This is a genomic window from Burkholderia sp. NLJ2 (genome assembly GCF_049487195.1).
GTDB classification, from domain to species: Bacteria; Pseudomonadota; Gammaproteobacteria; order Burkholderiales; family Burkholderiaceae; genus Burkholderia; species Burkholderia pyrrocinia.
This window is the reverse complement of sequence record NZ_CP137808.1, coordinates 1249054-1306724: the sequence shown is the minus strand read 5'-3', so window position 1 is coordinate 1306724 and position 57671 is coordinate 1249054. Positions and strand designations below refer to the sequence as shown.

Below are 57671 nucleotides of genomic sequence, written 5' to 3'. Positions count from 1 at the left end.
ATACCTCCGTGTAATGGTTCCAGCCGTGCAGGAAGATCCCGCCGCCGCCTTGCGAGCTGTTGGTGACCGTGATCCCGTCGATGCGCGACGGGTTGCACAGGAAGTTGCTGTAGTTCGGGTTGTTCGGGTCCGTCGTGCAGTCGTGCTTCGTGAGCAGCGTGCAGACGCCGTTCGCGGTGCAGTTCGTGCTCGGCTGCACGCCCTTGGCCAGCACCGTGATGCCCGCGCCTTCATACGCGCCCATCAGCGACGGCTCGATCAGCAACTCGCCGAGATTGCCGTTTTGCGTACTGTCCCAACCGATCGTCGGCTCGAACGGGATCGGATCCACGTGCCCCTGCATCTGCGTCGAGCATTGATAGGTGCCCGACGGGTCGTACGGGTTGTTGGTCGGCGAGATCGGCTTCGTCGGGTCGTACGCGGCCGAAATCTGCCCGCCGTCCAGCGACGTACCGAACAGGCACGCGATCAGCCTGCGCCACGGATCGAGCTTGCCGGACGGATGCGTGTTCGCATTGACCGTCACCGATGCGGCACCGACGCCTTGCAGCCGCACCGGCTTCCACATCACCAGCATCTCGTTGTACGTGCCCGGGCCGACGACGATCATGTCGCCCGCGCTCGCATTGTTGATCGCGGTCTGGAGCGCATTGCTCGCGCCGTTCTCGCCGCTCACGTAGGTCGGCGCCTTGCCGCCGATCGTCACCGTGATCGCATCGATCGACCGCTTGCCGTTGCCGGCCGTGATCACGAGCTCGCCGCACTGTGTCGCGGGTGCGCCCATCTGCTGGATCGTGCAGGTCGACGGCACCGTCAGCGACGGGAGCGACGGAATGCTCAGGTTGGGCGCGAGAACGACGATCTTCGAGTCGCTCCACGACACGACCGTCGCGTTGACCCCCGCGATCGTGACCGTGCCGGAGCCCTGCGTGTTGCCGAAACCGTAGTGGCGCGTGATGAACTTCTGGTTGAACGGCGCCGTGCTCTGACTCGGTCCCGTATACGCGTGGTTCTGCACCTGCTGGTCGCCCAGCGCGTTGATCGTCAATGGCTTGCCGGGCGCGCTGACCCACGGGCCCGCACCGGCGCCGATCGCATCGCCGGTCACGCTCGAGATCGCCGGCGTCGCATCCGGATACGCGCAGTCGGGCTGGTTATAGCCGTCGGCGAAGGCCTGCACGGGCACCACCGGCGTATCCATGTACTGCGTCTGTCCGGGCATGAACGGAATCTCGTAACAGAACTGGCTGTATGCCGGGTTGTACAGCGGGTCAGTGATCATCTTGCCGGGGTGCTGCGGATCAGGGATCGGGCCCGGATCGTTCATGCACGTGACCATCATCGTCGGCGCATAACCGGTCGGGTTCGGGGGGTTCACTTCCCAGGTCGAGAACGTCAGTCCGTTGTAGATGCCCCATTGATCCGAGTAGGTGCGCGAGATTTCGTTGCCGGAGAAATCCTTGAACGAGACCGGCACGTTCGGCACCGCGAACTTTTCGCCGAACTGCGGCGAATACGGATCGAATTCCGACGAGAAGTCGTCGAGCATGAAACCCGTGTAGTGCGCGCTGACGTGCGTCGAGCTGAAGATCCAGAACTTCGCGAGCACCGATTCCTCGTCGGTGAGCATCACCTCCTTGCGATCGCACAGATGCCGGGAAGCGCCCGCGAACGGTGCGACTTCCTTCGAGCCCGGGAACAGGCTGATGTAGTCCGGCACGATGCGCAACTCGCCGACGCACGGCCAGAACCGCTCGACGCTGCCGGTATCGCCTTCGCCATGCGGCGTCGAACCGAGGTCCGTGGTCATGTTCTGCGGGTTGTTCTTGTTGTACGTCGAGTTCACCGCGGCCTGGTCGGGGAGGATGAAGATCGCGCCGATCCCGCCGAACTGCTGCGTCACCGGGGCGATGTAGTTGTCGCCGATCAGGATGTTCTTGTCTTCCTCCTTCACCAGTTCGTAGCCCGGCGGCACGATGATCTCGACCACGTACTTGCCGGCAGGCAGCATCGGCGTGCCGTCGACGGGGTTCTTCCCGACGCAGACCGTGCAGTTCGACGCGACCGGCTTGCCGTTCGCATCCGTCGCCGTCACGCTCGGGAACTTGTACATCCCGTCATACGGCGCCGGCTGGATCTGGTTGAACACGTGCATGCCGTCGTAGCACTTGTACTGCGCGTTCGCGGGCAGCTGGCGATGTTGCTGATCGAGCCAGTTGGTGCTGTTCTTCAGCGTGAAGTAGAACGGGTCGTTCGGATCCTGGCCCGGGCAGTTCATGTTCGGCGTCACGCCGTCCGCGCGGAAGCCCTGCGCCCAGTCGTCCCAGCTCGCCGTCTTGGTCGTATCGACCAGCGTCAGGTTGGTGGTGCCGTCCGTCGCCGTGCCCTCCTGGTACAGGTTCACCGTGACGTTCGGCACGTTGGGGGTCCACTTCGTGTGGATCAGCAGCATCGGATCGTCGAACGGCCGCGTCGACGCATAGATCACCTCGCCGCGTATCCCGCCGTTCTCGCCCTTCCCGAACGGCGTCTTGCCGTACTCGATGAACGAGTTCTGGCCGGAGAAACCCTGCCATGCCTCCGTGCCCGCCCAGGGCGGATCGACCCGCCCGGTCGAGCCGTTGCCGGTCGACGCGCAGTCCGCGTCCGCGCAATACCGGGCACCCGGCACGTGCAGGTTCGACGGCAGCGGCACGGTTTCGACCGTGTTCGCGAAGTTCGCGGCCACCGTCGAGTTCCCGCTGCCGGGCATGCCGGTGCCGTCCACCGGACCGCCCGCGTCATACACCACGTGCGTGCCGGTCGACTTGAAGCGCGTCAGGTCGTCGTCGACCACATACCAGTTGAACAGCGGGAAGATCTCGTTGAACGGCGCATAGCCGTTGGCGTCGGTCGAATTGAAGTTCGAGAAGCTGCCGTCGCGGAACCGCATGTTGACCGACGCCAGCGCGATGCCCGGGTCGTCCGGATGCGAGATGCCGTCGCCGTGCAGGTCGATGAAGGTCCGCGTATAGAGGTTCGTATGCCACTGCAGCACGGACAGGTCGCCGACGTCGACCGTCGTGCTCCCGTTGGCCGCGGGCAACTGGACCGCCTTGGCCAGCCCGTCGACGATCTGGTCGTTCCATTGATCGAACACGGTGATGCGTGTCGTGCCGCTCGGCAGGCCGCTGATCGTGAACCGGCCCTGGCTATCGCATTTCGTGAAGCCGTAATCCTCGCTGTCCGGATCGCCGACGCTCACATAGCATTGCGAGAACGCCAGCGAATCGCGCGACCCGCTGCTGTACAGGTTCTCGTTCGGCGGGCGGCTGTAGTGCAGGTTCGTCACGCGGCCCGTGAGCGTGTTCGGGCACGGACCGGTGTCGCATATCCCGGTCTTGGTCGCGTTGGTCCTGCGCGCGTTGATGATCTTCGGATTCGCGAAGCCGATCGACACGTGATAGCCGGCCGGCCCGAACTCCTGGAAGTACGCGGGGCCGCCGACCTTGATGAACGCGTCGTGCGCCTTCTGTCCGTCGAGCGTGTTGGTCTGCAGCCATTCCTCGCCGCGGCCGATCCGGTCGGCCGCCGGCGTCGCGATCACGCCGTAGCGGCCCGGCATCAGGTTGGCGATGATGGCCTGGCCGACGAGCGGCGACAGCGTCTTGCCGTCCGATTCGTATTTCGGGCAGGTCGGAATCATGCCGACCAGGCCGTCGGTCGCCGTCGAGATCGGGCACGCATTGAGCCCGGTGAGCGGGTCGACGGTGCCCTGCAGCGAATTCGACAGCGGCATGTTGAACATGTCGTAAGTCATCTGCCCGGTCGGGTCGCCGGTGCCGCCGGCATCGTCCCAGAGCTTGATCTCGAATCCGCCGAGCCCCGGCTCGCGCGAGGTGCCGAATCCGTCGGACCCGCCGCTGACATCCACTTCGCCGTTCAGCGGCGCATCGTCCTCGAACACGAACACCGACAGCTTCGCGGTCTGGTACGGCGTTTCCGTCAGCAGCACGTTGAGCTGCCCGGCCTGTCCGGCGGCGACCTGCCCCGCCTTCGCGGCCGCGATCTGCGCGGGCGAAATCGGCGCGCCGCCCATGCTGTGGCCGCACTTGCCGGTGCCCGGCGCGAAATCCGCGCCGCTCGGGCCCGACGGGCAGTCGAGCGCGATGCTGAATTGCCGCGTGGTGTTGGGCGGCACGCCGCCGCCGTTCGTGAACGTGTTGCCGGCATCGCCGGGCAGGATCGAGATGTAGTAATGCTTGGTCGGATCGAGCGCCACGTACTTCGGATCGACCGGCGCCTGTTGCGTGACACTCGGGCCGGTGCGGCACACGCCGTTGCCGACGTCGCACACGGTCGCCAGGTGCGTGTTGGAGACCGGGTCATACACCGTCTGCCCGGATTCGCATGCCACGGTGCCGACACAGCCCGCCGCCACCACCGGCATGTAGCTCGTGTGGAAGTTCGTGCCGAGACTCGGGACCGGCAGCGGCGGGCAGTTCGCCGGCCGCGCCGTCGCCGAATTCACCTGGCAGGCCGGATCGATCTGCATCGTGCGGTCTTCCTCGATGATCCAGCGATAGTCGGTGAGCTTGACCGCCTTGTTCGGCGCGGTCGCATCCGGCGCCATGCTCGGCCCATCCATCACGTTCACGACCAGCCCGCTGCCGGGATTGAAGGTCACGGTCACCGTCCCTGCATTCGCGCTCGTCTGTTTCTGCGTATTGGTGACCTTGTACTGGAACGTCATCGTCTGCGCGGCCGCGCCATTGCCGGCCAGCGGCGCCGTCGTCGGCACCGCGGTAAACGATCCGTCCGGATTCAGCGTCACGGTGCCGTTCGTCGCGCTCGACGCGACGATTTGCGCGGTGAGCGGCAAACCGGCCGGATCGCTCGCGCTGGCGAGCACGCCGGGCGCGCCGACCTGAATCTGCGACGCGATGTTGCTCGCGAAACTCGCATTGCCCGCCGTGGGGACGGACAGGCACTTGTTGCTCGTGGTGCAGGCGGTCAACGTCACCTTCGCCGTCACCGGCGGCGTGCCGTTGGTCGACTGATAGACGAAGCTGTCGTTCGTCGCGCTGCTCGATAAATAGGTGAACGTACCGTCCGTTTTCAGCGTGAGCGTGCCGCTCGCGGGTTGCGTCTGGACCTTCACGCCGTACACGCCGGAGTCGTTCGCGATCACACCCTTGGCCGGATCCGACACGGTGAGCGTCGTGCCCGGTACGAAGTAGTAGTTCGCGCCCGCGGCGGTCGGCGTTTCGCCGATGCCGGCGGTCGCCGACGGTTGGGCGTTGTTGACCGCGATGTAGCCTTGCATCCCGCCATCGCGCAGGTTGTTGGTCGACAGGCTCAACTCGCGGTCGTACACCGGCATCGCACCCGCGGCCGGCGCGTTCACCATCACGTCGTAGGTCTTGCCGGCCGCCATGAACACGGCGTTCTGGATGCGCGCGGCGCCGGGTATCACGTTGCCGTCCTCGGCGATCAGCGTGACGCCGGGAACGGACGGATTGCCCGTTTGCGCGCCGACCACGGCCGGAACGTGCATGCGCAGCCCGGCGTTCACCAGGCGCACGAGCACCTGCCCGGTCGACGCCGCCACGGTCGCGCTCGGCGCAAAGGCCGACGCGTTCGGGTTGGTGCGATCGAAGGCCACGCCGTTGATCAGGTAATAGCGCGGATCGTAGTTCACCACCGGCGGATAGCAGGTGCCGAACGTGATCGACTTCGAGTCGCCGCATCCGCCGGGCTGACCCGACCACGCGGCGGTTTCGCTGAAGCCCTTGGTCGCGACGGCCGCGGCGACCGCGGCATTCTGCACCGGGTCGATCTCGCCCATCACGAGCGGCACGTCGGCGTCATAGCAGGACACCGATCTCGGATAGGCCTGGTTCGTCGATGCACACGTCGAACTGGGGACGCTCGGGCTCTTCACCACCAGCACCCCGTAGAGGCCCATCGGCCCCTGGATCGACGGGTGCGTGCCCGACTCGAGCAGGTAGGTGCCGGGCTTGAGATTGGCCCAGGTGAGCGTCGTGTGCGATTTCGGATCGGTCGACGGCGCCACCTCGGTCCCGAACGACTGGACGCGCGGCCCTTGCGCGGGCGGCACGAACGATGCCATCGGCGCGGTCGAGGTCGCCGTGACGATCGGCCAGGTCGTGGCGGTCTGCGTCGGATGGGCCGGGCTCGGCATGGTCGTCGGCTTGTCGCCCAAGCCGCCGCCCAACTGGCCGACGATGACGAGCGAGGTCGGCACGGGCGCCGGCAGGTTGTTCGTCAGGTTGATCTGCAACTGCCCGGCCGGCACGGTGACCACCACCGGCGACCAGTTCGCGCCGGCGGCCGGATTCGCCGCCGCGCAGGTGGCATTCGCGGCCGGCACCGTCGCGACGGCGGCCGGCGTGCAGCTGTAGCCCCACATCGGCACGGACTGCCCGTCCGGCATCAACGCCGTGGACGCCTTCGCCGTCAGATTGACGACCGCTTGCGCGAAACATGCTTCGCCTGCCGTCAGCAACATGGATGCCGCGACCCCCACCTTGAACAGATCAAGGAGCGTCGCCGTGAGCTTGGTGGATCTCATCGCCTTTCTCCCCACCCCTAATTGGATTCGTCGATCGGAAATACCGGAGGATCGACGAGCATCATCATCATCATTCCGCCGGGGAAGATGTTGTTCGTCGTGATCTCGCGCTCGTTATGCGAGTGCCACATGAACGCGAAACCTGCTTCCGTTGCTGCCGGGTTCAGCTGTACGCCGCTCGGCGGCGTCGTTCCCGTCGGGGACGTCGCTCGCGTCGTGGCGTCCGGACCGAGATACGGACTGCCGCCATACCAGGCGCCGTTGGTCAGGATGTTCGAGTCCGGCAGCGTGACCGGCCCGCCGCTGGCGACCTTGCCGAACGGCGCCTTCTCGAGCGCCTTGCCGTGGTCCTGGCACCACTCGTAGTAGTTCGGCGCGTTGCGCGGGGCCGGCGGATTCGACGCCGTCGTGTAGTAGCCGTTCGCGTCCGGCACGCACACCGAACCGTCGCCCGCGTAGTGCGCGTAGACGTCCCAGTTCAGGCCCCTGCCGGTCCAGTAGAAAATCCCGTCCATCGTGGCGCCCGGCGTCGTGGTGGTCGTGAACAGCAGCGGGCCGGCCGGCAGCCGCGGGTTCGCCGGGTGGCTCGGGTCGACCGGGCTGAGCAACAGGTTGCCGTCGCGCGCCAGCACGCGCACGTGATTGCCGTGCTCGTGGAACGGATGCTGCCAGCGGCCGGTGCCGATGATCCGCAGCAGCACCAGTTCGCCCGGATGCATGTGCGGGTTGCCGTTATACGGCTGGTGCGGGTACTGCGGCGCGTAGTTCGGATCCATGTCGTCCGGCATCGAACGGCCGTTGACCATGAAATAGGCCGGGTGATAAGGCTCGGTCTCGACGGTCATGCAGCCGGTCGGCTTGGTGCACGACGTATTCGCCGCGACCTGCTGTTCCGCCTGCTGATGGATGCGCGGATCCATTTCGGAGAACTGAAAAAGATACTCACGGTCATAGCACGCTGCGCTGTTGTCGAATGCCGCCACTGCGTTGCGGAAATCGTGCTGGCCGAACGGTCTGCCCGAATCCGGCAGCGCCATGCAGCCCGCCGTGTTGACCGCCGTATTCGGCAGCACGATGATCGCGCCGTACAGCCCCATCTCGATCTGCAGATCGCCCTGCGTGCCGCTGTAGTACGTATGCGTGCCCGGCGTCGCCGCGACGAACGTGTAGGTGACCGTCGCGCCGTGCTGCGCTTCCTGCGCCAGCAGCCCGGCCACGCCGGAGGTGCCGGTGCAGGTCTTGCCGTCCGGGCTCAGGGTCCCGGTGCACACGACGAAGCCGGGAAACAGCATCGACGTGTTGCCGGCCGCGGCCGGCAGGTTGTTGGTGAGCGTCACGGTGATGATGTCGCCCTGCCTGACGATCAGCGTCGGACCGGGAATCTGCATCGTCGGACAGGTTGCGCCGGTAATCGTCGCCGGCGAGAAGACGAGCGGCGTCGCGCTGGTCGCCGCGCAGCCGTAGCCCCACGAATAGACGCTCGTGCCATCGGGCTGCGTGATGCGCGCCTCCTGGGCAGTGAGGTTGAATACCTTGCCGGTGATGCCCGGCGCCGCAGCTTGCGCGTGCATCGACAGCAACGCGGCGAGCGTCGCGACGCCGACGCGGGCGAGCCGTCCAAGGCGGGCGAGCGTCGCGGTCCACGCATGGTGAGTGATGTGTCCCACGGCTTTTCTCCTCAGTGCAGGACTTCCCGGCCGGACCTGCCCGACGACTCGGGCAGGCCCCGGTCATCAAAGAGTGCAATGCTTCGTAATCGGATCCACCGCACTGCAGACGTGAACCTCGGTCATCAGGCCGCCGAAATTCTCCTGGTCGTTCGACAGGTGATCGAGGTTCGGCGTGTACAGGTAGAAAATCTGGCCCGAGTGGTATTTCGACTTGTCGCTGGCGTCGAGAATCAGGTCGAGCGACTCGCCGCCTCCGAGCGTGATCGAATTCGTGTCGTAGGCCATGTTGTTGCCGGCCATGTCGCGCAGCATGCGGGCATTGATCGCGACCACGTGCATCGGAATGCCGAGCGACGCCAGCGTCTGGTATTCGGTCACGTCGAGATCCGAGATCCGCAACAGCGCCCGGCCGCCGGCCGGGATGTTGATCAGCGTCGCCAGCGGCTGCGACGGATGCATCGAGCTGTCCGACGCGGGCGTCGACATCGCCCCTTCGGTCACCGTGTCCGGATAGCTGCGGCCGTTCAGCAGGAAGAACTTGTCCTTCATGTCGGTGAACGGCTCCGGATTGAACGTCATGCCGACGAAGTGGAAATTCGGATCGAAGCCGTGGATCTGGATCGGATACTCGACGTCGTACGCGGTCGAGCCGTCGCCGTCGTTGTATGCGTAGAGCGACAGCGTCTCCGGCACGGTCGGCGGGATGCTCGCGTTCGCCGCGCGCACCAGGCCGTTGTTCTGATGCGGCAGCGGCGTCGAGCACAGGATGTCGTTGCCGCAGCGCGTGCGCAGGTCCGACTGCTGCGTCACCAGCGACTGGTACAGCGAAAGGCCTTTCGGCACGCGGTCCTGGCGCGGCCGCACGTAGATCTGGCCGACCATGCCCATCTGCAGGTGTTCCGGCGGCGTGATGTGGCAGTGCCAGAAATAGGTGCCCGCATCCGGCGCGAGATAGTAGTAGGTGAAGCTCGCGCCGATGTTGATCGCGACCGACGCATCCGGCACGCCGTCATAGAACGACGACGCGTTCGGATAGCCGTGGAAGTGCACCGTGTGCCTTTCGAACAGGTCCGGGCGCATGATCATCCCGACGTTCGTGAGCGTGAGGAAGAACTCGTCGTCCTCGTCGATCGCCATCATCGGCGCCGGCTCGTTGCCGTTCATCACGCCGATGTCCATGATCGGGCGCGGATCGACGTGGCCGGTCAGCGCGCCGCCGGCATCCGGATCGGGGGCCAGGCCGACCGCGCCGTTGTAGGTCGGGTCGGTTCTGGGGTCGCCGACGGTGTTGAACACCGACGCGAGCTCCGTGCCTGGCAGGCCGGCCTGGATGTCCGCGAGCCCGGACAGCGGGCCGAACGCGAACAGGTAGGTCTGCACGCCGTTGGCCATCGTGGCGTAACCGTCGCCGCCCGAGATCTGCTGGCACTTGATCGCGCCGTTCACGGCGCCGGTCGACGTGGAATTCTGGCCCGTGAAGGACGGCTGCGTGTAGGCGGGCTCGCCGACGCCTGGCGCCAGCGCGGTCGGATGGGACGGCGTGGTGGGCGGGCACTGAACACGAAACGACTGGGCAAACGAAGGAACGGCGCACAGGAGGAGCAACAGTGCCGCCACACTGCTGCAATACGCGCGGGTACTGAACATATGACCTCCATCCTAGGGGTCAACCAGCGATACGCGCTGGACGTCATGCTGTGCTGCGGACGCGGGCTGGCGACCTCATCGCACTGACCCGTATCTGGATTCTGAAGATGCACGCGTCAGCCCGGCATGGGGCACCCCCCTACTTTTGCGTAGGGGGGCCCCGGCGAGCGGGTGCGTCATGCTCGGTACGGCGGCGGATGCGAGGCCCGCTGGTCGCGCCCGGCCGGCGCCAGTCGGGCGTGCGGCGGACCGGCGTCGTGCGCCGGAGCAGCGGGCGGATCCGGACGGATCGGGGCTACCTGGCGGACCTGCGATCGGTGTGCGTGCCGCGCGACGGATCATCGGGCGACAAGCGCCCGGACCGGGTCACGGCAGCGTGCGACGGAACATGAAGGGAGTCACGGCAGCCGTCGTCCACGCCGCCCGCCGACGGACTGGCGCGCGCGGTGCGGGGGGAAGGAAGATCGACGGCGTATTGTGGAAAACGTCCCGATAGCCGAAATTAATTAAAATCATGGGCCGGGCAAGGTCGGGCGCGTCGAACGGCGCGGACTTCGCTGCCGTGGAACGGTGTTGTTTCGATCCCGGCCGACTGGACTTTCACCGGACAACGGGCAAAAAAAAGCGCCACGGAGACCGTGGCGCTAAAAAAGTTCTAGCCATTCCGAGGGCCGTGCTAGAACCTGAGAGACTGCGCGAAACATCGTTGCCGGTTAAACTCTTGAAACGATGTTTCGAAAACGTGAGACATTCTTTCCGTTTCCGCCCGACAAGTCAAGCGGTATTTGCACCGGGTCATGCACTTTCCGGCAATGCGCATTTGAGCGTTTTCCTAATAAACCAAGGGTGAACCCGCAAAATCTCATCAAATGACCGGTTCGCCCGCAGAACATGCATCTTTTGACAATCGTCCTACAATACCAACAAAATTGAAATCGAGTTTCGGAAATAGAGAGAGTCCCTCGTGTCGACAACTGTAATCCCTCCCGCGTCGCGGGACCGTGAATCGTCGCCCGACGAGATCACAGCGCTCGCCCGCGGCCTTGCCGTGCTGCGCCGCATCGCGGCTGCCGACGCGCCCGTCAGCAACCGCGAGCTGACCGAACTGACCGGCATCCCGAAGCCGACGGTATCGCGCATCACCGCGACGCTCGTCAGCGCCGGCTTCCTGTTCCAGTTGCCCGACAGCGAGCGCTTCGTGCTCACCGCGTCGGTGCTCGAGCTGAGCCACGGCTTCCTGCGCAACTTCGACATTCGCGCGCGTTCGCGGCCGTTCATGATCGAGCTGGCCGAACGCACGTCGCTGTCCGTGCACCTCGCGGTGCGCGACCGGCTCGACATGGTCGCGATCGACGTGATCCGGCCGCGCTCGGCCGTGCTCGTCACGCGCCTCGAGATCGGCTCGCGGATGGACATCGCGCGCACGGCCGTCGGTCGCGCGTATCTCGCGGCACTCGAGGACGACGAGCGGCGCCTGCTGCTCGACTCGCTGCGCACGACGGCGGGCGACGACTGGCCGCATGTGTCCGCGAGGCTCAATCCCGCGCTCGACGAAGCGATGCGCGACGGCCACGCGATCGCGATCGGCGAATGGCGCGAGGGCCTGAATGCGGTCGCGGCCGGTTTCGTCGGCCCGTCCGGCCAGCGCTATTCGGTGAATTGCGGCGGCGCGTCGCACCAGTGTCCACCGGAATGGCTACAGGAACATGTCGTGCCCGCACTGCACGAATGCATCGCGAGAATCACCCGCGAGATCGGCGGCGCGCCGGCCCGGCGCATCAGCGTGTAATCGTTCCGTCATCGTCCTGTCGCGCTTTGTCGAGTTCTGTAACGACCGTAACCCGTTGAAAGATAGAGCGCTGGACTGTAACGGGGACGGGACGTAGGATCATGCCCATCGTCGCGCCGCATTCGCGGTGCGCACCGCTCTTTTCCCGCGCGGGTCGGGAGGGCCCCGGACCGAGCCGGGCTGCCCCTCCCGGCACCGCTCGCCCACGCGCAGCCATGAGCAGTCCGAATCCCGGCACGCCGCGCCGTCTTCCTGACAGAACCCGATGGATAACGAACAAAAGCCCACGCCCCCTTCGAAAGACCCCGCCTCCCCCACCGCACGGCGCCCGCGCCGCACGCTGATGATCGGGACGCTCGCGGCAGTCGTCATCGGCGGCCTGTTGTGGTGGCAACCGTGGAACCGCACGCCGGCGGCAGGCAGCGCAGCGGCCGGCGCAAGCGCCGGCAGTGCTGCCAGCAGCGGCGCCGGCGGCCATCGCGGCCGCGGCGGCCCCGCCGCGATGGCGAACGTTCCGCAGCCCGTGTCGGTCGCGACCGCGACGCAGGGTGAAATGCCGATCGTGCTGTCCGCGCTCGGCACCGTGACGCCGCTCGCGAACGTGACGGTGAAGACACAGTTGTCGGGCTACCTGCAGTCGGTGTCGTTCCAGGAAGGCCAGATCGTCAAGAAAGGCGACGTGCTCGCGCAGATCGACCCGCGCCCGTACCAGGTGTCGCTCGAGAACGCCGAAGGCACGCATGCGCGCGACTCGGCGTTGCTCGCGACGGCGCGCCTCGACCTGAAGCGCTACCAGACGCTGCTGTCGCAGGACTCGATCGCGTCGCAAACCGTCGATACGCAGGCTTCTCTCGTCAAGCAATACGAAGGGGCGGTGAAGACCGACCAGGCCGCGATCGATTCCGCGAAGCTGAACCTCACGTATGCACGCATCACGGCGCCCGTGTCGGGCCGCGTCGGCCTGCGCCAGGTCGACCCCGGCAACTACGTGACGCCGGGCGACAGCACCGGCATCGTCGTGATCACGCAGCTGCAGCCGATGAGCGTGATCTTCACGACGTCGGAAGACAACCTGCCGCAGATCCTCAAGCAGGTGAACGCGGGCCAGAAGCTGTCGGTCACCGCGTACAACCGCAACAACACGGTGCCGCTCGAGACGGGCTCGCTCGCGACGCTCGACAACCAGATCGACACCAGCACCGGCACGGTCAAGCTGCGCGCGAACTTCGATAACAAGGAAGGCATGCTGTTCCCGAATCAGTTCGTGAACACGCGGCTGCTCGTCGACGTGATGCGCAACGCGACGATCGTGCCGACGTCCGCGGTGCTGACGGGCTCGATCGGCCAGTTCGTCTACGTCGTGAAACCCGACAACACGGTGACGGTGCGCAAGGTCAAGATCGGCCCGGTCGACGGCGAGCGCACCAGCATCGTCAGCGGCATCGCGCTCGGCGAACGCGTCGTCACCGACGGCTCCGACCGCCTGCGCGAAGGCGCGACGATCTCGATCCCGGCCGACAAGCCGAAAGGCGCGTCGGGCGCGCGCGGCGCCGGCGCGGCGTCGGGTGCATCGGGCGCCGACGGCCATCGCGGCGAACACAAGCACGGTGCGTCGCAAGCAGCGGCCCAATAACGCGCGGGCCGCTCGATGAATCCGTCCCGCCTCTTCATTCTCCGGCCAGTCGGCACCGCCCTCCTGATGGCGGCGATCATGCTGGCCGGCCTGGTCGCGCTGCGCTTCCTGCCGCTCGCGGCGCTGCCCGAAGTCGACTATCCGACGATCCAGGTCCAGACCTTCTACCCGGGCGCGAGCCCGGAGGTGATGACCTCGTCGGTCACCGCGCCGCTCGAACGGCAGTTCGGGCAGATGCCGTCGCTGAACCAGATGTCGTCGCAAAGCTCGGCCGGCGCGTCGGTGATCACGCTGCAGTTCTCGCTCGACCTGCCGCTCGACATCGCCGAACAGGAAGTGCAGGCCGCCATCAACGCGGCCGGCAACCTGCTGCCGTCCGACCTCCCCGCCCCGCCGATCTACGCGAAGGTCAACCCGGCCGACGCGCCGGTGATCACGCTCGCCGTCACGTCCAGGACACTGCCGCTCACGCAGGTGCAGGATCTGGCCGACACGCGCCTCGCGATGAAGATCTCGCAGATCGCGGGCGTCGGCCTCGTCAGCCTGTCGGGCGGCAACCGCCCGGCCGTGCGGATCCAGGCGAACCCGACCGCGCTCGCGCAGTACGGGATGAACCTCGACGACCTGCGCACGACGATCTCGAACCTGAACGTGAACACGCCGAAGGGCAACTTCGACGGCCCGACGCGCGCCTACACGATCAACGCGAACGACCAGCTCACGAGCGCCGACCAGTACAACAGCGCCGTCGTCGCCTACAAGAACGGCCGCCCGGTGATGCTCACCGACGTCGCGACGGTCGTCGCCGGCTCGGAGAACACCAAGCTCGGCGCGTGGGTGAATTCGGAGCCCGCGATCATCCTGAACGTGCAGCGCCAGCCCGGCGCGAACGTGATCCAGACGGTGGACGCGATCAAGGCGCAGTTGCCGAAGCTGCAGGAAACGCTACCGGCCGCGCTCGACGTGCAGATCGTCACCGACCGCACGACGATGATCCGCGCGGCCGTGCGCGACGTGCAGTTCGAACTGCTGCTCGCGGTCGGGCTGGTCGTGCTGGTGATGTACCTGTTCCTCGCGAACGTCTACGCGACGATCATCCCGAGCCTGTCGGTGCCGCTGTCGCTGATCGGCACGCTCGCGGTGATGTACCTGGCCGGCTTCTCGCTGAACAACCTGTCGCTGATGGCGCTCACGATCGCGACCGGCTTCGTCGTCGACGACGCGATCGTGATGATCGAGAACATCGCGCGCTACGTCGAGGAAGGCGAATCGGGGCTCGAGGCCGCGCTGAAGGGCTCGAAGCAGATCGGCTTCACGATCATCTCGCTGACGGTGTCGCTGATCGCGGTGCTGATCCCGCTGCTGTTCATGGGCGACGTGGTCGGGCGCCTGTTCCACGAGTTCGCGATCACGCTCGCGGTGACGATCGTGATCTCGGCGATCGTGTCGCTCACGCTCGTGCCGATGATGTGCGCGAAGCTGCTGCGCCATTCGCCGCCGCCGGAGAGCCACCGCTTCGAGGCGCGCGTGCACCAGGCGATCGACTGGGTGATCGCGCGCTACGCGGTCGCGCTCGAATGGGTGCTGAACCGCCAGCGCTCGACGCTCGTCGTCGCGCTGCTGACGCTCGTGCTGACCGGCCTGCTCTACGTGTACATACCGAAGGGCTTCTTCCCCGCGCAGGATACCGGCGTGATCCAGGCGATCACGCAGGCGCCGCAATCCATCTCGTACGGCGCGATGGCCGAACGCCAGCAGGCGCTCGCGGCCGAGATCCTGAAGGACCCGAACGTCGAGAGCCTCACGTCGTTCATCGGCGTCGACGGCAGCAACATCACGCTGAACAGCGGCCGGATGCTGATCAACCTGAAGGCGCGCGACGCGCGCACCGAGACGGCCGCGCAGATCATCCGCGACCTGCAGCACCGCGTCGCGAACATCACGGGCATCTCGCTGTTCATGCAGTCGGTGCAGGACCTGACGATCGACTCGACCGTCAGCCCGACGCAATACCAGTTCATGCTGACGAGCCCGAATTCGGACGAATTCGCGACCTGGGTGCCGAAGCTCGTCGCGCGGCTGCAGCAGGAGCCGTCGCTCGCCGACGTCGCGACCGACCTGCAGAGCAACGGCCAGTCCGTCTACATCGAGATCGACCGCGCAAGCGCCGCGCGCTTCGGCATCACGCCGGCGACCGTCGACAACGCGCTGTACGACGCATTCGGCCAGCGCATCGTGTCGACCATCTTCACGCAGTCGAACCAGTACCGTGTGATTCTCGAGTCCGAGCCGAAGGAGCAGCACTACGCGCTATCGCTGAACGACATCTACCTGCCGTCGGCCGGCGGCGGCCAGGTGCCGCTGTCGTCGATCGCGTCGTTCCACGAGCGGCCGTCGCCGCTGCTGGTCGCGCACCTGTCGCAGTTCCCGTCGACGACGATCTCGTTCAACCTCGCGGCCGGCGCGTCGCTCGGCGAAGCCGTCAAGGCGATCGAGGCCGCCGAGAAGGACATCGACCTGCCCGCGTCGTTCCAGACGCGCTTCCAGGGCGCGGCACTCGCGTTCCAGGCATCGCTGTCGAACCAGGTTTTCCTGATCCTCGCGGCGATCATCACGATGTACATCGTGCTCGGCGTGCTGTACGAGAGCTACATCCACCCGATCACGATCCTGTCGACGCTGCCGTCGGCCGGCGTCGGCGCGCTGCTCGCGCTGATGATCACCGGGCACGATCTCGACATCATCGGGATCATCGGCATCGTGCTGCTGATCGGCATCGTGAAGAAGAACGCGATCATGATGATCGACTTCGCGCTCGAGGCCGAACGCGTCGAAGGCAAGCCGCCGCGCGAGGCGATCTTCCAGGCGTGCCTGCTGCGCTTCCGGCCGATCCTGATGACGACGCTCGCCGCGCTGCTCGGCGCGGTGCCGCTGATCGTCGGCTCCGGCGCGGGCTCCGAGCTGCGCCAGCCGCTCGGGATCGCGATCGCCGGCGGCCTGATCGTGTCGCAGGTGCTGACGCTGTTCACGACGCCCGTGATCTACCTCGGCTTCGACTCGCTCGCGCGCCGCGTGCGCGGCTGGTTCGAACGCCACGGCCCCGGTGCCGGCACGCGCACGGATGCGTAAATGAAACGACCCCCACGCTCACTTCGTTCGCGTGGGGGGGCGCAGCCCCCCCATCTCCCGAAAACGCATCCGTCGGAACACGCGGCGGCCCAGCGAGTGCCGACATGAACCTGTCGCGCCCCTTCATCACCCGCCCCGTCGCGACGACGCTGCTCGCGCTCGGCGTCGCGCTCGCGGGCCTGTTCGCGTTCATCAAGCTGCCGGTGTCGCCGCTGCCGCAGGTCGACTTCCCGACGATCTCGGTGCAGGCGTCGCTGCCGGGCGCGAGCCCCGAGACCGTCGCGACCAGCGTGACGAGCCCGCTCGAGCGGCACCTCGGCTCGATCGCCGACGTATCCGAAATGACGTCGACGAGCACGGTCGGCAACGCGCGGATCATCCTGCAGTTCGGCCTGAACCGCGACATCGACGGCGCCGCGCGCGACGTGCAGGCCGCGATCAACGCGGCGCGCGCCGACCTGCCCGCCGCGCTGAAGAGCAACCCGACCTACCGCAAGGTCAACCCGGCCGACTCGCCGATCATGATCGTGTCGCTGACGTCGGAGACCTCGTCTCCCGCGAAACTGTACGACGCCGCATCGACGGTGCTGCAGCAGTCGCTGTCGCAGATCGACGGGATCGGCCAGGTCTCGGTGAGCGGCTCCGCCAACCCGGCCGTGCGCGTCGAGCTCGAACCGCAGGCGCTGTTCCACTACGGGATCGGCCTCGAGGACGTGCGCGCGGCGCTCGCGTCCGCCAACGCCAACGCGCCGAAGGGCGCGATCGAATTCGGCCCGCAGCGCTACCAGCTCTATACGAACGACCAGGCCTCCGACGCGTCGCAGTACCGCGACCTCGTCGTCGCCTACCGCAACCGCGCGGCCGTGCGGCTGTCCGACCTGTCCGACGTCGTCGATTCGGTCGAGGACCTGCGCAACCTGGGCCTCGCGAACGGCAAGCGCGCGGTGCTCGTGATCCTCTACCGCTCGCCCGGCGCGAACATCATCGACACGATCGACCGCGTGCGCGCGGCGCTGCCGCAGCTCACCGCGTCGCTGCCGGCCGACATCACGGTCACGCCCGTGCTCGACCGGTCGACGACGATCCGCGCGTCGCTGAAGGACACCCAGCACACGCTGCTGATCGCGGTCAGCCTCGTCGTGATGGTCGTGTTCCTGTTCCTGCGCAACTGGCGCGCGACGCTGATCCCGAGCGTCGCGGTGCCGATCTCGATCATCGGCACGTTCGGCGCGATGTACCTGCTCGGCTTCTCGATCGACAACCTGTCGCTGATGGCGCTGATCGTCGCGACCGGCTTCGTCGTCGACGATGCGATCGTCGTGCTCGAGAACATCTCGCGGCACATCGAGAACGGCAAGTCGCGGAGGCAGGCCGCGTTCGACGGCGCGCGCGAGGTCGGTTTCACGGTGCTGTCGATGAGCATCTCGCTCGTCGCGGTGTTCCTGCCGATCCTGCTGATGGGCGGCATCGTCGGGCGCCTGTTCCGCGAGTTCGCGCTGACGCTGTCGCTCGCGATCGCCGTGTCGCTCGCGGTATCGCTCACCGTCACGCCGATGATGTGCGCGCGCCTGCTGTCCGAGTCGCACGACCCGCAAGACGAAGGCCGCTTCGGGCGCTTCCTCGAGCGCTGCTTCGCGCGCATGCAGCGCGGCTACGAACGCTCGCTGTCGTGGGCGCTGCGCCGGCCGCTGCTGATCCTGCTGACCCTGTTCGCGACGATCGGGCTGAACGTCTACCTGTACATCGTCGTGCCGAAGGGCTTCTTCCCGCAGCAGGACACCGGGCTGATGATCGGCGGCATCCAGGCCGACCAGTCGACGTCGTTCCAGGCGATGAAGCTGAAGTTCTCCGAGATGATGCGGATCGTGCAGGCGAACCCGAACGTGAAGAGCGTCGCGGGCTTCACCGGCGGCACGCAGACCAACTCGGGCTTCATGTTCGTCACGCTGAAGGACCGCACCGAGCGCAAGCTGTCGGCCGACCAGGTGATCCAGCGACTGCGCCCGCCGCTGGCGGACGTCGCGGGCGCGCGCACGTTCCTGCAGGCCGCGCAGGACATCCGCGTCGGCGGCCGGCAGAGCAACGCGCAGTACCAGTTCACGCTGCTCGGCGATTCGAGCGCCGACCTGTACAAGTGGGGGCCGATCCTGACCGAGGCGCTGCAAAAGCGCCCCGAACTGACCGACGTGAACTCCGACCAGCAGCAAGGCGGCCTCGAGGCGATGGTGACGATCGACCGCGCGACGGCCGCGCGGTTCGGCATCAAGCCCGCGCAGATCGACAACACGCTGTACGACGCGTTCGGCCAGCGCCAGGTCTCGACGATCTACAACCCGCTGAACCAGTACCACGTCGTGATGGAAGTCGCGCCGAAATACTGGCAGAGCCCCGAGATGCTGAACCAGGTGTGGATCAGCACGTCGGGCGGCAGCGCGAACGGCTCGCAGACCACCAACGCGGCGGCCGGCACTTACGTCGCGACGTCGGCCGGCACGTCGAGCGCCGGCACGGCCACGCAGAGCGCCGCGGCGATCGCGTCCGATTCCGCGCGCAACCAGGCGCTCAACTCGATCGCGGCCAGCGGCAAGTCGAGCGCGTCGTCGGGCGCGTCCGTGTCGACGTCGAAGTCGACGATGATCCCGCTGTCGTCGATCGCGACGTTCGGGCCGAGCACGACGCCGCTGTCGGTCAACCACCAGGGGCTGTTCGTCGCGACGACGATCTCGTTCAACCTGCCGCCCGGCGTATCGCTGTCGCAGGCGACGCAGGTGATCTACCAGACGATGGCGCAGGTCGGCGTCCCGCCGACGATCGTCGGCAGCTTCCAGGGCACCGCACAGGCGTTCCAGCAGTCGCTGAACAACCAGCCGATCCTGATCCTCGCCGCGCTGCTGGCCGTCTATATCGTGCTCGGGATCCTGTACGAGAGCTACATCCACCCGATCACGATCCTGTCGACGCTGCCGTCGGCCGGCGTCGGCGCGCTGCTCGCGCTGCTGCTGTTCAAGACCGAGTTCAGCATCATCGCGCTGATCGGCGTGATCCTGCTGATCGGCATCGTGAAGAAGAACGCGATCATGATGGTCGACTTCGCGATCGACCAGACGCGCAACAACCGGAAGTCGTCGTTCGACGCGATCCACGAGGCGTGCCTGCTGCGCTTCCGCCCGATCATGATGACGACGATGGCGGCGCTGCTCGGTGCGTTGCCGCTCGCGTTCGGCAGCGGCGACGGCGCCGAGCTGCGCGCGCCGCTCGGGATCGCGATCGCCGGCGGCCTGATCGTGTCGCAGGTGCTGACGCTCTATACGACGCCGGTCGTCTATCTGTACATGGACAGGCTGCGCGTGTGGGTCGAGAAACGGCGCAACCGCCGCGGGAATTCGGGCGGTCCGGCGATCGCCGGGGAATGATGGCAGCGGCCGCCCGTCAGGCGGCCGCTTTCCGCGCTTGAACGCCGGCTGCGATCGGCTATCGTGTTTCCATGCCCACCGCGGTGCCCGTCACGGGAACACGCCATGAATGTCCAGCTCAACCATACGATCGTCTGGTGCCGCGACAAGCGCGCGTCGAGCCGCTTTCTCACCGAGCTTCTGGAATTGCCGCCGCCGACGCCGTTCGGCGCGATGCTGGTCGTGCCGCTCGACAACGGCGTGTCGCTCGATTTTTACGAAAAGACGGGGGAGATCGCGGCGCAGCATTACGCGTTCCTGACCGACGAAGCCGGCTTCGATCGCGTGTTCGCGCGCATTCGCGAGCGCGGGCTGCCGCACTGGGCCGATCCGGCCAAGCGGCAACCCGGCGACATCTACCGCCACAACGGCGGCCGCGGCGTGTATTTCGACGATCCGGACGGCCACTTCCTCGAAGTGATGACGCGGCCGTATGCGCTGAACGGCTAGCAGGCTGTTGAAAAGCGCCTCGCTTTGGCGATCGGGGCACTGTTTAAAAGGGTTTCGTATGCGATTGGCCGCTGAGTTGCAGACGGATCGTGCCGGATGCCCCGCTGGCGAGCAGGCACGCGTTGCGCCGGCCGGTATTGCGCGGGCCGGGTGCCGCCGCGTTCTCGACGACCCCGGCCCGGCTGCGGTTACTCGGTAGCCGCGGCCGTCTTGCGCGGACGGCGCGCACGCGGTGCCGCCTTGCGGGCCGGCTTCTTCGGCTTGGCGGCGGCCGGTGCGTCGGCAGCCGATTCAGCAGCCGATTGAGCGGACGAATCTACCGGCGCCACGTCATGCGACGGCTGCGCGGCGGCAACCTCGGCGCCGGAATCGCCGGCTGCCGGCTCGGCGTGCGTCACCGCGGCATGCCGATCATCGCCGTGCTCCGCGTCGCGATGGGCGTCGTCGCCATGCTTGTCGTGCGCGTGCTTGTCGCCACCGTGCTTCGCCGCGCCATGCGCGGTGTCGTCCGGCTTCCCGGCCTCGTGACGGCCGGCGTTCTTCGCGGCGGCGCCCTTCTTCGCGCCGGTCTTCTTCGCCGCGCTCTTGCGTGCACGCTTGCGGCCGTCGTTCGCGTCGCCGTGCGGTTCGGCCACGTCGGCCGTGACGGCCGGCGCGACCGCCGCTGCGTCGGCGACTTCGGCAACGACCGCCTCTTCCGCCTCGACCTGCACGCTTTCGTGCACGACCGCTTCCGCCCGGTGCCCGCGACGTCGCGGCTCGCGCCCGGCCCGCGCCGGCTCGGCCGCCCGCTGGCCGTGGTGCGCGGCGGCGCCTTCACCGCCCGCCGCGAGCTGCTCCGCAGCCGCCGGCTGGCGTGCCCGCGACACGAACGCGCCCGACTTGTCGTCGCGCCCCACTTCGAGCAGGCCGCGCGCCTGCGCCTCGTCGAGCAGGTTGCCGAACGCGCGGAACCCGTAGTACGACTCGTTGAAATCGGGCTTGCGGCGCTTGATCGCGCTCTTGAGCACCGACGCCCAGATCTTGCCGACGTCGTCGCGCTCCGACGCGAGCGCGTCGAACGTTTCGACCGCCAGCGCGATCGCCTCGGCCTTGCGCGCGTCCATGTCGTGCTTGCGCGACGGCTCGTCGGGCCGCTTCGCACCACCGTTGCCGGCGCGCTGCTGTTGTTCGCGCTTCGCGAGCGTGCGCTGCTGCTCGCGCACCAGGTCGTCGTAGAAGATGAATTCGTCGCAGTTCGCGACCAGCAGGTCCGACGTCGATTTCTTCACGCCGACGCCGATCACCTTCTTCGCGTTCTCGCGCAGCTTCGACACGAGCGGCGAAAAGTCCGAATCGCCGCTGATGATCACGAACGTATCGACATGCGACTTCGTGTAGCAGAGGTCGAGCGCGTCCACCACGAGCCGGATGTCGGCCGAATTCTTGCCAGACTGGCGCACATGCGGAATCTCGATCAGCTCGAAGCTCGCCTCGTGCATCGACGCCTTGAAGCCCTTGTAGCGATCCCAGTCGCAATAGGCCTTCTTCACGACGATGCTGCCCTTCAGCAGCAAGCGCTCCAGCACGGGCTGGATGTCGAATTTCTCGTACTTCGCGTCGCGCACGCCGAGCGCGACGTTCTCGAAGTCGCAGAACACGGCCATGCTGACGTTGTCCAGGGGTAATGCCATGTGTACTCCAACCGGTTGGCCGACGCGTGATAGGGCGTAGCGGCGAAAAATGCATCGCGCACATGATAGCCGGTCGGCGCGTCATTCCCGAATCCGCGTGAACGAATGACCGCCTTAGCGTCCGCCATGTCGCCGGGGACCGTGCATCCGCGCCGGGAAGCTTTCGCCGGTATGCCCGCGCTGGTATGCCCCTTAATACTGTCCGCCATCGGACCAAATCGACATTACACTTGAGTTATTGGTCGTCCGTCCCTATCTGGAAGGATGACGCATCGAGCAAGGAGCAGTTTCATGACGACGAAGGTACTGCTGATTGGCGCGACCGGCCGCACGGGCCAGGCGTGCGCGGATCTGCTGCTCAAGCAGCCGGAGTTCGAGGTCACGGCGCTCGTGCGCCGGCACGGCTATGCGCTGGCGGGCGCGCGGGTCGTCGAGGCCGATCTGACGAACGATTTCTCGCACGCATTCCAGGGCATCACGCACGTGATCTATGCGGCCGGCTCGGCCGAAACGGACGGCGCGGCCGAAGAGGAACAGATCGACCGCGACGCGGTGGCCCGCGCGGCCGAATACACGCTGGCCTACAACGGGCAGAAGCTCGTGGTGATCAGCTCGCTGTCCGCGTACCAGCCCGAACAGGGCCCCGACGCGCTGCGTCACTATTCACAGATGAAGCGCGAAGGCGACGAGCGCGTGATCGCGTCGGGCGTCGACTACGTGATCCTGCGCCCCGGCCCGCTCGCGGATGGGCCGGGCGTCGGCAAGATCGCGCTGACCGACGCGTGGCTCGACCCCGCGCCGCCCGTGTCGCGCCAGGACGTTGCCTGGGCCGCGATCGAGGCGATCAAGCTCGGCATCTCGCGCAAGCTGGTCGGCTTCGTCGGTGGCGGCGTGCCGATCGAGCAGGCGCTGCGCGCGTAGCGCGGCTCCCCGTGCGCCGCCGCGCGGCGGCGCACGTGTTCCGCTGCCCGCGGCCCGCACGACGGGCCGCTTGGGTGCCAGGGCCGGCTGCTTACTGTTTCGGATGCGCGTCGGCCCATGCCTTCACGGCGGCCAGCGTGTTCTCGACGTGCTTGTCGGGCGACAGGCTCGTGTATTCGTAGAGAATCTTCCCTTCCGGCGAAATCACGTAGGACACGCGGTTCGCGCGGTCGAGCGCCGGCAGCTTCGCGTCGTATTCGCGGATGATCTTCGCGTCCGGGTCGGCCGCGACCGGGAACTTGCTCCGGCACTCGCTCACCGAGAACTTCGTCAGCGTGTCGATATTGTCTGCCGACAGGCCGATCACCGTCGCGCCGTAAGCCTTGTAACGGTCGACCGCATCCGCGAACGCATGCGCCTCGATCGTGCAGCCCTTCGTGAATGCAGCCGGGTAGAAATACAGCACGACCGGGCCCTGCTTCAGCGCGTCGGCGAGCGCGTACGTGTAAGTCTTGCCGCCCAGCGACGCCTGCGTCGTGAAGTCCGGCGCCGCAGCGCCCGGCTTCAGTTCCGCCTGCGCCAACAGCGCATGGCCGGCCACCAGCGCCGCCACGGCGCCCAGCAACAGTTTTCGCTTCATCTGTGTCCTCATTTCTTATAAAGTCAGCCTCAATGTAGGCCACGTCGGCGTTCGCCTGTCGAACGCACGTGCATGACCCGGTCCTGCGGCAGCGCCATCCGCGCCCGGCTCGTTAAAGATTCCGCACAGTCTGCCGTTATTCTTTCCGGACAACCGGTTCCAGCCCTTCACGTCAGCGAGAAACATGCAAGCCAACAGGAAACAGACGTCACGCAAGGGCTCCTGGCGCAGTGCCTTGCATACGCTGCGCCGCTTCGCCTGGTCGGGCGGCGCGCTGATGCCCGCGCGCGCCGGTGCGCCCCGCCGCGACGACTCGGTGCGCAACTGGCTGGAACAGACGGTCGGCACGGTGGATTTCCTTGCCCACGTCGACCGCGAGCTGCGCTTTCTGTACGTGTCCGACGCGAGCCTGCGCTTCATCGGCTACCACCGCGACTACCTGCACACGCTGACGCTGCGCGACCTGATCGCCGAACAGGATACCGCGGCGCTCGAAGGCCTGCTTGCGCGCGCCGCGCGTTCGAGCCAGGTCGAGAAGGCGACGATGTGCATCGTCAAGTCCCTCACCTATCCGCTGGACGTCGAGGTCCGCGCGTTCAAGAGCCGCCACCACGGCGTCGACGGCTTCGCGATCGCGGCGTTCGACGTATCGTCGTGGCGCGCGCTCGAGGCGCGCCTCACGTACGAAATGCACCACGACCCGATGACGGGGCTCGACAACCTGTCCGCGCTCGTGCCCGCACTGATGCGCGCGCAGCAGACCGCCGACGAGGACGGCACCTGCGCGGCGCTGCTGCTGCTCGACCTCGACGACTACCAGCGGATCAACCGCGCGCTCGGCTACGACGCGGGCGACACGCTGCTGCGCGAGACCGCGCAGCGGCTGAAGGCGCTCGTCACGCCGAACGAGCGGCTCGCCCGGGTCGCGAGCGACAAGTTCGCGGTCGTACTCGGCGCACCGGACCGCACGCAGGCGAGCAATGCCGCCGACGCGCTCGCGCGCCGGCTGCAGGCCGCGGTACGCGAGCCCTACGTGTACCAGGGGCAGACCGTGCACTTGTCCGCCAGCATCGGCATCGCGCTCTATCCGGACGAGCGCGCCGCGCCGCATCGTGCGCAGCACCACAGCCCGCTGCTGCGCCGCGCCGACCACGCGCTCGCGCAGGCGAAGGCATCGGGCGGCAACGCACTCGCGTTCCATGCGCCCGTCGACGATCCGGCCGACGCCGAACGGCTGAAGCTCGAGGCCGACCTGTACGACGGCGTGCGCAACGGCGAGTTTTCGCTCCATTTCCAGCCGATCACGCACAGCCAGTCGTGCGCGGTGGTCGGCGTCGAGGCGCTGATTCGCTGGCGCCATCCGGTGCACGGCCTCGTGCCGCCGGCAACTTTCATTCCGCTCGCCGAATCGATCGGCCTGATCAACTATCTCGGCAACTGGGTGCTCAAGGCCGCGTGCATGCAGCTCGTCGCATGGGACCGCCAGGGGCTCGCGCTGCAATACGTGGCAGTCAACGTATCGCCGCAGCAGTTCCGCGACCCGCGCTTCACGCAGAGCGTGCGCGAGGCGATCACGCTGACGGGCATCGACCCGCGCCGCATCGTGCTCGAAATCACCGAAAGCCTGCTGATGCACGACCCCGCGCAGGCGAAGGGGCTGCTCGAGGAGCTGACCGATCTCGGCATCCGTTTCGCGATCGACGACTTCGGCACCGGCTATTCGAGCCTCGCTTACCTGCAGCGCTTCCCGCTCGCGAAGCTGAAGATCGACCGCAGCTTCGTCGAGAACCTGCTGACGTCGCGCAACGACCGCGCGATCGTGTCGGCGGTGGTCGGCCTCGCGCAGACGCTCGATCTCGAGCTCGTCGCCGAAGGCGTCGAGACCGAGGCGCAGCGCGAACTGCTGACGGAGATGGGCTGCAATCACATCCAGGGCTGGCTCGTCTGCCAGGCGCTGCCGTCCGAGGAGCTCGCACGGCGCTTCGAGGCGCAGCAGCTGCACCTGCACGCCGCCGCCTGACGCGCGGCGAACCGGACAGATCCGTATGTCAATCACCGAACACCTGCCCCGCACCGCGTTGCTCGACAAGCTGTGGGCCCGGATGAACGAACGGGGCGACTTCCCGCTGCTGTCGGAATCGCTGCGCGCGACGATGGCCGCGATGAAGAACGACGACCTCGATTTCACCGCGCTCGTGCGCGTCGTACTGTCGGATTTCGCGCTCACGCAGAAAGTGCTGCGGCTCGCGAACTCCGCAATGTACATGGCGTTCGGCGGCAACATCACGACCGTCACCCGCGCGCTGATGGTGCTCGGCCTGGACGCGGTCGGCCATCTCGTCGTCGGGCTGAAGCTCGTCGACCATTTCCACCACAGCACGCCGCGGCGCATCGACGCGAAGCTCGAACTGAACCGCGCGCTGCTGTCCGGCTGCGTCGCGCGCAAGCTCACCGAGCACGCCGAGCTGCGCGGCGGCGAGGAAGCCGTCGTCTGCACGCTGATGCGCCAGGTCGGCAAGCTGCTGGTGGTCTGCTATCTCGACAGCGAATGGGACCGGATCCGCCGGCGCGCGGCCGAGCTGAACGGCGACGAATCGACCGCCTGCGTCGACGTGCTCGGCGTCGGCTTCGACGAGATCGGGCTCGAAGCGGCCGCGCGCTGGCGGCTGCCCGACGTGATCCGCGCGGGAATGGCCGACGACGGCGGCCACGCGGCCCACGGCGACGCGGACGACGAATACGACGACGGCCGCAACGCGGGCCATGCGGCCGATGACGGCCCGGCCGACCGTGTACGCTGGCTGCGCGCGGTGAGCCGCTGCTCGACCGACGTCGCGAGCGCGCTCGTGATGCCCGCGAGCCCGCAGCGCGACGCGCGCATTGCGACGCTCGCGCAGCACTACGGCGCCGAGCTCGACATGGAATCCGACGCGCTCGTCGAGATTGCCGACCGGCTCGCGCGCGAGGAAGCGAGCGACACCGTGATGCGCGAGATCGTCGAGTTGCGCGCGAACGCCGATGCGATCGCGCGCGCGCAGGCCGAGCCCGAGGCATGCCTCGAAGCCGGCCTCGCCGACCTGCGTGCGCTGCCGTCCGAGCACGTGCTGACGCCGGTGCTCGCGCTCGCGTCGGAAAGCCTGCTGGCCGGCCTCGCGTTCACGCGCACCGTAATGTTCGTGCGTCACGACGACGGCATGTTCGCCGCGCGCCTCGGCTTCGGCCCCGATGTCGATACGGCGCTCGACCGGCTGCGCTTCGACGAACGCTTCGAGCCGGACGTATTCCATCTCGCCATCACGAATTCGGTCGGCATCTTCATCGAGCAGGCGCAGGAACCGAAGATGCTCAAGCGCCTGCCCGCGTGGTATCTGGAGGCGTTCGACGACACGCGCGCGTTCGTGCTGCTGCCCGTGCGCGTCGGCACGACCACCGTCGCGCTGCTGTACGGCGACTGGGCCGGCGCGCAGCCCGCGCGCAAGATCACGCAGCAGGAGATGAGCGTGCTCAACGAGCTTGCGCGCGAACTGGGCCGGTTCTTTCCCGCGTAGCTCGGGAGCCGGCCGCCCCGCCCCCGCCGTTTCCCGCCTCCCGAAAGCAAACCGGCCGCATCAGCGGCCGGATTGCTTGCATCGTGCGATCGAACGAAACGCTTACTTGAGCGTCACGGGCACGCTGAAGTACTTCTTCGCGAGGTTGTCGATCGTACCGTCGGCCTTCAGGTCCTTCAGCGCCTGATCGAGCGCGGTCTTCAGCGCCGCGTCGTTCTTGCGCAGGCCGAAGCCGACGCCCGAACCGAGGATCTCGGTATCGCTGACCGTGCTGCCCGCGAACGCGAAGCCCTGGCCCTGCGGCTTCGTCAGGAAGCCCTTCGAACCGGCTTCCGAATCCTGGAATGTCGCGTCGAGACGGCCCGATTTCAGGTCGGCATAGGCCAGGTCCTGCGTCTGGTACGGCACGACTTCGACGCCGGCCGGCGCCCACTTCTTCTTCGCGTACGCTTCCTGGATCGTGCCCTGCAGCACGCCGACGCGCTTGCCCTTCAGCGATTGCGGGGTCGGCAGCAGGCCGCTGCCCTGCTTCGCGATCAGCTGGTTCGGAATCGTGTAGATCGGATCGGTGAACGCGATCGCGTGCTTGCGCTGGTCGGTGATCGTCATGTCCGAGTTGATCGCGTCGAACTTGCGCGCCTGCAGCGCGGGGATCAGGCCGTCGAAGTCGTTCTCGACCCACACGCACTTCGTCTTCAGCTTCGCGCACACCGCGTTGCCGATATCGATGTCGAAGCCGGTCAGCTTGCCGTCGGGCGTCTTGTATTCGAACGGTGCGTACGAGGCCTCGACGCCGAACCGGATCTCCTTCAGATCCGCGGCAAACGCGCTGCCTGCCGCCACCGCCGATGCCGCCACCACCGCATGCGCGGCTACTTTACGCCAATCCAACTTCATCAGGTGCTCTCCTCGATACTCGAATGTTCCGGAACTACGGGCGCTTGCATCGTTGCAGGGTCGGATGACCACGACAATCGCGATGCCGCGCCGTGATGCGGCGCAACAGCCGCAAGGCCGCGATTGTACCAATCCGCGCGGTCCGGTATGGCAAAGCGGGGGCAGACGCGCGATGCTGCGCTGCGTGCGCGGCGCCGGTCTGGCGATCCGCCGAACTTGCAAATCGGTGTCGCAAATACGCAAGCCGGGGGCCACCCGCCGTCCGCCCCGGCATGCAGGCGACGACGACGGGATACCGACAGGTTTCGGGTCAGGCGCGGGCCGCGTGCCGTCGCGGCCGCGCAATCGGTCGGGACGCGCGCTCAGACCAGCGCCGCGAGCGTCTCGCGCGTCGTGTCGACGACGAGCAGGCCCGCGCGCAGGCCCGGTTTCACGGTCGGGTTCGGAAACACGATCCGTTCCTCGTCGTGCGTCACCGTGTAGCGGTAGTCGCCGTCCTGCGCGAGCACCGTGCCGCGCGCAAACGCGGTGAAGTTCGCGACGTCGGCCGCGACGAACAGTTCGAGCGCGTCACTTTGCTTCGTGATCTGGTCGATCACCGTGAACACGCGCGGCAACGCGGCCCCGGCATCGCTCCGCGGATGGCCGCCCCGCGGATGGCCGCCCCGCGCACCCGATACGAGTCGACGCACGGCCAGGTCGACCGGCGCGAAGCGCGCCAGGTCGTTCTGGCCGAACGGCCGCACCTTGCCGAGTTCGAGCGTGCAGGCGAGCGCGCCGCAGTGCTCGGCCGTGAAATGCGAATACGTGTTGCCCTTCGCCGTATGCAGCAGCACGGCTGCGATACGCGCATCGCCGAGCCATTCGACCATCGTGCGCGTCGGCGGCGTACCCGTATGCGGCAGCAGCGCGAACTGCTCGAACACCGATGCGCGGATCGCCGTATGCATGTCGATGTGCCAGCGCACGCCGCCCGCCGGCGCCGCCGCGAAGAACGCGGCAGCGGCCGCTTCGAGCTGCGCGGCACGCGGCGCTTCGCGGCTCGCGGGCACCTGCGCGTGACGACCGCTGAACAGGCGGTTCAGGTCGTCGTCGAGATAGCGCTCGCCCGCACGCATCGCCGGCACGTTGCCGAGCACGACCAGCAGCCGGCACGCGAGCGGCAGCGCGCCCGATGCGAGATCGCGCACGAGCATCGACAGCAGCTCGATCGGCGCCGTCTCGTCGCCGTGCACGCCGGCCGACAAGAGCACGCTCGCGCGTGCCGCGCCGTCAGCGGCGGCCGGTTCGAGCGCGAGCAACCCGTCGCCGAGCCATAACCAGCGCACCGCCCCGCCCGCGCAGGCGCCGTCCGTCACGGCCGGCGTGCCGCCGGCAAGCGTGAACGCGAGAAAGTCGTCGAGCGGCGCGGCAGCGGACATCGGTGCCTCAGCGCTGGAAGTCATACAGCGAACCGACGCGCAGGATCTGCGTGAGCGCGTCGAGCGCCGTGCGCGATTCGTCGAGCAGCGCCGGATCGGCGAGGTCTTCCGGTGCGAGACGGTCGCGATAATGCTTGTCGATCCACGCGTCGAGCGACGCGAACAGCGTGTCGTTGATCCACACGTTCGACGTGACGGCCGCGCGCTCCGCTTCGTTCAGCACGACGCGCAGGCGCAGGCACGCGGGGCCGCCGCCGTTCTTCATGCTTTCGCGCAGGTCGAACACGAGCACGTCGTGAATCGGGCCGTTGCCGGCCGCGAGCTCGTCGAGATAAGCCGCGACGTTCGCGTTCTCGCGGCATTCCTGCGGCACGACGAGCACTTGCGAGCCGTCGGCGCGCGACAGCAGCTGGCTGTTGAACAGATACGACGTCACCGCGTCGTTCACGCTCACGGCAGCTTCCGGCACCTCGATCACGTTCAGGCGCGCGCCGCGTGCGTCGAGCGCGGCGGTCAGCGTGTCGTAGATCGCCTGCTTGTTGACGAACGCGCGCTCGTGCGTGAACAGCGTGTCGCGATTGCCGACCGAGATCACGTCGTTGTGGAACACGCCCGCGTCGATCACGTCCGGATCCTGCTGCGCATAGACCGTCGCTTCTTCGGCGAGCCCGTGGCGATGCGCGACCGCGCGGCTCGCCTCGAAGGTCTGGCGTGCCGGGAAACGCTTCGGCTCGGGGCCGCGGCGGTATTCCGCGCGGCCGTACACGAAGAACTCGATGCCCGGCTTGCCGTATTCGGCGCAGAAGCGCGTATGGTTCGCGGCGCCTTCGTCGCCGAGCGCCGGCGTGCCCGTCAGCGCCTCGTGCACCGCGAAGTGCGCGGGATCGGCGAACAGCGTCGACAGCGTGCGGCGCGTCGCGTCGTGCTCGATCGCGCGATGCAGCTTGCTGCACAGGTTCGCCGGCGTAAAGTGCACGCGGCCGTCGCTCGTATCGGCCGACGGGCTGACGGTGGCCGCGTTCGCGGTCCACATCGCCGACGCCGAGCTCGCCGCGGCGAGCAACTCGGGCGCCTGCTTCGCGGCCTTCGCGATCACGTCCGCGTCCTTGCCCGAGAAGCCGAGCTCGCGCAACAGGCGCAGCGACGGCCGCTCCTGCGGCGGCAGCACGCCCTGCGCGAAACCGAGATCCGCGAGCTGCTTCATCTTGCGCAGCCCCTGCTTCGCGGCAGCCTTCGGATTCGCGGCCGACTTCTCGTTGTTGAGCGACGCCACGTTGCCGAACGACAGCCCGGCGTAGTTGTGGGTCGGGCCGACGAGCCCGTCGAAATTGGCTTCTTGTGCGTTCATCGTCGTTCCCTCGATCAGAAATGCAGGCCCGGCGACAGGCTCGCGGGCAAGGTCAGTTGCGTGCTTTCCACCGACGCCATCGGATACGCGCAATAGTCGGCCGCGTAGTACGCGCTCGGGCGATGGTTGCCCGAGCGGCCCGTGCCGCCGAACGGCGCGGCGGACGATGCACCGTTGGTCGGCCGGTTCCAGTTGACGATCCCGGCGCGGATCGTGCGGCGGAAGTGCTCCCAGACACGCGCGTCGTCGGCCAGCAGGCCGGCGGACAGGCCGAACGCCGTGTCGTTCGCGCGCTCGATCGCTTCGTCGAACGTCGTGTAGCGGACGATCTGCGCGAGCGGGCCGAAATGTTCTTCATCGGGCAGGTTCGCCACGCCCGTCACGTCGACGATCGCCGCGTTCACGAAACCGAGGCGCGGATCGCGCTGCGTCATCGCGATGACCGGCTTCGCGCCCTGCTCGATCAGGCGCGACTGCGCGTCGACCAGCTTCGCCGCCGCGCGCGCCGAGATCACCGCGCCCATGAACGGCTGCGGATCGGCGTCGAACACGTCGGCCGTGATCTTCGACGTGACGTCGGCGAAACGCGCGAGGAAGCGGTCGCCGAACGCGCCCTGCGGCACGAAGATGCGGCGCGCGCACGTGCAGCGCTGGCCGGCCGACAGGAATGCCGACTGGATCGTGTGATGCACGGCCGCGTCGATGTCCTCGACCTCGCCGATCACGAGCGGGTTGTTGCCGCCCATCTCGAGCGCGAGCACGATCTCCGGACGGCCGCCGAACTGCTTGTGCAGCAGCGTGCCGGTATCCGAGCTGCCCGTGAAGAACAGCCCGTCGATCTGCCGATGGTTCGCGAGCGCGATGCCCGTGTCCTTCTCGCCCTGCACGAGGTTCAGCACGCCGTCCGGCAGCCCCGCTTCCTTCCACACTTCGACTGTCGCGCGCGCGACGCCCGGCGCAAGCTCCGACGGCTTGAACACGACCGTGTTGCCGGCGATCAGCGCGGGCACGATATGGCCGTTCGGCAAGTGGCCGGGGAAGTTGTACGGGCCGAACACTGCGACGACGCCGTGCGGGCGGTGGCGCAGCACCGCAACGCCGTCGGCCATGTCCTGGCGCTTCTCGCCCGTGCGTTCCTGGTAGGCCTGGATCGAGATGCCGACCTTCGCGGCCATCGATGCGACTTCAGTGCGCGCTTCCCACAGCGGCTTGCCCGTCTCGCGGCCGATGGCCGTCGCGATCGCTTCCTTGCGTTCGTTGAGCAATGCCGCGAAGCGCTTGACGATCGCGCAGCGCGATTCGAAGTCGAGCGCCGACCAGCCGGCGAACGCGCGGCGCGCGCTCGCGACCGCACGGTCGACGTCGGCCGCCGACGCGCTGTCGCCCTGCCATGCGATCTCGTCGGTGCCCGGGTTGCGCGAAGCGAAGACGGGGCCCGAGCCTGCGACCCAGGCGCCGTCGATGAAGAGTTCCGTCATGATTCGTTTATCCCTGTTTGACTTTGAGCGGCAGCACGCGGACCGGATCGCCGGCCTTCACGTCGAGCGCGACGGCATCGTCGGCCGACAGCACGAACGCGCCGTTCGCGACCACACCCGGCGCGACGCCGACGCGGAAATCGGTGAGCGACGTGTTCGACACGAGCGACTTCGGGGTGCCATCCCGCGCGTCGGGCACGCCGATCGCGACCGGTACGACGACGCTTTCGCGCACCGTGCGCAAGTCGTTGACGTGGCATTCGAGCACGGGGCCCGCGTCGAAGATGTCGACGTGATTCTGATAGCGCAGCCCTTCCGCCTCGAGCATCTTGCGGGCCGGCAGCGTGTCGCGGTGCGTGAGGCCGACCGCGTCCTGCGCATCCTTCGGCAGCAGGTCGACGTACACCGGATAGCGCGGCATCAGTTCCGCGAGGAACGACTTGCGGCCGTGCGAGCTCAGGTAGTCGGCCGCGTTGAAATCGATCTGGTAGAAGTGCGAACCGACTGCGCGCCAGAACGGCGACGTGCCGTCTTCGTCGAAGTGGCCGCGCAATTCCGCGCAGATGCGTTCCGGAAAGCGCTCGCGGAACTGTGCGATGAACATGAAGCGCGAGCGCGACAGCAGGCCGCCGACGCCACCCGTGCGATAGCGCGGGCTCAGGAACAGCGAGCACACTTCCGCATAACCCGTCAGGTCGTGCGAAATGTTCAGCGCGGACATCCGCGTCCACACGCCGAGTTCCTGGCTCGCGTGCACGACCGTGCTCACGCGATAGTTGTAGAACGGCTGTTCGAGGCCGACCTGCGATTCGATCCCGCACACGCCCGCGATGTCGCCCGTTGTCGACTCTTCCATCACGAAGAAGTAGCCGGCTTCGCCGGGCGCGGCCTCGCCCGCCAGCGTGCGGCGCGTGCGCTCGATGCGCGCGGCGAGCGCGTCGCGGTCGGGCTTGAACGTGGTCAGGCCCGGCCCGGTTTCCTTCGCAAGCGACACGAGCGCATCGACGTCGCCCGTTTGTACGACCCGAACGACGATCATGCTGCGTCTCCCTTCAAATCTTCATCGTCGCGGCGGTGCAGCGGCACGCAGCGCACGACGTCGCCATCCTTCACATCGAGCGCCGCGCGCACGTCGCCGGCAAGCGGCGCGTCACCCGTATCGCCCGGCAGGTCGGTCAGCACGCAGCGGAACGATTCGCCGCTGCCTGTCGACACCATGTACGCGACGTCGCCCTGCTGGTGCGCGGCCTCGCGCACGACGCGCTCCGCGCCGTGCTTCACGCATGCGGTGCGGTCGACCTGCGCGGTCAGCACCGGGCCCGCGTCGAAGATGTCGACGAAGCGGTCCGGTTCGAAGCCTTCCTCGAGATGGATGTCGTACGCGAGCAGTGCCGTCTCGTTCGGCTCGCCGAGCACGCGCTGCGCGGCTTCCGGCAGCAGCGGCACGTAGATCGGATAGGCCGGCATCACTTCCGCGATGAACGTGCGGCTGCGGCCGCCCGATGCGATGTCGACGTCGGTGAAGTTGCGGCCGAAGAACTTGCGGCCCACCGCTTCCCAGAACGGCGATGCACCGTTGCCGTCGCTGACGCCGAGCAGCAGCGTGAACACTTCGGGCGTGAAGCGGCGGCGGTTCGCGGCGATGTACATCATCCGGGCGCGCGAGATCAGGTGCGCGGCCGCGTCGCCGCGCAGCGACGGATCGACGTAGAAGCCGGCGAGCCGGCTCTTGCCGGTCAGTTCGTGCGACATCGTGAGCGCGTGGATCTTGCGGTTCACGTGCAGCTCGCGCGACGCGTGGATCAGTGCGTCGTTGCGGAACGCATAGAACGGTTCCGAGTAGCCGGCCGCGGCGACGATGCTCGCCGTGCCGAGCAGCTTGCCCGTCGACGAATCCTCGAGCACGAAGAGGTAGAACTCCTCGCCGGCGAAGTCGACGTCCGCGCGAAACGAATCCTCGGAGAGCGCCACGCGCGCTTCGAGCGCCGCGCGGTCGTGCGGCAGCGAGTGCAGGACCGGCTGCGCGGTGCGCGCCATGTGCGCGAGCGCATCGAGATCCGTGAGTTTGCCGGGGCGAACAAATAGCATCGTCGTTCCTGTCTGCGATGGGTGCGCCGATCAGCGCGCGGTGGCTTCCTGTGCGGCGAGCACTTGTTCGACGGCCTTCTCGAAGCGCTTGACGCCTTCGTCGAGCAGATCGAACGGGATCACCAGCGACGGGACGAAGCGCAGCACGTTCGGGCCGGCGATCAGCATGATCAGGCCGTTCTCGGCGGCGGCAGTCACGAAGTCCTTCGCGCGGCCGTCGAACGCGGCGGTGAGTTCCGCGCCGACGAGCAGGCCCTTGCCACGGATGTCCTTGAAGATGCCGAAGCGCGCGTTGATGCGTTCGAGTGCGCCCTTCAGGCGCACGCTGCGTTCGCGCACGCCTTCGAGCAGTGCCGGGTCGCCGATCAGTTCGACGACCTTGTCGGCGATCGCCGATGCGAGCGGGTTGCCGCCGTACGTCGTGCCGTGCACGCCGACCTTGAAGTGCGCGGCCAGTTCGTTCGTCGTCAGCATCGCGCCGATCGGGAAGCCGTTGCCGAGCGCCTTCGCGGTCGTCAGGATGTCCGGCGTGACGCCCGTGTCCATATATGCGTAGAACTGGCCCGTGCGGCCGACGCCCGTTTGCACTTCGTCGAAAATCAGCAGTGCGTCGTTGGCGTCGCAGGCTTCGCGCAGCGCCTTCAGGAAGGCCGGATCGGCCGGGATCACACCGCCCTCGCCCTGCACGGGCTCGACGATCACTGCGCAGGTTTGCGGGCCGATCGCTGCCTTCGCGGCTTCGATGTCGTTGTACGGCAGGTGCGTGATGCCGGCCGGCACGGGGCCGAAGCCTTCCGAGTATTTCGGCTGGCCACCGACGCTGACCGTGAAGAACGTGCGGCCGTGGAACGACTGCACGAACGAGATGATTTCTGCTTTTTCGGCGCCGTGGCGATCGAACGCGACGCGGCGTGCGAGCTTCAGTGCGGCTTCGTTCGCTTCCGCGCCCGAGTTCGCGAAGAATGCGCGGTCGGCGAAGGTCAGCGATTCGAGGCGCTTCGCGAGGCGCAGCACCGGCTCGTTCGTGTAGCCGTTGCCGATGTGCCAGAGCTTGCGGCCTTGTTCGTCCAGGACCTTCAGCAGTTCCGGGTGGCCGTGGCCGAGCGACGTCACTGCGATGCCGCAGGCGAAATCGATGTACTCGCGGCCGGCCGTGTCCCACACGCGGGAGCCCTCTGCGCGATCCGGCACGAACGGGGCGGGGGAAAATACCGGCACCATCACTTCGTCGAATGTCTGGCGGTTCACGGTCGAGGTCGTCATGGTCGTTCCTTTCGGTTTCGTAAGAGGGTTCAACAGGATCAAGTTTAGGTAAGGGTGACGCAAGCGTCTTGCGGAATTGCGACGGGTTCTATCGGAAGCCCCTTTTTCTACTGCTATTTTGCCCTTCCAGGGCGGGGGCTGCGGGATTTGGTGTCAGGGTGGTTTTTTTGGTGGGTCGCTTGGGGTGTCGTGAAGCACCTGTGATCGTGTCGGTCTATTAGCGTCGCCCCTGCGCGGGGCAGCGGTTACTTTTCTTTGTCTTGCCAAAGAAAAGTAACCAAAAGAAAGGCGCTGTGAGAACGCATGACCTCCCGGTGCCATAGCCATCGGAGTGGCCACCGCCTAAGTGTCCGCGCCAGTCAGGAAACCAGAGTGGTTCGAGCAATGGTTCTGACACCACTCACCACCCAACAGAGCGGTATACCGCCCGCCAGCTCCATCCTCGCTACGCTCGGCTGCAAGGTGCGCATCCCTCAAGCGGTGCCGTTGGTCGATCAGCTCCGCAAATCAAAGCACGCACGCGACGCCACGAAATCGATGCACAAGCAGCCCGTCGCTCTCACCGCCCACACGAATGACGCAGTCAGCACATTGCTTGATGAGGCGGAGCAGACGAGCACCAGTCGGCAAATCACGCAAACGGCGCGATCACACCATCTCAAGCACCTCGAACAATATCGAGATGCGCACTTGCGCCGTGCCGATACGATTGTGACTTTCCGCGAGGGCCAAACGATGAATAGAAGAATTGCAGTTGTGGGCGACAGCCTTTCAAGCGGCGGAACAATTAGCCCATACAGCGGACCACCGTTCCTGGTCCACAGGCATCAAGCAGCCTTGATTGGCGGTAGTGCGTTCTGCGTCGCATGTCAGAGCACCGGCATCATCGCAAAGGCTGGCGGGCCATATCGACTCAAGTTTCAAGGAGAAGTCGCGCTAGACCGCGATATTGTCCTGTGCGGCTGCTCGACTCCGCCGAGCATCACTGCTTTGCTTGCCGGTGAAGCATGGTGTGATGATGGGCTAAAGGGTCTCGGGGAGGTCATTTCGAGCCGAACGATAACGGGTCCCGTCGTGTCGATCAAGAAAGGCGCATTTGATGAGCAGGTCGAAGCGAAGACTAGCGGCAGTGCTGCCCAGGGGCCGGAGGGTTACCCCTACTGGAGGTATCCGGAATTTCGTGTGTGAGGCGGGTTAAAACTCAGATTCCGATACTAAAGCGCTCTGGGTAAAGCAGCGCGAACTGGGTCATCGCGCTCTTCCAATCGTGCCGGGAGCCGGTCCACTTGGCAACGACGTTGCGCAGCGCCAGCCAGATCAGCTTCAGCGCGGCCTCGTCCGACGGGAAGTGGCCGCGCGCCTTGATGATCTTGCGAAGCTGCATGTGCAGCGACTCAATGGCGTTCGTGGTGTAAATGATCTTCCGGATGTCCGGCGCGAACGCGTAGAAGGGAATCACCTGCTCCCAGGCTCGCCGCCAGAGCGCGGCAATTGGCGGGTATTTCGTGCCCCACGGTCCAGCGTCGAACGCGTCCAGCGCCACGGCGGCCGCCTCGGCCGTCGGTGCCCGGTAGATCTCCTTGAGCGCGGCGGCAGCCGACTTGCGATCTTTCCAGCTCGCGAAGTCCAGCGAGTTGCGGATCAGATGCACGATGCAGGTCTGAACCGTCGTTTCCGGGAACACGGTGTTAATCGCTTCCGGGAAGCCCTTCAGGCCGTCGACCACGGCGATCAGGATGTCCTGCACGCCACGCAGTTTCAGGTCGTTGACGACCCGCAGCCAGAACTTGGCGCCCTCGGTCTGCTCGATCCAGAGGCCGAGCACATCACGTGTGCCGTCGCGGCGCACGCCGAGCGCCAAGTAGATCGCCTTGTTGCGGACCACGCCTTCGTCGCGAATCTTGACGCGCAAGGCGTCAAAGAACACGACCGGATACATCGGCTCGAGCGGCCGCTGCTGCCATTCACGCACTTCGTCGATCACCGCGTCGGTCACTGTACTGATGAAGTCCGGCGATACCTCGATGCCGTACATCTCCAGCAGGAACCCCTGAATCTCCCGCACGCTCATGCCGCGCGCGTACATCGCGATGATCTTGTCGTCGAAGCCGGTAAAACGTCGCTCGCCCTTGGCAATGAGCACCGGATCGAACGTTCCTTCGCGGTCACGCGGAATCTCGACGTCGAGCAGGTCGTCGTCGGTCGTGATGCGCTTGCGACTGGTGCCGTTGCGGTGGTTCGTGCTGTCCGACGGCTTGGCCTCGCCCTTCTCGTAGCCGAGATGGTGGGTCAGTTCGCCGCCCAGCGCCCGCTCGAAGATCGCCTTCTTGAGCGCGGCAAGCTGCTCGTTGATCGTCGCCCGGTCCAGCGTTCCGGGCACCAGTTGCTTGATCAGTTCCGGGTCCAGGTTCAAGCCCTTGCCCGGTTCGATCGTCACTTCTTCCTTGCGTTTGCGTGGCATAAAAGTGGCTCCTTGGTCGCCAGTTTATGCCTCGCACACAAAGTTTCGGATAGGCTCCCCCTACTACATCGAGACGGCAGACGGCCGCGTCCATTCCGGCGTGCTCGATGCGAGCGGCGAGCTACCGCGCGTCCACACCGGCGACGGATCCGGAGACTACACCGTCTATTGGGGAGACGAAGCAATTGCACAAAAGCACACCGGGGTAAGCCATGCCTAATCCATCCACCAAGATCCGCACGAACAACACACCAAAATCAAAGAAATCTGTACAGCTTCAAGCGCTGTCCTTTCAAGACCTTTGGAACGCGTACCCGAAGAAAGACCCCTACGACGACCCTACTGGCGAATATGAGAATCAATGCGCCATTCGCATGAGCGTCACGTTTCACAGTATCGGAAGCGACATGAAGTCGTTTTCGCAAAATGTGTTGAAGCCGATGCCGGGAAAGAAGACGTTAGGCCGTCTGATACTCGGTGGCAAATCGACAGCGACACGCGCGTACGAGCTGGCTGAATGGTTAAAGCTTCGCCCGTTCCTGGGCCTTGGCAAACCTGAAGACATCACTGGCCGAGATTGGCAAGACAGGGTTAAAGACCGAACCGGTATCATCTACTTTTTCGGCTACTGGCGACAGGATGGCGACTCGACCGACGTACTGAGCGGCGGTCATATCGACTTGTGGAACAAGGACACGCTTACGCCATCCGTCGTAAGTTTCTTACGCTTCCGCATTGGTATGTCGCGATTCCGAAACCCACTGACAAACAACAACTGGTTCTCCGACCTTGCCAATTCCAAAGAAATCCTTTTCTGGGAAGTGAAATGAAACGTATGGTGCTCGCTGTACTGGGGTTCATATGGGGCTTGCTCGTCACATGGGTGACCATCTACTCCCTCAATCACATCCATTGGCCCGAGGTGAAATCACATGCGACAGGTTGCAACGACATGGAACACTGCACATCGCATGCGAAGTTCCTGTGGGGTATGTTCGCCATGCTGTTATGGCCCGCTGTCTCATGCGCGATATTAAACGCGGTAGCGTATAAACGATGGTCGGGACGTCGCTGGGGCGGAGCGTTTTTCGTTGTAACGTTGTTCGCCACGCTGTTCTATTGCAAGCCATACGTCGCCCCCTACTTGGGTCTTGCCGGCTAACCCCTATCGCTGCTCTTGGGGATCGGATGTGCGCCGTCGTCGTCCATTTGTCGCACGCCTCCTGGCAAGGTCACCGCAAACACCATCACCACGCGACTTGAGGCACCTTGCAGCCGAGCGTAGCGAGGATGGAGCTGGCGGGCGGTATACCGCTCTGTTGGGTGGTGAGTGGTGTCAGAACCATTGCTCGAACCACTCCGGTCTCCTGACTGGCGCGGACACTTAGGCGGTGGCCACTCCGATGGCTATGGCACCGGGAAGTCATGCGTTCTCACAGCGCCTTTCTTTTGGTTACTTTTCTTTGGCAAGACAAAGAAAAGTAACCGCCGCCCCGCGCAGGGGCGACGCTAATAGACCGACACGATCACAGGTGCTTCACGAAAACCGCAAGCAATCCACCCAAAAACTCACTCCTTCCCATCGCGCTCAACAAGCGCGCCGCCCCGAGGCTCCGCGCCGCCGCCAGTCTGCTTTTCGAGCCACGCTCGCCGATCTTCCCGGGGTGTCACCCCGAACCTTTCCCGATAGGCATTGGAAAAATGCGCAGCAGAAGAAAACCCACAAGCGAGACTGACCTGCACGACCGACTTGCTGGTCCGCTGCAACTGAGTACGAGCCTTGAGCAACCGCAAATTGAGGTAATACTTCGACGGCATCGCGCCAAGATACTGCCGAAAGAGCCGCTCCAATTGCCGGCGTGAAACGCCCACCAATCCGGCGATCTCATCGGTAGTCAAAGGATCCTCGATATTGGCTTCCATCAACAGCAACGCATCGTTCAACTGAGGATGCCGCTCGCCAGGCGCAGTCACAAAAGGAATCCGCTGGCGTTCCTCGCCACTCCGCAACGTCCCCGCACCGAGCGCATCGGCGATCCTCTCGGCGAGATCGACACCATGTTCCCGGCCAATCATGGCCAGCATGAAATCCACGGTAGCCTGCCCACCCGCGCACGTCGCGCGGTCCCGATCGATCTCGAAGATCTGCTGCGTGACGATCGACCGCTCGAACTGCTCGGCGAACTGCTGATACGTCTCCCAGTTCACGCTCACGCGATAACCGGAAAGCTGCCCGGCCATCGCAAGCCACCACACGCCGTGGTGAATGCCGGTCACGACCGGCGTGCGCTGCCCGACCCGCGCGAGACTCGCGAGAAACAGCCGGTAATCGGCGAACTGCTGGAACCGCTCGGACACGACGATCAGCCAGTCGCACGCGATCGCATCGTTGAACGCCGCATCGGCATGCCACTGCGCACCGCCCGCGAGCGTCACGGGCCGCCCGTCCCACGAACACACCTGCCAGCGGTACAGCAACCGCCCGTCGATCTCGTTCGCAAGATTCAGCGCATCGACGATCGGACCCACGCCCGACATCGACACGGGCGGCAAGGCAACGATCACCACCTGCGTCGTGCGGGTGGCGCCTGCGGGACGAGACACCGGTACCACGTATGAAACCCGCCCTGTCGCGTTACTTGAGGCTGCCCGACAGGAACTGCTTCAGCCGCTCGCTCTGCGGGCGCACCAGCACTTCCTTCGGATCGCCCTCTTCCTCGGTCCGCCCCTGATGCAGGAACATCACGTGGTTCGACACGTTGCGCGCGAAACCCATCTCGTGCGTGACGACGATCATCGTGCGGCCTTCCTCGGCAAGCTTCTGCATCACCTTCAGCACTTCACCGACCAGTTCCGGGTCGAGCGCCGACGTCGGCTCGTCGAACAGCATCACGTCCGGATGCATCGCGAGCGCACGCGCGATCGCGACACGCTGCTGCTGGCCGCCCGACAGGTGCGACGGATACTGCTTCTCGACGCGCGGTGCGAGGCCGACCTTCTCCAGGTATTCGCGCGCGCGCTCCTCGGCTTCCTTCTTCGAAATGCCGAGCACGTGCACGGGCGCTTCCATCACGTTCTCGAGCACGTTCATGTGCGCCCACAGATTGAAGTGCTGGAACACCATCGCGAGCTTCGTGCGGATCCGCTGAAGCTGCTTGTGATCGGCGACTTCGAGCGCACCGGCGCGGTCGGTCTTCGTGCGGACGGTCTCGCCGTCGACGACGATCTGCCCCGCATTCGGCCGCTCGAGGAAATTGATGCAGCGCAGGAACGTGCTCTTGCCCGAGCCGCTCGCGCCGATGATGCTGATGACGTCACCGGCCTTTGCGTTCAACGACACGCCCTTGAGCACCTCGTTGTCGCCATAGCGCTTGTGAATGTCGACCGCCGCAAGCTTGGTGGAAGTGGAAGCGGAAGCGCTCGTTTGAGTGATCTCGGCCATCTGGCTCTCCTCGAATTGAAATCAGTGACGGCCGGCCGCGAGATACGCGAGCCAGTGGCGCTCCGCACGGCGAAACGCCGCGACGAGTGCGAAAGATACCGCAAGATAGATCAGCGCGGCGATTCCGAACGACTGGAACGCCATGTAGGTCGCGGAATTCGCATCGCGCGCGACCTTCAGGATGTCGGGCACGGTCGCGGTGAACGCGACGGTCGTCGCGTGCAGCATCAGGATCACCTCGTTGCTATACAGCGGCAGCGCGCGGCGCAGCGCCGACGGCAGGATCACGCGGCGGTACATCGTGAACGGCGTCATCCCGTATGCCCGCGCAGCCTCGACCTCGCCGTGCGGAATCGCGCGGATCGCCCCCGCGAAGATCTCGGTCGTGTACGCGCAGGTATTCAGCGCGAACGCGAGAATCGCGCAGTTGAAGCCGCTGCGGAAGAACGCGTCGAGCAGCGAATGCGAACGCACGAATTCGAGGCTATACATGCCGGTGTACATCAGCAGCAACTGCACGTAGAGCGGCGTGCCGCGGAACACGTACGTGTAGAACCGCACGGGCATCGACACCCACTTCTTCTTCGACACGCGCGCGACCGCGAGCGGCACCGCGCACACGAAGCCGATCGAAATCGACGCAACGAGCAGCCACAGCGTCACCGCAAGGCCGGAGAGGCGCTGGCCGTCCCAGTAAAGGAACGCCTTGCCGAATTCCTGGAGGATCTCGATCATAGTTCTGCGTGCCGCACGCCCATGGAATAACGCTTCTCGAGCTGGATCAGCACGAGGTTGGAAACGGTCGTGATCGCGAGGTAGATCAGCGCCGCGACGAGGATGAAGAAGAACATGTTGAACGTGCTCTTGCCGGCGTCCTGCGCGGCCTTCACGACGTCCGCAAGGCCGATGATCGACACCAGCGCGGTCGCCTTGACGAGCACCTGCCAGTTGTTCCCGATCCCGGGCAGCGCAAAGCGCATCATCTGCGGAAACATGATCCGCGCGAACACGCGCGCGCCGCTCATCCCGTATGCGGCACCCGCCTCGAGCTGGCCGCGCGGCACCGACAGGAACGCGCCGCGAAAGGTCTCGGTGAAGTACGCGCCGTAGATGAACCCGAGCGTCAGCACGCCGGCCACGAACGGGTCGATATCGATCTGGTCCCAGCCGACGAGGTCGGTGAACTGGTTCAGCCAGATCTGGATGCTGTAGAACAGCAGCAGCATCAGCACAAGATCGGGCACCGAGCGGATCAGCGTCGTATAACCGGTCGCGATCGCTCGCAGCACCCGGTTGTGCGACAGCTTCGCCACCGCGCCGATCAGCCCCAGCGCCACCGCAGTGGCGAGCGACAGCACCGACAGCTCGATGGTCTGCACGGTGCCGGCCCAGAGGACAGGACCAAAGCCGTAAAGGAACACGCGCGTCTCCAGAGTTGGAATGGATGCCGACGCGAATGCCTGTCCCGCGCCGGGCTGACGCGGATAGTCGCAAGCGAAATTGATTGCCTCAAATCACCTTGCATGCGATTGCTGCATCGCAGCAATCCGCCCCGCCATTTGCGACCCCAGCCTACGCCGCTGTTTCAAAAGGAAAAAAGCCGCTTCCTGACAGTCGGATGACACGCAGGGAAGCGGACTTTTTGCAATTTTCCGGTCGCTTTTTCGATATAGCGCCGGACTGGCCATCAGGCCGAATGGGCACGTCCCGACCCACGCCACACAATCGCTCGCTCATGCCCGCGACGCGATGCGCGCCGATTCGATGCCACCCGCGGCGGCACCCTACTTTTTGCATCTACAAAAATTTCTTGCCACCTCATGTTTTCGCATCCACAATTAGTCGAAATTCCGTTCGTTTTCGATGATGCCAAGGATCTGTCGAACCGACTGAAACATGGCATATCGCTGCGAATGGCCGAATTCGCCGAGTGGGAAGCAGCGTGCGCGTGGCCGGATGTCCGTCGTGATTACGGCGAGACGCGGTGGATCTGCCTGGTGCCGATCGGCGCACGCCTTCACACGGCGATCGTCGTCCCGCGCGGCCGCGCGCTGCGTGTCGTCAGTCTGCGAAAAGCCAACAACCGAGAGATGATTCGATATGAAGAAGGCGGTTAAATTCATACGCAACACGCCCGAGGAAGAAGCGGCGATCGCGCGCGGCATCGCCGCCGATCCGGACGCCCATGAACTCAGCGACGAAGAAATCGATGCGATGGAGCCATTCGTCGAGGTCGTCGCGAAAAAATTCGGGCGCCCGAAGCTCGAGCACCCGAAGGAACAGGTCAGCATCCGCTACGACGCAGACATCCTCGCCGCGTTTCGGGCAGACGGCCCCGGTTGGCAGACACGCATGAACGACGCGCTGCGCGAATGGCTGGAGAAGCACCGCGCGTGAACGTCACCGCCCTTTCAGGATGTCGGAGCGCGAAGTCGTATAGACAAGCCCGTCCGGGCCGAAATGAACGTTGAAGAACGCGTCGGTGTTGACGCCGTCCTCGAGCCAGCGCCAGCTCCAGACCGTCTCGGGCTTCAGCGGATACTGCGCGATGTCGCCGGGCTTGCCGAGCAGGCGCCGCACCTCGTCCTCGTTCATCCCGGGGCGCACCTTCGCGAAATTCTCGGCGGTCAGCACCTGCGTCGCGCCGGTGTAGCGGCCGTTCGCATCGAGATCGACGAACCACGTCTGGTTGCCCATCGGGCCGCGCGGATATTCGAAACGCTTCGAGCCGTCGGTAAACTCGCGCTCGGTCTCGGGCTTGCCCATCGTGCCGCGTACGTCGGCCTCGGTCGATTCGCCGACCTTCAGCCCCTTCAGCAGCAGCGGCGCAGGCTTGATCGCGTTGAAGAAGTCCCTGATACGTTGCACGTCGAGGTTACCTTGCTTGTCGTCGCAGCCAGTCAGCGCCAGCGCGGCGGCCAGCATCGTCACGGGAAGCAGCCGGAAACGGAAAATCATCGGAAGAATTGCGCGTCGAGAAAACACGCGGCAAGCATACCCGCGCGACGCCAAAAGCGCGAGACGGGCGCGCAGCCCGTCTCGTGTTCAATGCGTCGTTTCGGTTTGAGTTTCGGTTTCAGGCGTGCGGCTCGCCGGATGCGGCGCGCGCGGCACGGCCCGCGGCACGCCGATACGGCGGCGCGTGCGCACGAGTTCGGCGAGCTGCCACGAACCGAGCGCCAGGCAGCCGAACAGCACCTCGCGGCCGCGCTTGACCAGCGCGAGCGACAGCGCCGTCTCGCGATCGACGCCGAACATCTGCGCGAGCAGCACGACGGTTGCCTCCTGCACGCCGAGGCCGCCCGGCACCATGAACGCGGCATGCCGCACGGCCTGCGTCATCGCCTCGATCGCGATCGCGCCGCCGATCGACACCGGATGGCCGAGCAGCGCGAGCGCCCAGTAGATCTCGAGCGCACCGAGCACGTAGCCGGCCAGTTGCCAGAAGAATGCGCTGAACAGCAGGCCGGTGCGCGACATCAGCCCGTCGATGTCGGCGTCGAGCCGGCGGCCGTCGACGCCCTGCAGCAGCCGGTGCGAATCGCCAAGCAGGCGGCCCGCGAAACGCTCGATCGCATGGAAGATGCCGCCGCGCCGCATCAGCACGACGCCGAGCACGGGCAACGGCAGCGTCAGCAGCAGCGCGAGGCCGATCGTGCCGCCGCCCATGTTGTCCGTCGTCGACAGCAGCAGCACGAGACCGAGCGCCGCGAACGCATACTGGACGACGATCGTCACGAGCACCTCGACGATCACCGACGCCGTCACGCGGCTCGCGTCGGGCACCTGCCAGCGCGCGAGCCGGATGCCGACCAGCTCGCCGCCGATCCCGACCACGGGCAGCAGCCGGTTCACGGCCTCGCGCACGGTCGCGATCCACCACAGGAACGGCAGCGAACTGCGCCGCTCGAGCAGCAGGTGCCACGCATACGCATCGAGCAGCAGCGGCAGCGCGTGGAACGGCACGAGCCACAGCAGCGCGTAACCGGCGCGCGCGAGCATCTGCGACACGTCGCCGACGCCTTCGTGCAGCCCCAGCGCGAGCAGGATGCCGATGCCGATCGGCCAGCCGAGCCACTTGATCCACTTGGTCATGACGGCTGCGCTCCCGGTGCGCGCGGCGCATGCGTGCCGCGCCGTGCCGCGCGCTGGCCGAACACGTCGGCAAAACCGCCGGTCGCGACGCCCGCGGCCTTCAGCGCGGCCGCGACGCGCGGCGACAGCAGCGCATCCAGTTCGTCGACCGGACGGTAACCGGCCATCGTCGGCGTGATCGGGCCGTCGCCGGCCTCGGCCGGATGGCAGTAGATCTCGCCGACACCCGGCGGCAGCGACGCGAGCGCGTCGAGCAGCACGGCCTCGTCCATCGCGCCGGTGTGTTCGATCCCGACCACGTAGTCGTTGTGCGCGAGCCCCGCGCGGTCGAGCCGCGCGCGCACCAGCGCAATCCACGGCTTGAGCAGCGCGGGCGCGCTCGTCTCGTACGGCAGCCGCACCGCGCGCAGCCCGTAGTCGCGGCCGATCTCGATGATCATCGACAGCACGGTCGGATGCAGGTGGAAATGCTTGTGCGCGTTCACGTGGTCGAGCGGCAGGCCGCTCGCCGCGAACGCGTCGAACTGCGCGCGGATCTCGCGGCGCAGTTGCGCACGCACGTGCGGCAGGAAGAAGAAACGACAGCCGTCCTTCGCCATCGCGTCGCCGAACCGCCCGTCGGGGCCGACGAGCGCGGGAATGTCACGCGCGGGCAGCGTGGCCGGCCCATCCGCGAGGACGAGATGCAGGCCGACCGCGAGCGACGGCAGCCGCCGCGCGCGTTCGATCGCATCCTGCGCGGCGGGCGCGCCGACCATCAGGCTCCCGGCGTTCAGCACGCCGTCGCGGTGCGCACGCTCGACCGCCGCGTTGACGCGCGGGTGCAGCCCGAAGTCGTCCGCGGTGAAGATCAGCGCCCGCGCCGCCGGCTGCGTCGCCACGAATCAGGCCTCGTGCGCGCGCAGGAAGCGGAAGAACTCGACGCCTTCGCGCAGGCGGCGCTTCATCATGTCCCAGCTCGTCAGCATCTCGCGGACGATCTCCCAGATCTTCGACGGACGGAAGTAGAACTGGCGATAGAACTGCTCGAGGTGGTGATAGATCTCGTCGCGCGACAGATGCGCGTAGCCGATCGCCGCGAGCTGCACGCCTTCCTTGCTCACCAGGTTGATGGTCTTGTTCTCTTCCATCCAGCCGTTTTCCACGGCCTGCTTGTAGAGCGTCGTGCCCGGATACGGCGCGGCGAGCGAGACCTGGATCGTGTGCGGATTGATTTCCTTCGCGTACTCGATCGTCTTCTTGATGGTCTCCAGCGTCTCGCCCGGCAGGCCGAGAATGAAGGTGCCGTGGATCTTGATGCCGAGCCTCTTGCAGTCCGCGCTGAAGCGGCGCGCGAAATCGGTGCGCACGCCCTTCTTGATGTTCACGAGGATCTGGTCGTCGCCGGATTCGAAGCCGACCAGCAGCAGGCGCAGGCCGTTTTCCTTCATGACCTTGAGCGACTTGTACGGCACGTTGGCCTTCGCGTTGCACGACCACGTCATGCCGAGCTTGCCCAGACCGATGGCGATGGCTTCGGCGCGCGGCAGGTCGTCGGTGAAGGTGTCGTCGTCGAACATCAGTTCCTTCACTTCCGGCATGTTGTCGCGGATCCACTTCGCTTCCGCGATCACGTTCTCGACCGAGCGCGTGCGGTAGCGATGGCCGCTGACCGTCTGCGGCCACAGGCAGAACGTGCAGCGCGACTTGCAGCCGCGGCCCGTGTAGATCGACACGTACGGGTAGTTCAGGTAGCCGATGAAGTAGTTGTCGATCTTCAGGTCGCGCTTGTAGACGGGCGCGACGAACGGCAGTTCGTCCATGTTCTCGAGGATCGGACGCGCTTCGTTGTGCTCGATCGAGCCGTCCTTCGCGCGCCAGCTCAAGCCCTGGATCTCGGGGAACGGCTTGCCTTCCGCGATTTCCTTGCAGGTGTAGTCGAATTCCTCGCGGCACACGAAGTCGATTGCCTCGCTCGCCGTGAGCGAGTTGTGCGGATCGACCATCACCTTCGCGCCCACCATGCCGACCAGCATCGACGGCTTCATCTTCTTGAGATCCTGCGCGAACATCGCGTCGGTCGGGAACGACGGCGTGCTCGTGTGGATGATCACGAGATCGTAGTCGTTCGCGATCTTCAGCGTTTCCTCGACCGACAGGCCGTCGGCCGGCGCATCGACGACGCGGCTGCCCGGCACGAGTGCGGCCGGCTGCGCGAGCCACGTCGGATACCAGAAGGAACGGATTTCGCGCTTCGCCTGGTAGCGCGAGCCGGCTCCGCCGTCGAAGCCGTCATACGAAGGGGCCTGCAAGAACAGCGTTTTCATGAATGCTCCGGTAGCCTGCATAGTTCGTTTCGATTCAACGATTCAGTCAATAAACCGCGGGCCGCCCTGCCGGCGCCCGCCTCTCTCTGTCATGTCGCGTCGCGCGGCTTCGCCGCGCAGCGCGTCTCGGCCCTCGGGCCAGGTTCGTCCGGGAGCGGCCCTAGCGGCCGTCTGCCCCTTCCACGGCCGCCGTCGCGCGTTCGCCGCCGACGACCGTCATTCTCGCGCCGCGCCACACGACATGCGTGCCGAACGCGGCCGCGAGCCACTCGAGCGCGAGCAGCGTGTCGCGCACCGCGACGAGCGGCAGGTCGCGCCAGAACGCGCGCCAGCCGTCCTCGCCGCGCGCATGCAGCACGAGCCGCCCGAATGCGCCGACGGCGGCCGCGGAACCTGCCAGCGTACCCGCAAACGTCCCGTCGAGACGCAGCGCCAGCGCCGCGCCGATCGCGAGCCACGGCACGGTAAATGTGATGAACAGGAACGCGAAGCCGGCCGGGTTCAGCGACCGGATCGTACGCAGCCAGCGCGTCTCGCGGTGCCACAGCGGCCCGAACGACGGCTCGATCACGTCGGTCGCGACCTCGACCTCCGACAGCACGGTGCGCCGCCCGAGGCGGCGCGGCAGCTCGGCCAGCCAGAAATCGTCGGCCAGCTCGTCCTTCAGCGCGAGAAAGCCGCCGATCCGGTCGAGCGTGTCGCGCGTCAGCGCGAGGGTCGCACCGAAGCCGAAGCGGCTCGAGCGGCCGAGGTGCGTGATCCGCACCGACGGCGCGAACCATGCATCGACGAACTGCGCGCCGATTCGCGTCCAGAACCCGCCGACGCTGCGCGCATGATACAGGCACGTGACGACACCGACCGACGCATCGGCGAGCGGCGCCGTCACGCGCTCCAGATAGTCGGGCTTCACCGCGATATCGCTGTCCGCGATCACGATGCGACCGTATTTCGCGCGCGCGGCGAGGTTGATCAGGTTGCTGACCTTCAGGTTCTTGCCGTGCACGCGCGCGTCGATCACGAGCGTGATGTCGCACTCGGGATAGTCGGCGCGCAGCCGCTCGACGACGGCCACCGCCGGGTCGGCCGCCGACGCGACGCCGAACAGCACTTCATGGCGCGGGTGGCGCTGTTCGCAGAAAGTCGCGAGATTTTCGTACAGGTGCGGCTCCGCGCCGCACAGCGGCTTGAGCACGCTGACCGGCTCGAAGCCGTCGCGCGCGGCCGTGCGCGGCGTGCGCGGCCGCGGCGCAAAGGCGGCGACCAGCGCATAGCCGGCCGCGGCCAGCGTGAACGCGATCAGGAGCCAGTCGAGCAGCGTGGCCGTTGGCGTCATGCGCGACGCCTCCCGGCGACCAGAACGCCACGGCGAACGCTTGCGCGTGATTGAGCGTAATGCGGTATTCGGACAACGACGAATGCGGGCACGACCCGACTCCTTGTTCCAGCAGCGTCTGTGTTTGGGGGAGGCACGACCCGTTTTCGGGTGTTGCCATGCCCGGCTTCGCGTGGCGCATCTCCGCGCGACGCCCGGACGGGATGCGGGAAGATTCGAATAGCTACCATCGGCACAACATGGGCAGGCGCCGGATTTTAGCAGTCCGCGGCACCCCGCGCTCGGCACTACGAGAAACGGACTGGTGCAATTCCGGCAAAGCTGCGCAGTCGGAGAACCATTTGGGCGCAACCGCGTTCACATTAGCGTAAGCACTTTGCAGGCGTATTGCAGTCTTGAAAATCAAACGTTTCGTGCAAATTTGTAGGTCGATGCGGATTCACATCCAATCGCGGTAAAGATTGGTAATTAGTCAGCGATTGAATTGATTTTTGCAACAATCAACGAAGTCGACCCTGCATCCCTGTCATGCGCATGGGTATCGGCGCGCCCCCAGCACGTTCCGGAACCCTTTGGCAAAATCCTTGGCATTTGTTGCGTCAGCGCATCACCACGCGCCCCCTTTCGAAGGCCACCCGATGACTCCGTTTTCCGTACTCGATCTCGCCCCCATTCCGGCCGGCGCCGACGCCTCGCAGGCGTTCCGCAACACCGTCGATCTCGCGCAGCACGCGGAACGCTGGGGCTATCGGCGCTACTGGCTCGCCGAGCATCACAACATGCCCGGCATCGCGAGCGCGGCGACCGCGGTCGTGATCGGCCATGTCGCGGGCGCCACGCAGACGATCCGCGTCGGGTCGGGCGGCATCATGCTGCCGAACCACGCGCCGCTCGTGATCGCCGAGCAGTTCGGCACGCTCGCGTCGCTGTATCCGGGGCGCATCGACCTCGGCCTCGGCCGCGCGCCCGGCACCGACCAGACCACGTCGCGCGCGCTGCGCCGCGACCTGATCGGCAGCGCCGACTCGTTTCCGGACGACGTCGCCGAGCTGCTGCGCTACTTCGCGGAGCCGGTGCCCGGCCAGCGCGTGCGCGCGGTGCCCGGCGCGGGGCTCGACGTGCCCGTGTGGCTGCTCGGTTCGAGCCTGTTCAGCGCGCAGCTCGCCGCGATGCTCGGGCTGCCGTTCGCGTTCGCGTCGCACTTCGCGCCGGACTACCTGACGCGCGCGCTCGAGATCTACCGCGCGCAGTACCGGCCGTCGGCCGCATGGCCGAAGCCGCACGCGATGGTCGGCGTCAACGTGTTCGCGGCCGATACCGACGACGAGGCGCGGCGGCTGTTCACGTCGCTGCAGCAGCAGTTCATCAACCTGCGGCGCGGCACGCCGGGCAAGCTGCCGCCGCCCGTCGACGCGCTCGAGGCGAACGAGCTCGAACTCGCCAACGTCGCGCATTCGCTGTCGTTCGCGGCGGTCGGCTCGCGCGACACGGTGCGCGACAAGCTGCGCGACCGCATCGCGCAGACGGGGGCGGACGAATTGATCATCACCGCGCAGATCTACGATCACGCCGCGCGGCTGCGCTCGTTCGAACTGGCCGCGCAGATCCGCGACGAACTCGCGAACGAAGCGCGCTGACCGCGCGAGCACGCGTCGCCGGCGGCCGGCCCCGCATCACTGCGGGTGTACGGCCGCCAGCCCGTCGAGCAGCGCCTTGTGGAATGCGTCCGGATCCTGGATCTGCGGTGCGTGCCCGAGCGCCGGGAATTCGACGAGCTGCGCGCCGGGGATCGCCGCCTGAGTGCGCTTCGCGAGTTCCGGATAGCGGCCGAGCTTCGCGTGCACGTCGGGCGGCGCGACGTCCTTGCCGATCGCGGTCGTGTCCTTGTCGCCGATCATGAGCAGCGTCGGCACGCGGATCGCGCCAAGTTCATAGACCACCGGCTGCGTGAGGATCATGTCGTAGATCAGCGCGGAGTTCCACGCAACCGCATCGCGACCGGCGCCGCGGTACATCCCGGCGAGCATCTGCACCCAGCGCTCGTACGACGGCGACCATTTGCCCGCGTAGTACGTGCTCTGCTCGTAGCGGCGGATGCCGTCGGCCGTCGTCTTCTGCTCGCGCGCATACCAGTAGTCGACCGACAGCGGCGGCACGCCGAGCGCCTTCCAGTCCTCCAGGCCGATCGGGTTCACGAGCACGAGCTGGTCGGTCGCCTTCGGGTACATCAGCGCATAGCGCATCGCGAGCATCCCGCCCGTCGAGTGGCCGACGATCGTCGCCGACTTCACGCCGATCGACTCCAGCAGCGCGTGCGTGTTGCGCGCGAGCTGCTGGAAGCTGTACTGGTAGCGATCGGGTTTCGACGACTTGCAGAAGCCGATCTGGTCCGGCGCGATCACGCGATAGCCGGCGCGGCTCAGCACGCCGAGCGTGTCTTCCCAGGTCCCTGCACAGAAGTTCTTCCCGTGCAGGAGCACGACGGTGCGGCCGTTCGGGTGCGCCGGCTGCACGTCCATGTACACCATCTCGAGGGTTTCGCGCTGCGACACGAACGCGTAGCGGTGCTCGGGTTCCGGGTAGCTAAAGCCCTCCAGGCGCGGGCCGAACACCGGCCCGTCGTTGCCGGCGGGCACCGGGGCGGCTTCGGCCGCGGAAGTCGCACAAGCGAAGGCAACGCCCGCGCCGAACAGGGCGGCGCGCGCGACGGACAACATCTTGCAAATCGGAAGCATGGCGATCACGGTGATTGGAAACGCACGCGGGCAGCCGGACGGTGCCGCGCCCCGCGATTCTACGCGGTCGGCTGACGACGGCACGCAACACTCAGGGGCCGCGCGACTTCCGCGCGCGCGACGAACTCGGGTATCGTGTGACGTGACCCTGAAACGCGTGCAGGCGATTCCCATGAAAAACGTCCTCAGCATTCAGTCGCACGTCATTTACGGCCATGCCGGCAACAGTGCGGCCGTATTCCCGATGCAGCGCCTCGGCGTCAACGTCTGGCCGCTCAATACCGTCCAGTTGTCGAATCATATGCAGTACGGCCACTGGGCCGGCAGCGCGATCGATGCCGCGAAGATGGAGCAGCTCGTCGACGGGATCGCCGCGATCGGCGCGCTCAAGCGCTGCGACGCCGTGCTGTCCGGCTTCCTCGGGTCGCCGCCGCAGGCGCGTGCGGCAGTCGAGATCGTGCGCACGGTGAAGACGATGAATCCGGACGCGTGGTACTTCTGCGATCCGGCGATGGGCCAGACGGGCGGCATCCGGCCGGAGCCCGGCGTCGAGGAATTCATGGTCCAGGAGATGCCCGCGCTCGCGGACGGCATGTCGCCGAACCACACCGAGCTGCAGAAGCTCGTCGGGCGGCGCATCGAAACCGTCGCCGAAGCCGTCGACGCGTGCCGCGCGCTGATCCGCCGCGGCCCGCAGATCATCCTCGTCAAGCACCTGCACGACCGCAACAGTCCGGCCGACCGCTTCAACATGCTCGCGGTCACCGAAACCGAAGCGTGGATCGGCCAGCGCCCGCTGTACGCATTTCCGCGCCATCCGGTCGGCGTCGGCGACCTGACCAGCGCGGTTTTCGTCGCGCGCCGGCTGCGCGGCGATTCCGTGCGCGCCGCGTTCGAGCACACGCTCGCGGCCGTGCACGCGGTCGTGAAGGCCACCTACGATGCACGCCGCTACGAGCTCGAACTCGTCGCCGCGCAGGACGAAATCGCGCGCCCGAGCGAATGGTTCGGCGCGTGGGTGACGGACGCCTGACGCGCCCGCACCGCCCCCCGCTTCACCGGCGCGCATGCGCGCCGCCCTGCTTTCCTGCTTTCCTGCTTTCCTGCTTTCCTGCTTTCCTGCTTTCCTGCTTTCCTGCTTTCCTGCTTTCCTGCTTTCCTGCTTTCCCTGCTTTCCCTGCTGCGCCATGACCGCCGGCGATACGCGTTCCGATGCCGGTCCGATTCACGTGCAAACGTTTCCGGACTTCACATGAATGACACCGATTCCTCGCTATGCTCGCGGCGGCACGAACCGGCGCAGCCGCATCCTGCGACCCGGGCGCGCCCTTTCCGTAGGTCCTGCCAATCGGCTCCCCTCTTTACCGCACGATAACGACCATGACCCGATCGAACCGTCGTGATTTCCTGCGCGTCGCCGCCGGCACCGCCGGCGCCGCCGCGCTGAACCTCTTTCCGCCCGTGATCCGCGATGCGCTTGCGATTCCCGCGAACCGCCGCACCGGCACGATCCGCGACATCGAACACATCGTGATCCTGATGCAGGAGAACCGCTCGTTCGACCATTACTTCGGCACGATGCGCGGTGTCCGCGGCTTCGGCGACCCGCGCGCGCTGCGTCTCGCGAACGGCAAGTCGGTGTTCCACCAGCCGGTCGGCCCGGCCGAACTGCTGCCGTTCCACCCGGGCACGGACAAGCTCGGCCTGCAGTTCCTGCAGGACCTGCCGCACGGCTGGCAGGACATGCATGCCGCGTGGAACAAGGGCCGCTACGACCAGTGGGTGCCGAACAAGGGCACCACGACGATGGCGTACCTGAAGCGCGACGACATCCCGTTCCACTACCAGCTCGCCGACGCGTTCACGATCTGCGATGCGTACCACTGCGCGATCCCGAGCTCAACCGACCCGAACCGCTATTACATGTGGACGGGCTACGTCGGCAACGACGGCACGGGCGGCGGCCCGGTGCTCGGCAACGAGGAAAGGGGCTACGGCTGGACGACCTATCCGGAAGTGCTCGAACAGGCCGGCGTGTCGTGGAAGATCTACCAGGACGTCGGCACGGGGCTCGACGCGAACGGCTCGTGGGGCTGGACGCAAAACCCGTACATCGGCAACTACGGCGACAACGCGCTGCTCTACTTCAACCAGTACCGCACCGCGCTGCCCGGCACGCCGCTGTACGACAAGGCGCGCACCGGCACCAACATCAGCGCGGGCGGCACGCTGTTCGACGTGCTCCAGCAGGACGTGAAGAACGGCACGCTGCCGCAGGTGTCGTGGATCTGCGCGCCGGAAGCGTATTCCGAGCACCCTAACTGGCCCGCGAACTACGGCGCGTGGTACATCGAGCAGGTGCTGAAGGCGCTCGTGTCGAACCCGGACGTGTGGAGCAAGACCGCGCTGTTCATCACGTATGACGAAAACGACGGCTTCTTCGACCACGTGCCGCCGCCGTTCGCGCCGCAGTCGCGCGACAACGGGCTGTCGACGGTCGCGACGACCAACGAGGCGTTCGCCGGCGACGCGTCGCACATGGCCGGCCCGTACGGGCTCGGGCCGCGCGTGCCGATGCTCGTCGTGTCGCCGTGGACCAAGGGCGGCTGGGTCTGCTCGCAGACCTTCGATCACACGTCGCTGCTGCAATTCATCGAGGCGCGGTTCGGCGCGCAGCATGCGGTCACTGCGGCGAACGTGTCGCCGTGGCGCCGCACGGTGTGCGGCAACCTGACGTCCGCGTTCGATTTCTCGACGCCCGACGCGAGCTGGCCGCAGCTCCCGGACACGACCGGCTACGCGCCGCCCGACCGCACCCGTCACCCCGACTACATCCCGGTGCCGCCGGTCGTCCAGCATCTGCCGAAGCAGGAGCACGGCCTGCGTCCGGCGCGCGCGCTGCCGTACGAACTGTTCGTGCACGGGCGGATCGACAACGCGAGCGGCCAGTTCCGGCTGACCTTCGCGAACACCGGCACCGCGGGCGCGGCGTTCCAGGTTCAGGCGCGCAACCGCGTCGACGGCCCGTGGACCTACACGGTCGACGCCGGCAAGCGGCTCTCCGACACGTGGAGCCCTGCGCCGTCGCTCGGCCTGTACGACCTCGACGTGTACGGCCCGAACGGCTTCTACTGCCACTTCCGCAGCCCCGCCGCGTCGGCGGTCGGCCCCGCGAGCGTCAACCCCGAGGTGATCTACGGCTACGACGTCGCGAACGGCAACATCACGCTGCGCCTGATGAACCGCGGCCACCGGACGGTACGGCTCAAGGTGACGAACGCGTACGGCCACGGCCATGCGCGCGAGTTCGACCTCAAGCCGGGTACGCACGTCGACGACTACTGGGACCTGCGCGGCAGCCACGGCTGGTACGACCTGACCGTCAGCGACGGCAAGCCGCTCGGCTTCCTGCGCCGCTTCGCGGGCCACGTCGAGACGGGCCGCCCGAGCACCAGCGATCCGCTGATCCGCACGACCGCGTCGCACAACGACGTCGAAGCCGCATCGGACGCGCTGTCCGACTGACGGCATCCCACGCGCGGCGCGGCCCCTGCAGGCCGCGCCGCCGCTTCGCCCCGCACCGTCCTCCCGCCTCCCCGCCCGTTCCGCTCGCGACGGGAAACTCCCGATACCGGCCGCCACCGCACGCGCGGAAGCTATGCGCAAATCCTCACCGAATGCGCGGCAAATTGCCAAGACCCGTGCATATCGGCGACCTATATATCGAGGCGATCGGGGCTCTTTGCGGAGCCTGACGGGAGCGTGTTCCGAGAATCACGATGCCGACCTCCCCGCCCGATTCCGAGAAGCGGTCGAACCGCCCGCCCGTCGCACGCGCCCGGCCCGTCCGAGCGTGTGCGGTACCCACTCGCAGGTATCGAACAAGAGGAACCACATGAAATTCCGTCATTCCCTGCTGTCGGTGTCGATTGCATCCGCGCTCGCCCTCCTCTCGCAACAGGCCGCCCGGGCCGCCGACGCAACCGACGTGAAGGTCGGCTTCGCCGCGCCGCTCACGGGTGTGAACGCCGGCTACGGCAAGGATCTGCAGAACGGCGTGCAGCTCGCGCTCGACGACGCCGTCGCACAGAAGGTGCAGATCGCCGGCAAGCCCGCGCACTTCGATCTCGTCGTGCAGGACGACCAGGCCGACCCGCGCATCGGCGTGCAGGCCGCGCAGGCGCTCGTCGACCAGAACGTGTCGGTCGTGGTCGGCCACTTCAACTCGGGCACGACGATTCCGGCATCGGTCGTCTACGACAAGTCGGGCATCCCTGTGATCGATCCGGCCGCGACCAACCCGACGCTCACGTCGCGCGGGCTCGCGAACATGTTCATGGTGATCGCGACCGACGGCCAGAACGCCGGCAACGCGGGCAAGTACGCGGTCGACGTGACGAAGGCGAAGCGTATCGCGATCATCGACGACCGCACCGCGTTCGGCCAGGGCGAGGCCGACGAGTTCGAGAAGGCCGTGAAGGCCGCCGGCGGCACGATCATCGGCCGCGAGTTCACCAACAACCAGGCGGTCGACTTCCGCGCGCAGATCACGAGCCTGAAGGGCAAGAACCCCGACCTGATCTTCTTCGGCGGCCTCGATTCGCTCGCCGCGAACTTCATCAAGCAGATGCGCCAGCTCGGGCTGAACGCGCAGTTCGTCGGCGGCGGCGGCGTGAAGGACAACGAGTTCATCAAGATCGCGGGCCCGGCCGCCGAAGGCGCGATGGCGTGGGAATACGGCCGGCCGCTCGACGAGCTGCCGCAAGGGAAGGATTTCGAACAGCGCTTCAAGAAGCGCTTCGGTGTCGACGTGCTGTCGTACGCGCAGTTCGGCTACGACGCCGCCTGGGCCGCGATCAAGGCGATGCAGGCGGCCGGCTCGACCGACCCGAAGGTCTATCGCCCGACCCTCAAGAAGATCGACTTCGAAGGGGTCACCGGCCGCATCTCGTTCGCGAACGACGGCTCGCTGAAGAGCGGGATGTCGACGCTGTACCAGGTGAAGAGCGGCACGTGGAAAACGATCGTGACGAAGGGAGGCTGATAGGCGGTGTCGGCGGCCGGCGGCGGAAACGCCGCCCGGCCCCGGAGATCGGCGAAGTTACATCGATCTCATATGACGACTGATGTTGACGCGATTCGATCGGGCCTGCGGCAACGCGGGCCGCACTGCCCGGCGCATCAACTGGCCTGCGTGTCGCGCTCGGCCTCGGCCGCCTCGTGCGCGCGGCGCAGCCGCTCGCGGCTGTTGGTGAGGTGCGTGCGCATCGCGGCGCGGGCAGCCTCCGGGTCGTGGCGCGCGATCGCCTCGTAGATATCCTCGTGCTCGTGGTTCAGCCGGCCGACATAACGCTCGAGGTCGTCGCCGGCAAAGCGCGCCGAATTCACGCGCGTGCGCGGGATGATCGACGTACCGAGCTGCGTCATGATGTCGACGAAATAGCGGTTGCCGGTGGACTGCGCGATCTGCAGGTGGAACTGGAAGTCGAGCTGCGCCGTGTCGCGGCCGCCGCCCGCCCCCGTCGCGATCGCGTCGAGCGCGCGCCGCAGCGCGGCGAGGTCGGTATCGTTCGCGCGCTGCGCGGCGAGGCTCGCGCACTCGCTCTCGAGGCTGATACGCAGTTCGAGCACCGCGAGCACGTCGCGCAGCGTCGTGATCGTTGCGGGATCGATGC

Annotated in this window: 41 protein-coding genes (2 of these 41 only partly in view); 16 read left to right on the top strand and 25 right to left on the bottom strand. The window is 66.5% G+C overall.

All coding sequences use genetic code 11. The features are described from left to right. The 3 genes from R9B84_RS06045 to R9B84_RS06035 all read right to left on the bottom strand — a co-directional run. Window positions 1-6574, bottom strand: the 5' portion of a protein-coding gene (locus R9B84_RS06045; RefSeq protein WP_423759579.1) for an Ig-like domain-containing protein. 2069 nt of this gene lie to the left of the window's left edge; 6574 of the gene's 8643 nt are visible here — the first part of the coding sequence; it begins with the start codon at window positions 6572-6574; its stop codon lies beyond the left edge, outside the window. A 17-nt stretch (window positions 6575-6591) separates the two neighbouring features. Continuing rightward, a complete protein-coding gene (locus tag R9B84_RS06040; protein ID WP_423759578.1) occupies window positions 6592-8241 on the bottom strand; it encodes a multicopper oxidase domain-containing protein in 1650 nt (549 codons plus the stop codon). 66 nt (window positions 8242-8307) lie between these two features. Next, entirely contained in the window at window positions 8308-9891 is a 1584-nt protein-coding gene (locus R9B84_RS06035) for a multicopper oxidase domain-containing protein (protein WP_423759577.1), read from the bottom strand. Between the two features lie 964 nt (window positions 9892-10855). Between R9B84_RS06035 and R9B84_RS06030 the strand changes: the two genes are divergently transcribed. From R9B84_RS06030 to R9B84_RS06010, 5 genes are all read left to right on the top strand, one after another. Next, window positions 10856-11680: an IclR family transcriptional regulator gene (locus R9B84_RS06030; RefSeq protein WP_423759576.1), complete on the top strand. Its 825-nt coding sequence runs from the start codon at window positions 10856-10858 to the stop codon at window positions 11678-11680. Window positions 11681-11945: 265 nt separating this feature from the next. Next, on the top strand, window positions 11946-13313 hold the full coding sequence (locus R9B84_RS06025; protein WP_423759575.1) for an MdtA/MuxA family multidrug efflux RND transporter periplasmic adaptor subunit: 1368 nt from the start codon (window positions 11946-11948) through the stop codon (window positions 13311-13313). Window positions 13314-13328: 15 nt separating this feature from the next. Beyond that, complete coding sequence (locus R9B84_RS06020) at window positions 13329-16442, top strand: MdtB/MuxB family multidrug efflux RND transporter permease subunit (protein WP_423759574.1); 3114 nt, start codon at window positions 13329-13331, stop codon at window positions 16440-16442. A 104-nt stretch (window positions 16443-16546) separates the two neighbouring features. Further along, on the top strand, window positions 16547-19855 hold the full coding sequence (locus tag R9B84_RS06015; protein WP_423759573.1) for an efflux RND transporter permease subunit: 3309 nt from the start codon (window positions 16547-16549) through the stop codon (window positions 19853-19855). A 105-nt stretch (window positions 19856-19960) separates the two neighbouring features. Beyond that, entirely contained in the window at window positions 19961-20344 is a 384-nt protein-coding gene (locus R9B84_RS06010) for a VOC family protein (RefSeq protein WP_047900239.1), read from the top strand. A 188-nt stretch (window positions 20345-20532) separates the two neighbouring features. Here R9B84_RS06010 and R9B84_RS06005 read toward each other — a convergent pair whose 3' ends face one another. Then, on the bottom strand, window positions 20533-22017 hold the full coding sequence (locus R9B84_RS06005; protein ID WP_423759572.1) for an NYN domain-containing protein: 1485 nt from the start codon (window positions 22015-22017) through the stop codon (window positions 20533-20535). 291 nt (window positions 22018-22308) lie between these two features. Between R9B84_RS06005 and R9B84_RS06000 the strand changes: the two genes are divergently transcribed. Continuing rightward, window positions 22309-22938, top strand: a complete 630-nt coding sequence (locus R9B84_RS06000; protein WP_423759571.1) for an SDR family oxidoreductase — start codon at window positions 22309-22311, stop codon at window positions 22936-22938. A 91-nt stretch (window positions 22939-23029) separates the two neighbouring features. On the opposite strand, the gene R9B84_RS05995 is transcribed toward R9B84_RS06000, so the two are convergent. Next, window positions 23030-23578 (bottom strand): peroxiredoxin, encoded by a 549-nt coding sequence (locus tag R9B84_RS05995; RefSeq protein ID WP_423759570.1) that lies wholly within the window; start codon window positions 23576-23578, stop codon window positions 23030-23032. A gap of 277 nt (window positions 23579-23855) precedes the next feature. Between R9B84_RS05995 and cdpA the strand changes: the two genes are divergently transcribed. Continuing rightward, entirely contained in the window at window positions 23856-25598 is a 1743-nt protein-coding gene (cdpA, locus tag R9B84_RS05990) for a cyclic di-GMP phosphodiesterase CdpA (protein ID WP_423759965.1), read from the top strand. A 25-nt stretch (window positions 25599-25623) separates the two neighbouring features. Further along, on the top strand, window positions 25624-27126 hold the full coding sequence (locus tag R9B84_RS05985; protein WP_423759569.1) for an HDOD domain-containing protein: 1503 nt from the start codon (window positions 25624-25626) through the stop codon (window positions 27124-27126). Between the two features lie 102 nt (window positions 27127-27228). Here the strand turns inward: R9B84_RS05985 and R9B84_RS05980 are convergent, their stop codons facing one another. From R9B84_RS05980 to R9B84_RS05950, 7 genes are all read right to left on the bottom strand, one after another. Next, window positions 27229-28023: an ABC transporter substrate-binding protein gene (locus R9B84_RS05980; RefSeq protein WP_096472852.1), complete on the bottom strand. Its 795-nt coding sequence runs from the start codon at window positions 28021-28023 to the stop codon at window positions 27229-27231. A gap of 362 nt (window positions 28024-28385) precedes the next feature. Continuing rightward, window positions 28386-29444 (bottom strand): succinylglutamate desuccinylase, encoded by a 1059-nt coding sequence (astE, locus tag R9B84_RS05975; RefSeq protein ID WP_423759964.1) that lies wholly within the window; start codon window positions 29442-29444, stop codon window positions 28386-28388. Window positions 29445-29451: 7 nt separating this feature from the next. Next, a complete protein-coding gene (astB, locus tag R9B84_RS05970; protein ID WP_423759568.1) occupies window positions 29452-30792 on the bottom strand; it encodes an N-succinylarginine dihydrolase in 1341 nt (446 codons plus the stop codon). Between the two features lie 14 nt (window positions 30793-30806). After that, window positions 30807-32270 carry a succinylglutamate-semialdehyde dehydrogenase gene (astD, locus tag R9B84_RS05965; protein ID WP_423759567.1) on the bottom strand — a complete coding sequence of 488 codons (1464 nt, stop codon included), beginning with the start codon at window positions 32268-32270 and terminating at the stop codon, window positions 30807-30809. 7 nt (window positions 32271-32277) lie between these two features. Then, window positions 32278-33309: an arginine N-succinyltransferase gene (astA, locus tag R9B84_RS05960; RefSeq protein ID WP_423759566.1), complete on the bottom strand. Its 1032-nt coding sequence runs from the start codon at window positions 33307-33309 to the stop codon at window positions 32278-32280. Next, a complete protein-coding gene (gene aruF, locus R9B84_RS05955; RefSeq protein ID WP_262542075.1) occupies window positions 33306-34358 on the bottom strand; it encodes an arginine/ornithine succinyltransferase subunit alpha in 1053 nt (350 codons plus the stop codon). Before aruF ends, astA begins: the two co-directional genes overlap by 4 nt. Before the next feature lie 30 nt (window positions 34359-34388). Then, window positions 34389-35621 carry an aspartate aminotransferase family protein gene (locus R9B84_RS05950; protein ID WP_423759565.1) on the bottom strand — a complete coding sequence of 411 codons (1233 nt, stop codon included), beginning with the start codon at window positions 35619-35621 and terminating at the stop codon, window positions 34389-34391. Window positions 35622-35993: 372 nt separating this feature from the next. Here R9B84_RS05950 and R9B84_RS05945 point away from each other — a divergent pair, with 372 nt between their 5' ends. Further along, window positions 35994-36809, top strand: coding sequence for a PAAR domain-containing protein (locus R9B84_RS05945; RefSeq protein ID WP_423759564.1), 816 nt, complete (start codon window positions 35994-35996; stop codon window positions 36807-36809). 13 nt (window positions 36810-36822) lie between these two features. Here the strand turns inward: R9B84_RS05945 and R9B84_RS05940 are convergent, their stop codons facing one another. Beyond that, window positions 36823-38082 carry an IS256 family transposase gene (locus R9B84_RS05940; RefSeq protein ID WP_027787261.1) on the bottom strand — a complete coding sequence of 420 codons (1260 nt, stop codon included), beginning with the start codon at window positions 38080-38082 and terminating at the stop codon, window positions 36823-36825. A 212-nt stretch (window positions 38083-38294) separates the two neighbouring features. Here R9B84_RS05940 and R9B84_RS05935 point away from each other — a divergent pair, with 212 nt between their 5' ends. Next, window positions 38295-38912 carry a type VI secretion system amidase effector protein Tae4 gene (locus R9B84_RS05935; protein ID WP_423759563.1) on the top strand — a complete coding sequence of 206 codons (618 nt, stop codon included), beginning with the start codon at window positions 38295-38297 and terminating at the stop codon, window positions 38910-38912. Between the two features lie 739 nt (window positions 38913-39651). On the opposite strand, the gene R9B84_RS05930 is transcribed toward R9B84_RS05935, so the two are convergent. Genes R9B84_RS05930 through R9B84_RS05915 form a run of 4 tightly spaced genes read right to left on the bottom strand, consistent with a single transcriptional unit; the run spans window position 39652 to window position 42945 of the window. Further along, complete coding sequence (locus tag R9B84_RS05930; RefSeq protein ID WP_423759562.1) at window positions 39652-40695, bottom strand: GlxA family transcriptional regulator; 1044 nt, start codon at window positions 40693-40695, stop codon at window positions 39652-39654. A 22-nt stretch (window positions 40696-40717) separates the two neighbouring features. Continuing rightward, a complete protein-coding gene (locus tag R9B84_RS05925; protein ID WP_423759561.1) occupies window positions 40718-41524 on the bottom strand; it encodes an ABC transporter ATP-binding protein in 807 nt (268 codons plus the stop codon). Window positions 41525-41545: 21 nt separating this feature from the next. Further along, window positions 41546-42259, bottom strand: coding sequence for an ABC transporter permease (locus R9B84_RS05920; RefSeq protein WP_423759560.1), 714 nt, complete (start codon window positions 42257-42259; stop codon window positions 41546-41548). Next, a complete protein-coding gene (locus tag R9B84_RS05915) occupies window positions 42256-42945 on the bottom strand; it encodes an ABC transporter permease (protein WP_069745783.1) in 690 nt (229 codons plus the stop codon). Before R9B84_RS05915 ends, R9B84_RS05920 begins: the two co-directional genes overlap by 4 nt. A 399-nt stretch (window positions 42946-43344) precedes the next feature. On the opposite strand from R9B84_RS05915, the gene R9B84_RS05910 reads away from it, so the two are divergent. Both R9B84_RS05910 and R9B84_RS05905 read left to right on the top strand, forming a co-directional pair. Continuing rightward, window positions 43345-43641, top strand: coding sequence for a BrnT family toxin (locus R9B84_RS05910; protein ID WP_423759559.1), 297 nt, complete (start codon window positions 43345-43347; stop codon window positions 43639-43641). Then, window positions 43625-43921, top strand: coding sequence for a BrnA antitoxin family protein (locus R9B84_RS05905; protein WP_423759558.1), 297 nt, complete (start codon window positions 43625-43627; stop codon window positions 43919-43921). The genes R9B84_RS05910 and R9B84_RS05905 overlap by 17 nt, the downstream gene beginning before the upstream one ends. A 3-nt stretch (window positions 43922-43924) precedes the next feature. On the opposite strand, the gene R9B84_RS05900 is transcribed toward R9B84_RS05905, so the two are convergent. The 5 genes from R9B84_RS05900 to hpnI form a co-directional block, all read right to left on the bottom strand. After that, on the bottom strand, window positions 43925-44482 hold the full coding sequence (locus tag R9B84_RS05900; protein ID WP_047900222.1) for a lipoprotein: 558 nt from the start codon (window positions 44480-44482) through the stop codon (window positions 43925-43927). Window positions 44483-44569: 87 nt separating this feature from the next. Continuing rightward, a complete protein-coding gene (locus tag R9B84_RS05895; RefSeq protein ID WP_423759557.1) occupies window positions 44570-45619 on the bottom strand; it encodes an HpnL family protein in 1050 nt (349 codons plus the stop codon). Beyond that, window positions 45616-46500, bottom strand: coding sequence for a hopanoid biosynthesis-associated protein HpnK (hpnK, locus tag R9B84_RS05890; protein ID WP_423759556.1), 885 nt, complete (start codon window positions 46498-46500; stop codon window positions 45616-45618). Before hpnK ends, R9B84_RS05895 begins: the two co-directional genes overlap by 4 nt. 3 nt (window positions 46501-46503) lie before the next feature. Further along, window positions 46504-47946 carry a hopanoid biosynthesis associated radical SAM protein HpnJ gene (gene hpnJ / locus R9B84_RS05885; protein ID WP_423759555.1) on the bottom strand — a complete coding sequence of 481 codons (1443 nt, stop codon included), beginning with the start codon at window positions 47944-47946 and terminating at the stop codon, window positions 46504-46506. 139 nt (window positions 47947-48085) lie between these two features. Continuing rightward, window positions 48086-49261 carry a bacteriohopanetetrol glucosamine biosynthesis glycosyltransferase HpnI gene (gene hpnI, locus R9B84_RS05880; RefSeq protein WP_065500428.1) on the bottom strand — a complete coding sequence of 392 codons (1176 nt, stop codon included), beginning with the start codon at window positions 49259-49261 and terminating at the stop codon, window positions 48086-48088. Between the two features lie 638 nt (window positions 49262-49899). On the opposite strand from hpnI, the gene R9B84_RS05875 reads away from it, so the two are divergent. Continuing rightward, window positions 49900-50898, top strand: coding sequence for an LLM class flavin-dependent oxidoreductase (locus R9B84_RS05875; protein ID WP_423759554.1), 999 nt, complete (start codon window positions 49900-49902; stop codon window positions 50896-50898). Between the two features lie 36 nt (window positions 50899-50934). Here the strand turns inward: R9B84_RS05875 and R9B84_RS05870 are convergent, their stop codons facing one another. Then, window positions 50935-51996 (bottom strand): alpha/beta fold hydrolase, encoded by a 1062-nt coding sequence (locus R9B84_RS05870; protein ID WP_423759553.1) that lies wholly within the window; start codon window positions 51994-51996, stop codon window positions 50935-50937. 172 nt (window positions 51997-52168) lie between these two features. On the opposite strand from R9B84_RS05870, the gene pdxY reads away from it, so the two are divergent. Continuing rightward, entirely contained in the window at window positions 52169-53029 is an 861-nt protein-coding gene (gene pdxY, locus R9B84_RS05865; protein WP_047900216.1) for a pyridoxal kinase PdxY, read from the top strand. Between the two features lie 22 nt (window positions 53030-53051). On the opposite strand, the gene R9B84_RS05860 is transcribed toward pdxY, so the two are convergent. Then, window positions 53052-53225 (bottom strand): hypothetical protein, encoded by a 174-nt coding sequence (locus R9B84_RS05860; RefSeq protein ID WP_423759552.1) that lies wholly within the window; start codon window positions 53223-53225, stop codon window positions 53052-53054. A gap of 151 nt (window positions 53226-53376) precedes the next feature. On the opposite strand from R9B84_RS05860, the gene R9B84_RS05855 reads away from it, so the two are divergent. Next, window positions 53377-55521, top strand: coding sequence for a phosphocholine-specific phospholipase C (locus R9B84_RS05855; protein ID WP_423759551.1), 2145 nt, complete (start codon window positions 53377-53379; stop codon window positions 55519-55521). 370 nt (window positions 55522-55891) lie between these two features. After that, window positions 55892-57040, top strand: a complete 1149-nt coding sequence (locus R9B84_RS05850; RefSeq protein ID WP_423759550.1) for a branched-chain amino acid ABC transporter substrate-binding protein — start codon at window positions 55892-55894, stop codon at window positions 57038-57040. Between the two features lie 137 nt (window positions 57041-57177). Here R9B84_RS05850 and R9B84_RS05845 read toward each other — a convergent pair whose 3' ends face one another. Next, on the bottom strand, window positions 57178-57671 hold the 3' portion of the coding sequence (locus tag R9B84_RS05845) for a FadR/GntR family transcriptional regulator (protein ID WP_048249500.1). The gene runs 268 nt beyond the window's last position; the window shows 494 of its 762 coding nt (coding positions 269-762); its start codon lies off the right edge, out of view — the gene reads right to left on this strand; the stop codon is at window positions 57178-57180.

Bases quoted from the DNA above. Each gene is read 5' to 3' on its own strand.
- R9B84_RS05935 (WP_423759563.1), top strand. From the start codon at position 38,295: ATGCCTAATCCATCCACCAAGATCCGCACGAACAACACACCAAAATCA.
- R9B84_RS05920 (WP_423759560.1), bottom strand. From the start codon at position 42,259: ATGATCGAGATCCTCCAGGAATTCGGCAAGGCGTTCCTTTACTGGGAC.
- R9B84_RS06000 (WP_423759571.1), top strand. From the start codon at position 22,309: ATGACGACGAAGGTACTGCTGATTGGCGCGACCGGCCGCACGGGCCAG.
- R9B84_RS06025 (WP_423759575.1), top strand. From the start codon at position 11,946: ATGGATAACGAACAAAAGCCCACGCCCCCTTCGAAAGACCCCGCCTCC.
- R9B84_RS05985 (WP_423759569.1), top strand. From the start codon at position 25,624: ATGTCAATCACCGAACACCTGCCCCGCACCGCGTTGCTCGACAAGCTG.
- hpnI (WP_065500428.1), bottom strand. From the start codon at position 49,261: ATGACGCCAACGGCCACGCTGCTCGACTGGCTCCTGATCGCGTTCACG.
- R9B84_RS05905 (WP_423759558.1), top strand. From the start codon at position 43,625: ATGAAGAAGGCGGTTAAATTCATACGCAACACGCCCGAGGAAGAAGCG.
- R9B84_RS05870 (WP_423759553.1), bottom strand. From the start codon at position 51,996: ATGCTTCCGATTTGCAAGATGTTGTCCGTCGCGCGCGCCGCCCTGTTC.
- R9B84_RS05950 (WP_423759565.1), bottom strand. From the start codon at position 35,621: ATGACGACCTCGACCGTGAACCGCCAGACATTCGACGAAGTGATGGTG.
- hpnJ (WP_423759555.1), bottom strand. From the start codon at position 47,946: ATGCAGGCTACCGGAGCATTCATGAAAACGCTGTTCTTGCAGGCCCCT.
- R9B84_RS05940 (WP_027787261.1), bottom strand. From the start codon at position 38,082: ATGCCACGCAAACGCAAGGAAGAAGTGACGATCGAACCGGGCAAGGGC.
- R9B84_RS05875 (WP_423759554.1), top strand. From the start codon at position 49,900: ATGACTCCGTTTTCCGTACTCGATCTCGCCCCCATTCCGGCCGGCGCC.
- R9B84_RS06020 (WP_423759574.1), top strand. From the start codon at position 13,329: ATGAATCCGTCCCGCCTCTTCATTCTCCGGCCAGTCGGCACCGCCCTC.
- astA (WP_423759566.1), bottom strand. From the start codon at position 33,309: ATGATCGTCGTTCGGGTCGTACAAACGGGCGACGTCGATGCGCTCGTG.
- astB (WP_423759568.1), bottom strand. From the start codon at position 30,792: ATGAACGCACAAGAAGCCAATTTCGACGGGCTCGTCGGCCCGACCCAC.
- cdpA (WP_423759965.1), top strand. From the start codon at position 23,856: ATGCCCGCGCGCGCCGGTGCGCCCCGCCGCGACGACTCGGTGCGCAAC.
- R9B84_RS06010 (WP_047900239.1), top strand. From the start codon at position 19,961: ATGAATGTCCAGCTCAACCATACGATCGTCTGGTGCCGCGACAAGCGC.
- R9B84_RS05910 (WP_423759559.1), top strand. From the start codon at position 43,345: ATGTTTTCGCATCCACAATTAGTCGAAATTCCGTTCGTTTTCGATGAT.
- R9B84_RS05980 (WP_096472852.1), bottom strand. From the start codon at position 28,023: ATGAAGTTGGATTGGCGTAAAGTAGCCGCGCATGCGGTGGTGGCGGCA.
- R9B84_RS06005 (WP_423759572.1), bottom strand. From the start codon at position 22,017: ATGGCATTACCCCTGGACAACGTCAGCATGGCCGTGTTCTGCGACTTC.
- astD (WP_423759567.1), bottom strand. From the start codon at position 32,270: ATGACGGAACTCTTCATCGACGGCGCCTGGGTCGCAGGCTCGGGCCCC.
- R9B84_RS06035 (WP_423759577.1), bottom strand. From the start codon at position 9,891: ATGTTCAGTACCCGCGCGTATTGCAGCAGTGTGGCGGCACTGTTGCTC.
- aruF (WP_262542075.1), bottom strand. From the start codon at position 34,358: ATGCTATTTGTTCGCCCCGGCAAACTCACGGATCTCGATGCGCTCGCG.
- R9B84_RS05850 (WP_423759550.1), top strand. From the start codon at position 55,892: ATGAAATTCCGTCATTCCCTGCTGTCGGTGTCGATTGCATCCGCGCTC.
- pdxY (WP_047900216.1), top strand. From the start codon at position 52,169: ATGAAAAACGTCCTCAGCATTCAGTCGCACGTCATTTACGGCCATGCC.
- R9B84_RS05900 (WP_047900222.1), bottom strand. From the start codon at position 44,482: ATGATTTTCCGTTTCCGGCTGCTTCCCGTGACGATGCTGGCCGCCGCG.
- R9B84_RS05855 (WP_423759551.1), top strand. From the start codon at position 53,377: ATGACCCGATCGAACCGTCGTGATTTCCTGCGCGTCGCCGCCGGCACC.
- R9B84_RS05925 (WP_423759561.1), bottom strand. From the start codon at position 41,524: ATGGCCGAGATCACTCAAACGAGCGCTTCCGCTTCCACTTCCACCAAG.
- astE (WP_423759964.1), bottom strand. From the start codon at position 29,444: ATGTCCGCTGCCGCGCCGCTCGACGACTTTCTCGCGTTCACGCTTGCC.
- R9B84_RS05995 (WP_423759570.1), bottom strand. From the start codon at position 23,578: ATGAAGCGAAAACTGTTGCTGGGCGCCGTGGCGGCGCTGGTGGCCGGC.
- R9B84_RS06015 (WP_423759573.1), top strand. From the start codon at position 16,547: ATGAACCTGTCGCGCCCCTTCATCACCCGCCCCGTCGCGACGACGCTG.
- R9B84_RS05895 (WP_423759557.1), bottom strand. From the start codon at position 45,619: ATGACCAAGTGGATCAAGTGGCTCGGCTGGCCGATCGGCATCGGCATC.